This window comes from Rhizobium sp. R339 (assembly GCF_002211395.1).
In the GTDB taxonomy this organism is placed as follows: domain Bacteria; phylum Pseudomonadota; class Alphaproteobacteria; order Rhizobiales; family Rhizobiaceae; genus Rhizobium.
Genome location: NZ_LOKV01000013.1, coordinates 1 through 56781, shown reverse-complemented (window position 1 = coordinate 56781; position 56781 = coordinate 1). Strand labels below are relative to the sequence as shown.

At 61.7% G+C, this 56781-nt stretch carries 53 protein-coding genes and 5 pseudogenes (1 of these 58 only partly in view); 26 read left to right on the top strand and 32 right to left on the bottom strand.

Features of this window, described 5'->3' with window-relative positions; genetic code table 11:
- Positions 1-841, top strand: the 3' portion of a protein-coding gene (locus tag ATY76_RS18190; RefSeq protein WP_088676151.1) for a vWA domain-containing protein. The gene continues 449 nt to the left of window position 1, outside the view; 841 of the gene's 1290 nt are visible here — the last part of the coding sequence; its start codon lies off the left edge, out of view; it ends in the stop codon at positions 839-841.
- Between the two features lie 15 nt (positions 842-856).
- On the opposite strand, the gene gor is transcribed toward ATY76_RS18190, so the two are convergent.
- Positions 857-2242 carry a glutathione-disulfide reductase gene (gor, locus tag ATY76_RS18185; protein ID WP_088676150.1) on the bottom strand — a complete coding sequence of 462 codons (1386 nt, stop codon included), beginning with the start codon at positions 2240-2242 and terminating at the stop codon, positions 857-859.
- Between the two features lie 207 nt (positions 2243-2449).
- Here gor and ATY76_RS18180 point away from each other — a divergent pair, with 207 nt between their 5' ends.
- Positions 2450-2668 (top strand): hypothetical protein, encoded by a 219-nt coding sequence (locus ATY76_RS18180; protein ID WP_088676169.1) that lies wholly within the window; start codon positions 2450-2452, stop codon positions 2666-2668.
- Positions 2669-2688: 20 nt separating this feature from the next.
- Here the strand turns inward: ATY76_RS18180 and ATY76_RS18175 are convergent, their stop codons facing one another.
- The 3 genes from ATY76_RS18175 to rpiA form a co-directional block, all read right to left on the bottom strand.
- Positions 2689-2973, bottom strand: coding sequence for an acylphosphatase (locus ATY76_RS18175; RefSeq protein ID WP_088676149.1), 285 nt, complete (start codon positions 2971-2973; stop codon positions 2689-2691).
- An 84-nt stretch (positions 2974-3057) separates the two neighbouring features.
- The gene (locus ATY76_RS18170) at positions 3058-3615 is read right to left on the bottom strand and encodes a DUF2059 domain-containing protein (protein WP_088676148.1); all 558 of its coding nucleotides are present in this window, start codon (positions 3613-3615) and stop codon (positions 3058-3060) included.
- 15 nt (positions 3616-3630) lie between these two features.
- Positions 3631-4329, bottom strand: coding sequence for a ribose-5-phosphate isomerase RpiA (gene rpiA / locus ATY76_RS18165; protein WP_088676147.1), 699 nt, complete (start codon positions 4327-4329; stop codon positions 3631-3633).
- 228 nt (positions 4330-4557) lie between these two features.
- On the opposite strand from rpiA, the gene ATY76_RS18160 reads away from it, so the two are divergent.
- The gene (locus ATY76_RS18160) at positions 4558-5268 is read left to right on the top strand and encodes an HAD family hydrolase (protein WP_088676146.1); all 711 of its coding nucleotides are present in this window, start codon (positions 4558-4560) and stop codon (positions 5266-5268) included.
- A gap of 295 nt (positions 5269-5563) precedes the next feature.
- Here ATY76_RS18160 and ATY76_RS18155 read toward each other — a convergent pair whose 3' ends face one another.
- Positions 5564-7477, bottom strand: a complete 1914-nt coding sequence (locus ATY76_RS18155) for a murein L,D-transpeptidase (RefSeq protein WP_088676145.1) — start codon at positions 7475-7477, stop codon at positions 5564-5566.
- A gap of 92 nt (positions 7478-7569) precedes the next feature.
- Entirely contained in the window at positions 7570-7899 is a 330-nt protein-coding gene (locus tag ATY76_RS33290) for a hypothetical protein (RefSeq protein WP_141103970.1), read from the bottom strand.
- On the opposite strand from ATY76_RS33290, the gene fumC reads away from it, so the two are divergent.
- Positions 7898-9289, top strand: a complete 1392-nt coding sequence (gene fumC, locus ATY76_RS18150; RefSeq protein ID WP_088676144.1) for a class II fumarate hydratase — start codon at positions 7898-7900, stop codon at positions 9287-9289. The genes ATY76_RS33290 and fumC overlap by 2 nt on opposite strands.
- A gap of 315 nt (positions 9290-9604) precedes the next feature.
- Here the strand turns inward: fumC and ATY76_RS18145 are convergent, their stop codons facing one another.
- A complete protein-coding gene (locus tag ATY76_RS18145; protein WP_088676143.1) occupies positions 9605-10432 on the bottom strand; it encodes a VCBS domain-containing protein in 828 nt (275 codons plus the stop codon).
- 256 nt (positions 10433-10688) lie between these two features.
- Between ATY76_RS18145 and ATY76_RS18140 the strand changes: the two genes are divergently transcribed.
- Positions 10689-12296 carry a fumarate hydratase gene (locus ATY76_RS18140; RefSeq protein WP_088676142.1) on the top strand — a complete coding sequence of 536 codons (1608 nt, stop codon included), beginning with the start codon at positions 10689-10691 and terminating at the stop codon, positions 12294-12296.
- 104 nt (positions 12297-12400) lie between these two features.
- Here the strand turns inward: ATY76_RS18140 and ATY76_RS18135 are convergent, their stop codons facing one another.
- Positions 12401-12691, bottom strand: a complete 291-nt coding sequence (locus ATY76_RS18135; RefSeq protein ID WP_348627523.1) for a hypothetical protein — start codon at positions 12689-12691, stop codon at positions 12401-12403.
- Positions 12692-12885: 194 nt separating this feature from the next.
- Here ATY76_RS18135 and ATY76_RS18130 point away from each other — a divergent pair, with 194 nt between their 5' ends.
- Positions 12886-13953: a GGDEF domain-containing protein gene (locus ATY76_RS18130; RefSeq protein WP_088676141.1), complete on the top strand. Its 1068-nt coding sequence runs from the start codon at positions 12886-12888 to the stop codon at positions 13951-13953.
- Positions 13954-13978: 25 nt separating this feature from the next.
- Here ATY76_RS18130 and ATY76_RS18125 read toward each other — a convergent pair whose 3' ends face one another.
- Both ATY76_RS18125 and ATY76_RS18120 read right to left on the bottom strand, forming a co-directional pair.
- Entirely contained in the window at positions 13979-14590 is a 612-nt protein-coding gene (locus tag ATY76_RS18125) for a pyridoxamine 5'-phosphate oxidase family protein (protein WP_088676140.1), read from the bottom strand.
- Between the two features lie 36 nt (positions 14591-14626).
- The gene (locus ATY76_RS18120; protein ID WP_088676139.1) at positions 14627-15601 is read right to left on the bottom strand and encodes an alpha/beta fold hydrolase; all 975 of its coding nucleotides are present in this window, start codon (positions 15599-15601) and stop codon (positions 14627-14629) included.
- A gap of 46 nt (positions 15602-15647) precedes the next feature.
- Here ATY76_RS18120 and ATY76_RS18115 point away from each other — a divergent pair, with 46 nt between their 5' ends.
- On the top strand, positions 15648-16115 hold the full coding sequence (locus ATY76_RS18115) for a MarR family transcriptional regulator (RefSeq protein ID WP_088676138.1): 468 nt from the start codon (positions 15648-15650) through the stop codon (positions 16113-16115).
- A gap of 3 nt (positions 16116-16118) precedes the next feature.
- Here the strand turns inward: ATY76_RS18115 and ATY76_RS18110 are convergent, their stop codons facing one another.
- Together ATY76_RS18110 and ATY76_RS18105 are read right to left on the bottom strand one after the other, a co-directional pair.
- Positions 16119-17309 (bottom strand): low temperature requirement protein A, encoded by a 1191-nt coding sequence (locus ATY76_RS18110; protein ID WP_088676137.1) that lies wholly within the window; start codon positions 17307-17309, stop codon positions 16119-16121.
- A gap of 28 nt (positions 17310-17337) precedes the next feature.
- On the bottom strand, positions 17338-17712 hold the full coding sequence (locus tag ATY76_RS18105) for a DUF971 domain-containing protein (RefSeq protein WP_020921463.1): 375 nt from the start codon (positions 17710-17712) through the stop codon (positions 17338-17340).
- Between the two features lie 136 nt (positions 17713-17848).
- Here ATY76_RS18105 and moaA point away from each other — a divergent pair, with 136 nt between their 5' ends.
- Positions 17849-18895: a GTP 3',8-cyclase MoaA gene (moaA, locus tag ATY76_RS18100; RefSeq protein ID WP_088676136.1), complete on the top strand. Its 1047-nt coding sequence runs from the start codon at positions 17849-17851 to the stop codon at positions 18893-18895.
- A gap of 202 nt (positions 18896-19097) precedes the next feature.
- Here the strand turns inward: moaA and ATY76_RS34260 are convergent.
- From ATY76_RS34260 to ATY76_RS18070, 6 genes and pseudogenes are all read right to left on the bottom strand, one after another.
- A pseudogene (locus ATY76_RS34260) lies at positions 19098-19354 on the bottom strand (SAM-dependent methyltransferase); the annotation flags it as partial.
- Positions 19355-19427: 73 nt separating this feature from the next.
- A complete protein-coding gene (locus ATY76_RS18090) occupies positions 19428-20750 on the bottom strand; it encodes a J domain-containing protein (protein ID WP_088676135.1) in 1323 nt (440 codons plus the stop codon).
- A 109-nt stretch (positions 20751-20859) separates the two neighbouring features.
- Positions 20860-21810 carry a sugar-binding transcriptional regulator gene (locus ATY76_RS18085; RefSeq protein WP_088676134.1) on the bottom strand — a complete coding sequence of 317 codons (951 nt, stop codon included), beginning with the start codon at positions 21808-21810 and terminating at the stop codon, positions 20860-20862.
- 21 nt (positions 21811-21831) lie between these two features.
- Entirely contained in the window at positions 21832-23298 is a 1467-nt protein-coding gene (locus ATY76_RS18080; protein ID WP_088676133.1) for an FGGY-family carbohydrate kinase, read from the bottom strand.
- Positions 23299-23365: 67 nt separating this feature from the next.
- Positions 23366-24322, bottom strand: coding sequence for a transketolase family protein (locus ATY76_RS18075; RefSeq protein ID WP_088676132.1), 957 nt, complete (start codon positions 24320-24322; stop codon positions 23366-23368).
- Complete coding sequence (locus tag ATY76_RS18070; protein WP_088676131.1) at positions 24322-25131, bottom strand: transketolase; 810 nt, start codon at positions 25129-25131, stop codon at positions 24322-24324. Before ATY76_RS18070 ends, ATY76_RS18075 begins: the two co-directional genes overlap by 1 nt.
- Before the next feature lie 210 nt (positions 25132-25341).
- Here ATY76_RS18070 and ATY76_RS18065 point away from each other — a divergent pair, with 210 nt between their 5' ends.
- From ATY76_RS18065 to ATY76_RS18045, 5 genes are all read left to right on the top strand, one after another.
- Entirely contained in the window at positions 25342-26322 is a 981-nt protein-coding gene (locus tag ATY76_RS18065) for an ABC transporter permease (protein WP_088676130.1), read from the top strand.
- Between the two features lie 116 nt (positions 26323-26438).
- The gene (locus ATY76_RS18060; RefSeq protein WP_088676129.1) at positions 26439-27368 is read left to right on the top strand and encodes a sugar ABC transporter substrate-binding protein; all 930 of its coding nucleotides are present in this window, start codon (positions 26439-26441) and stop codon (positions 27366-27368) included.
- Positions 27369-27434: 66 nt separating this feature from the next.
- Positions 27435-28913 (top strand): sugar ABC transporter ATP-binding protein, encoded by a 1479-nt coding sequence (locus ATY76_RS18055; protein ID WP_088676128.1) that lies wholly within the window; start codon positions 27435-27437, stop codon positions 28911-28913.
- Between the two features lie 22 nt (positions 28914-28935).
- Positions 28936-29724, top strand: coding sequence for an SDR family oxidoreductase (locus ATY76_RS18050; RefSeq protein WP_037139756.1), 789 nt, complete (start codon positions 28936-28938; stop codon positions 29722-29724).
- 225 nt (positions 29725-29949) lie between these two features.
- A complete protein-coding gene (locus tag ATY76_RS18045) occupies positions 29950-30732 on the top strand; it encodes a glucose 1-dehydrogenase (RefSeq protein WP_088676127.1) in 783 nt (260 codons plus the stop codon).
- A 303-nt stretch (positions 30733-31035) separates the two neighbouring features.
- Here the strand turns inward: ATY76_RS18045 and ATY76_RS18040 are convergent, their stop codons facing one another.
- A complete protein-coding gene (locus tag ATY76_RS18040) occupies positions 31036-31800 on the bottom strand; it encodes an SDR family oxidoreductase (protein ID WP_088676126.1) in 765 nt (254 codons plus the stop codon).
- Between the two features lie 317 nt (positions 31801-32117).
- On the opposite strand from ATY76_RS18040, the gene ATY76_RS18035 reads away from it, so the two are divergent.
- The 3 genes from ATY76_RS18035 to mobB are packed head-to-tail and all read left to right on the top strand — an operon-like array spanning position 32118 to position 34192.
- The gene (locus tag ATY76_RS18035) at positions 32118-33026 is read left to right on the top strand and encodes a DMT family transporter (protein ID WP_088676125.1); all 909 of its coding nucleotides are present in this window, start codon (positions 32118-32120) and stop codon (positions 33024-33026) included.
- Between the two features lie 21 nt (positions 33027-33047).
- Entirely contained in the window at positions 33048-33677 is a 630-nt protein-coding gene (gene mobA / locus ATY76_RS18030; protein WP_088676124.1) for a molybdenum cofactor guanylyltransferase MobA, read from the top strand.
- Positions 33674-34192: a molybdopterin-guanine dinucleotide biosynthesis protein B gene (mobB, locus tag ATY76_RS18025; RefSeq protein ID WP_088676123.1), complete on the top strand. Its 519-nt coding sequence runs from the start codon at positions 33674-33676 to the stop codon at positions 34190-34192. The genes mobA and mobB overlap by 4 nt, the downstream gene beginning before the upstream one ends.
- On the opposite strand, the gene ATY76_RS18020 is transcribed toward mobB, so the two are convergent.
- The 3 genes and pseudogenes from ATY76_RS18020 to ATY76_RS33970 form a co-directional block, all read right to left on the bottom strand.
- Complete coding sequence (locus ATY76_RS18020) at positions 34189-36276, bottom strand: PAS domain-containing hybrid sensor histidine kinase/response regulator (RefSeq protein WP_190233684.1); 2088 nt, start codon at positions 36274-36276, stop codon at positions 34189-34191. The genes mobB and ATY76_RS18020 overlap by 4 nt on opposite strands.
- Positions 36251-37762, bottom strand: a complete 1512-nt coding sequence (locus tag ATY76_RS18015) for an ATPase domain-containing protein (RefSeq protein WP_088676122.1) — start codon at positions 37760-37762, stop codon at positions 36251-36253. The genes ATY76_RS18020 and ATY76_RS18015 overlap by 26 nt, the downstream gene beginning before the upstream one ends.
- An 81-nt stretch (positions 37763-37843) precedes the next feature.
- Positions 37844-38039: pseudogene (locus tag ATY76_RS33970) on the bottom strand (LysR family transcriptional regulator); the annotation flags it as partial.
- 123 nt (positions 38040-38162) lie between these two features.
- Between ATY76_RS33970 and ATY76_RS18005 the strand changes: the two are divergent.
- Together ATY76_RS18005 and ATY76_RS18000 are read left to right on the top strand one after the other, a co-directional pair.
- The gene (locus ATY76_RS18005) at positions 38163-38558 is read left to right on the top strand and encodes a cupin domain-containing protein (RefSeq protein WP_088676121.1); all 396 of its coding nucleotides are present in this window, start codon (positions 38163-38165) and stop codon (positions 38556-38558) included.
- Positions 38559-38570: 12 nt separating this feature from the next.
- Entirely contained in the window at positions 38571-39560 is a 990-nt protein-coding gene (locus ATY76_RS18000; protein ID WP_088676120.1) for an aldo/keto reductase, read from the top strand.
- A 45-nt stretch (positions 39561-39605) separates the two neighbouring features.
- On the opposite strand, the gene maiA is transcribed toward ATY76_RS18000, so the two are convergent.
- From maiA to ATY76_RS17975, 5 genes are all read right to left on the bottom strand, one after another.
- Positions 39606-40241 carry a maleylacetoacetate isomerase gene (gene maiA, locus ATY76_RS17995; RefSeq protein WP_088676119.1) on the bottom strand — a complete coding sequence of 212 codons (636 nt, stop codon included), beginning with the start codon at positions 40239-40241 and terminating at the stop codon, positions 39606-39608.
- Between the two features lie 227 nt (positions 40242-40468).
- Positions 40469-40885, bottom strand: a complete 417-nt coding sequence (locus ATY76_RS17990; RefSeq protein ID WP_088676118.1) for an organic hydroperoxide resistance protein — start codon at positions 40883-40885, stop codon at positions 40469-40471.
- 188 nt (positions 40886-41073) lie between these two features.
- Entirely contained in the window at positions 41074-42396 is a 1323-nt protein-coding gene (locus ATY76_RS17985; protein ID WP_088676117.1) for a HAMP domain-containing sensor histidine kinase, read from the bottom strand.
- Positions 42393-43133, bottom strand: a complete 741-nt coding sequence (locus ATY76_RS17980; RefSeq protein ID WP_088676116.1) for a response regulator — start codon at positions 43131-43133, stop codon at positions 42393-42395. The genes ATY76_RS17985 and ATY76_RS17980 overlap by 4 nt, the downstream gene beginning before the upstream one ends.
- Positions 43134-43247: 114 nt before the next feature.
- Positions 43248-44300 carry an alpha/beta hydrolase gene (locus ATY76_RS17975; protein ID WP_088676115.1) on the bottom strand — a complete coding sequence of 351 codons (1053 nt, stop codon included), beginning with the start codon at positions 44298-44300 and terminating at the stop codon, positions 43248-43250.
- A 344-nt stretch (positions 44301-44644) separates the two neighbouring features.
- Here ATY76_RS17975 and ATY76_RS17970 point away from each other — a divergent pair, with 344 nt between their 5' ends.
- Both ATY76_RS17970 and ATY76_RS17965 read left to right on the top strand, forming a co-directional pair.
- Positions 44645-46420 (top strand): cytochrome c biogenesis protein DipZ, encoded by a 1776-nt coding sequence (locus tag ATY76_RS17970; RefSeq protein WP_088676114.1) that lies wholly within the window; start codon positions 44645-44647, stop codon positions 46418-46420.
- 48 nt (positions 46421-46468) lie between these two features.
- A complete protein-coding gene (locus ATY76_RS17965; RefSeq protein ID WP_088676113.1) occupies positions 46469-47227 on the top strand; it encodes an alpha/beta hydrolase in 759 nt (252 codons plus the stop codon).
- A 126-nt stretch (positions 47228-47353) separates the two neighbouring features.
- Here ATY76_RS17965 and ATY76_RS17960 read toward each other — a convergent pair whose 3' ends face one another.
- Positions 47354-49510 carry an OmpA family protein gene (locus ATY76_RS17960; protein WP_088676112.1) on the bottom strand — a complete coding sequence of 719 codons (2157 nt, stop codon included), beginning with the start codon at positions 49508-49510 and terminating at the stop codon, positions 47354-47356.
- Between the two features lie 333 nt (positions 49511-49843).
- On the opposite strand from ATY76_RS17960, the gene ATY76_RS17955 reads away from it, so the two are divergent.
- From ATY76_RS17955 to ATY76_RS17940, 4 genes are all read left to right on the top strand, one after another.
- Entirely contained in the window at positions 49844-50617 is a 774-nt protein-coding gene (locus ATY76_RS17955) for a transporter substrate-binding domain-containing protein (protein WP_088676111.1), read from the top strand.
- A gap of 113 nt (positions 50618-50730) precedes the next feature.
- Positions 50731-51537 carry an ABC transporter permease gene (locus tag ATY76_RS17950; RefSeq protein ID WP_088676110.1) on the top strand — a complete coding sequence of 269 codons (807 nt, stop codon included), beginning with the start codon at positions 50731-50733 and terminating at the stop codon, positions 51535-51537.
- Positions 51534-52364 (top strand): ABC transporter permease, encoded by an 831-nt coding sequence (locus ATY76_RS17945; protein WP_088676109.1) that lies wholly within the window; start codon positions 51534-51536, stop codon positions 52362-52364. Before ATY76_RS17950 ends, ATY76_RS17945 begins: the two co-directional genes overlap by 4 nt.
- Before the next feature lie 159 nt (positions 52365-52523).
- A complete protein-coding gene (locus ATY76_RS17940; RefSeq protein ID WP_088676108.1) occupies positions 52524-52781 on the top strand; it encodes an aspartate-semialdehyde dehydrogenase in 258 nt (85 codons plus the stop codon).
- Here ATY76_RS17940 and ATY76_RS17935 read toward each other — a convergent pair.
- A pseudogene (locus tag ATY76_RS17935) lies at positions 52715-53317 on the bottom strand (LLM class flavin-dependent oxidoreductase); the annotation flags it as partial. The gene ATY76_RS17940 and the pseudogene ATY76_RS17935 overlap by 67 nt on opposite strands.
- A 369-nt stretch (positions 53318-53686) precedes the next feature.
- Positions 53687-54058, bottom strand: coding sequence for a hypothetical protein (locus ATY76_RS17930; protein ID WP_088676107.1), 372 nt, complete (start codon positions 54056-54058; stop codon positions 53687-53689).
- A 163-nt stretch (positions 54059-54221) separates the two neighbouring features.
- Here ATY76_RS17930 and ATY76_RS17925 point away from each other — a divergent pair, with 163 nt between their 5' ends.
- Together ATY76_RS17925 and ATY76_RS17920 are read left to right on the top strand one after the other, a co-directional pair.
- Complete coding sequence (locus ATY76_RS17925) at positions 54222-55091, top strand: NAD(P)-dependent oxidoreductase (protein ID WP_088676106.1); 870 nt, start codon at positions 54222-54224, stop codon at positions 55089-55091.
- Positions 55088-55771: a DNA alkylation repair protein gene (locus tag ATY76_RS17920; RefSeq protein WP_088676105.1), complete on the top strand. Its 684-nt coding sequence runs from the start codon at positions 55088-55090 to the stop codon at positions 55769-55771. The genes ATY76_RS17925 and ATY76_RS17920 overlap by 4 nt, the downstream gene beginning before the upstream one ends.
- Before the next feature lie 95 nt (positions 55772-55866).
- Here ATY76_RS17920 and ATY76_RS17915 read toward each other — a convergent pair.
- Together ATY76_RS17915 and ATY76_RS33285 are read right to left on the bottom strand one after the other, a co-directional pair.
- Positions 55867-56283, bottom strand: a pseudogene (locus ATY76_RS17915) (LysR substrate-binding domain-containing protein); the annotation flags it as partial.
- 375 nt (positions 56284-56658) lie between these two features.
- Positions 56659-56781 (bottom strand): annotated as a pseudogene (locus tag ATY76_RS33285) (porin); the annotation flags it as partial.

Sequence of the window (56781 nt, the reverse complement as noted above, 5' to 3'; positions counted from 1 at the left end):
CGCTTCCTTCATGGATTTCTACATCCTGCTGGACAACACCCCGTCAATGGGCGTCGGCGCCACCGCAAAAGACGTCTCGACGATGGAAAAGAACACCAGCGATAGCTGCGCCTTCGCCTGCCATGAAACGCAAAACAGCAACAACTACTACAATCTCGCCAAGAGGCTCGGCGTCAGCATGCGCATCGACGTCGTGCGCCAGGCGACCAAGGAACTGACGCAGACCGCAAAAGCGACGCGGGTTTCCACCAATCAATTCCAAATGGGCGTCTACACCTTCGGCACCAAGGCCGAAGACGCCAAGCTCACCACCATCTCCGATCCGACCGACAATCTCGATCAGGTACGCACCTATACCGACGCCGTTGATCTGATGACCATTCCGTATCAGGGTTATAACAACGACCAGCAGACAAGCTTCGACAACGCTCTGACGCAGATGAACGACATCATCACCACCCCTGGCGACGGCAGCACTTCCACGACGCGGCAGAAGATCCTGTTCTTCGTTTCGGACGGCGTCGGCGACAGCGAGAAGCCGAAGGGCTGCACCAAGAGACTCACCGGCAAGCGGTGCCAGGAGCCGATCGACACTTCCTTCTGCAAGCCGCTGAAGGACAAGGGCATCAGGATTGCGGTGCTTTACACGACCTACCTGCCTCTGCCGAAAAACAGCTGGTACAATACCTGGATCAGCCCCTTCCAGAGCCAGATCCCGACCAAGATGCAGGAATGCGCCTCGCCGGGCCTCTATTTCGAGGTGACCCCGACCGAAGGTATCGCCGATGCGATGAAGGCACTCTTCCTCAAGGTCATCCGTGCGCCGCGCATTACCAGCTAAGCGCACACGGGAGCCTCAAACGCGCTGCCCGTCGCGGATGCGGTAGGTCGGCGCATACATGGTGACGAGCTCTTCGGCCGCGGTCGGATGCAGCGCCATCGTCCTGTCGAAATCGTCCTTGGTGCAGCCGGCCTTCAGCGTGATGCCGAGCAGCTGCGCCATTTCGCCGGCATCATGGCCAAGAATATGGGCGCCCACCACCTTGCGGCTCGCCGCATCGACGATCAGCTTCATGATCATCCGCTCAGGCCGGCCGGAAAGCGTGGCCTTCAGCGGCCGGAACTGGGCGCGGTACACTTCGAGCTCGCCGTACCGCTTGCCCGCCTCCTCTTCCGACAGGCCGACGGTGCCGATCTCCGGCTGCGAGAAGACGGCGGTCGGGATCAGCTCGTAATCCGGCCGGGTGGGATTGTTCTTGTATTCGGTCTCGATGAAGCACATCGCCTCGTGAATCGCCACCGGCGTCAGTTGTACCCGGTTGGTGACATCGCCGAGCGCATAGATGTTTTCGACGTTGGTGCGGGAATAATCGTCGACGATGATGGCGCCGCGCTCATCGACGGCGACGCCGGCCGCTTCGAGGCCGAGGCCCTCCGTGTTCGGATCACGCCCGAGCGCCAGCATGACGACGTCGGCCCGCAGCGTGCCGCTGTTCAGCGTCTCGAGAACGAGACCGTCCTCGCCCTTCGAAACCTGCTGCAGCGTGTCATGGCAGAGAATGCGGATGCCCTTGGCGACCATCGCCTCATGCAGCCCGCGCCTCAGATCCTCGTCGAAGCGCGAGAGGATCTCGGCGCCGCGGTAGATCAGCGTCGTCTCGACGCCGAGACCGTGGAAGATATTGGCGAATTCGACGGCGATGTAACCGCCGCCGGCGATGACGATCGATTTCGGCAGCTCCTCGAGATGAAAGGCCTCGTTGGAGAAGATGCAAAGCTCGTGGCCGGGGAGCGCGGCATGCGGGTTCGGCCGGCCGCCGGTCGCGATCACGATCGTCTTCGCCGTCACCGTCTGCCCGGTGTTCATCAATCGCACCGTATGGGCATCGACGAGCTCGGCGCGTGTTTCCAGGATTTCGGCATTGGCGCCGGCGAGGCCCTTTTTGTACAGGCCTTCCAGCCGGGCGATCTCGGCATCCTTGGCCGCCACCAGTTTCTTCCAGTCGAAGCTGCTTTCGCCGACCGTCCAGCCGAAGCCCGCTGCATCCTCGAAGTGCTCGTGGAACTGCGACGCATAGACGAAGAGCTTCTTCGGGACGCAGCCGCGGATGACGCAGGTGCCGCCGTAGCGGTACTCCTCGGCGATCGCCACCTTCTTGCCGAGCGAAGCGGCGACACGAGCGCCGCGCACGCCGCCGGAACCGCCACCGATGACGAAGAGGTCGTAATCATAGGAAGACATGAGAAGCTCCGGAAGGAATCGCAGGAAGGACGTCCCTGATATAGGGGCGATCCTCATCAAAACAAAAGCCCCGCTCCTGCATCTTCCCGTTCTCCATCGCCAAATCTTGCTCCGTCAACGTTGACCACTGTCATCGTCAGGGTTGACCAGGCCCGCTGCGGCTGGCAGGGCAATGCAGGGAAACGGAAAAGCATGCCGGAGCAGATTATGGATCAAACTCTCTTCGCCAACCTGTGCAAGGCCGGCAAATTCAAGGAAGCGCTCAACCTCGCCATCCAGGGCCACGAGAACGAGAAATTCACGCCGAGCCGCTTCGCCATGGACAAGAAAACCGGACTGCCGATCTTCTACCGCGGCAATAAGCGCGTGGAGCCGGACGAGACGGGCGTATGGCAATTGGCCAAGAGTTCGAAGGATTGGGGCTGAGCGCCAGGCCGCACCTGCTATCAGCCGGTGATGCGGAAATCCGCCGGCGTCTTCTCGAGGCGGATCGTTTCCGTCTCGACGCCTGAAACCGATGCGCCCGCAGGGCCGCGCTTCAAACGCTCGATCATCGCCGAAATCGCGCCATCCGATCCGGCGATCAGGGCGGCCACCGATCCGTCCGCTTCGTTGCGTACCCAGCCTGTGACCCCGAGCCGCAACGCCTCATCGCGCGTCCACACGCGAAATCCCACGCCTTGGACCTTGCCTGATATCCGCGCTCGTACAGCCTCGTATTGATCGGACATGTTGCCTCGCCGGTCACTGCGGCATCCATCATAACAAAAAAGCCCGGACGATGCCGGGCTTTCGCAAATTCTGACAGGCAGGCCTTACTGCTGGGCGGCCGGTGCCGGGGCAACCGGGCTGTCGGTTGCCGGCGGCGGTGCCTTGATGACCTTGGAAAGTTCGGCGTTGCTCTGCTTTTCCAGATCGCGGGAAATGCCCTGCGCCCAGATGTCGGCGGCCTTCGCGGTTTCGCGCGAAGCGACCGGGCCGTCGCGCAGCAGCTTCTTGCCGACGTCGGAGGTGTAGAAGGCGGCGATCGCCTTCAGCTCGTCGACCGTGAAAGCCTTGGCATAGGTGAGTGCGGCTTCCTTTTCGAGATCGCCGCGGCGCGGCGCCAGCGCCAGCGCCTGCGCATCGACCGTCGAAGAGATGATGTCCTGGTAGTTCGGCGAATCCTGGATGAGGCCGGCCTTCAGACGCTCGGCAAGGCCCGGCAGGATGTTGTCGAACTGGGCCGTGGCGCCGATGGCGTCGATCGCCGCGCGCGCAGCCTTCAGCTGCTCATCGGAGGCTTCCTGCGCCTTGACGGCGGAGCCGAAGGCAAGCCCGGAAAGAACGATGGTCGCAGCGGCGAAACGGCCAAGTCCTGCAATGTTCATCATGAGTGTATGCTCCTGTTATCTGTTCGCCTGCAGCGTGCGCGCACCCGCAGGACCGGCAATGATCGCAAGTGCCGCCATATTGATAAAGAGCCCGTGTTCGACGACGCCGGGTATGGAATTCAGCTCGCTCGAAAGCGCCTCTGCATCAGGAATGCGGCCAAAAGATGCATCGATGATGTGATGGCCGCCATCCGTGGTAAACTCTCCGTCACCCGACTGGCGCAGGCTGAGCTCACCGGAAAGGCCAAGCCGCGCCGCAACCTTTTCGATCGCCATCCGGGTCGAGACGAGGCCGAACGGATTGACCTCGATCGGCAGCGCGTAGGCGCCGAGCGTGTCGACCAGCTTGCTCTCGTCGGCGATGACGATCATCCGCTGCGAAGCGGCGGCAACGATCTTTTCGCGCAGCAGCGCGCCGCCGCCGCCCTTGATGAGTCTCAGCGCTGCGTCGACCTCATCGGCGCCGTCGATCGTCAGATCAAGCGCCGGCAGCTCGTCGAGCGACTTCAGCGGCACGCCCAGTTCGACGCAGAGCCGCGCGGTTCTTTCGGACGTCGGGACACCCTCGACCTTGAAGCCGCCGGCGACCTTCTCCGCCAGCAGCCGGACGAACTCTTCGGCCGTGCTGCCGGTGCCGATCCCAAGGCGCATCCCGCTTTCGACATGGGCAAGTGCGGCCTCGGCGGCCTTGATCTTCATTTCGCGCGCATCCATGCGCCGCCAGCTCCTGATATTGCGTTGGATGTGCTGTTTACACGGCTCGCCAGGCAAACGAAAGTCAAAATCATCACGGAAAATGAAAAGCCGAAACAAATGCCTGCGGCCTCCCTGCTCGTCCCCAGGCCGTTGCTTTCCACCGCGCGATAACATACCTCAGGAGCGACTTGGTCGCTCCCGGAGGCGACCCTCGCCAGACGCCCTATCGCTTAAAGAGGCAAACCCTTGACCCCTGCCCCCGCTCATCAGGCGCTTGTCGTCTTCGATCTCGACGGAACGCTTCTCGATACCCATGTCGATCTCGTCGAAAGCCTGAACCATACGATCGCAGCCCTCGGCCTCGAACCGGTCAGCTATGACGATCTCACCCATCTCGTCGGCCAGGGCGCGCGGGTAATGATCGAACGCGCCTGCCGCCTGCGCGGCCATCCGCTCGCCGCAGACGCCCTGCAGCCGCTGGTCGAGCGCTTCGTCGCCCACTATGCCGGCAACATGCCCGGTCATACCGAGCCCTATCCGGGCCTGGTCGCCGCGATGGAGCGGCTGAAATCCGCCGGCTATAGGCTCGCCGTCTGCACCAACAAAATGGAGAGCCTCGCGCGCGGTCTGCTCGACAAGCTCGATCTCACCCACTATTTCGCCGCCATCACCGGCGGCGACACTTTCGAACACCGCAAACCCGACGCTCGCCATCTGACGGGCACGATCGAGCGCGCCGGCGGCGATCTCTCCCGAACCGTGATGATCGGCGACAGCATCAACGATATCGCCGTAGCGAGAAACGCCGGCGTGCCATCGATCGCCGTGCCCTTCGGCTATTCGGACGTGCCGGCCTCGACGTTGAACCCGGATGTGATCATCACGCATTATGATGAACTGACGGTGGAGCTGGTGGATGGGCTGCTGCGGGAATATGCGGAGAAGGTTGCGGTCTGAGGCGTCCGCTCACCTATCCTCCCTCATTCCTGTGCCTGTCACAGGAATCCAGCCGGCTTGCGTCCGCAAGCCGAATAGACTCTGAGCTGAATATGAGATCGCTCCTGCAATCGCATCATTTATCAACGGAAATTTCCCGCCGCATGGACACGCGGCTGCTCGATTCCTGTGACGAGCACAGGGATGAGGGACGAGTTTGGCGCGCCGGTTTGCCAAACCAACGCTCACCTATTCCTCGCCCTATACAAAACGGGCGGCCCGAAGACCGCCCATTCAATAACCCGACAAACCTGTATCAGATCTGCGCCCCACGCGCCTTCGTCGTCGCGTCGAAAGCTTTGTCGACATAGGCGTCGCGGCCGTAGACGTCGTCGAAATATTCCACCACGCCGTCCTTGTTCGGCCAGGCGGTGAAATAGGAAACGTAAACCGGGATCTTCTGCGGCACTCTCACCGCGTGGTTCTGGCCGGTAGCGATCTGCTTTGCGACCTCCTGGACAGTCGTGCCGAGCACGGCCGCCGCCATGGCGCGCGGATCGGCAAGGCGCACGCAGCCGTGGCTGAGAGCCCGCATGTCCCGTTTGAAGAAGCTCTTCGAAGGCGTGTCATGCATGTAAATCGCATGGCTGTTCGGGAACAGGATCTTCAGTTCGCCGAGCGCATTGTCGCTGCTTGGCGGCTGGCGCACCGAGACGTTCTGTGTCGAGCCGTACCAATCGACGCTGGACGAGGCGACGGCGTGGCCGTTGACTTCGACTTCGTAGCCGAGCTGGTCGAGATAGTTCGGGTCCGAGCGCAGCTTCGGCAGCATCTCATTGATGATGATCGACTGCGGCACGCCCCAGAACGGGTTGAACTCCACCGTCTCGATCTCGTCGTTGAAGAAATAGGTCTGATTGTTCTTGCCGCCGACCACCACGCGCATCGACAGCTGTTCCTTGCCGTCATTGTGGTAGTAGGCCATGTAGGCGGGCTGGTTGATCATGACGTAACGGGAACCGAGGTCCTCCGGCAGCCAGCGCGCCTGCTCCAAGGCAACGACGAGCTTGTCGATCTTCGAGGCGCTGGTGTCGCCGCCGGTCATGGCGCGTACCGTCGCCTGGCCGATGACGCCGTCCGGCTTCAGGCCGCGCTCCTTCTGGAAGTCCTCGACCAGCGAGACGATGTCGGGAGAATAGTCGCTGCTGCCGGTGTAGGCGGCAAGCGTCGCCGCATGATCGGTCTTCAGCGTCTCGGAACCATGCTTCTGCAGCGCCTTGACGATATTGGCGATCTCCGGAGAGCTGTCGCCCGGCCGAAGCAGTCCGCTGAGCGAAATGACGATGTGCTCCTCGCTACCGCCATCAGCGGCCCGCAGCTTCGCAAGCTCGGTCTTCAGCGCCAGGAACTGCGGGCTGTCGGGCGAACGGCTGGCGATGTAAGCGCCGACATCGGGGCTCATGCGGGCAAGTTTCAGCACCGGCGTCAGATTGACGACCTTGCGCTGAAAATCGTGATAGCCGGAAATCTTGTTCGGATCGATGCGGCCGCGCACCGTGTCCTGCACGAAGGCCAGCACCTTGGCCGAAAGATCGAGTTCGAATTGCGTCAACGCCCGGTCGCGTACGGCGGGATCGGGATTTGCCGGATCGATCTCGGGCGCCTGAACGGCATAATCGGCCGCATCGAGCCCGACCGAGGACGCATCGGCAAGCGTCGCCATCGCCGACTTGGCGCGCTCGTTGATCTGGTTGCCGTCGACCCAGACGAGTGGATTGCGGTTGTCGCCATAATAGGCTTCGAGCGCCTTGGCGACGTCGGCATTGGCGCGGACCTTCGCCTGCGCCAGGAAGCGGCGCTGCACCACGGGTTCGGCAGTGGAATCGCCGCCCGGCGAAACTTCGGCAACCGCACCGGTGACGATCGGATCGGCGAACTTGCTGGTATCGACGAATTGCAGCATTTCGGTCTTGTAGGTGTAGTAGCGCGGACCGCTCACCTTTGGCAGCGGCGCTTCCGGATCGAGCCCGCCCAGCGATCCGCCGGTCGCGCCGCGCGGCGCCACCCGGCCGGGCGGCATCTGGTCCATGAAGATGGTGCTCTGGGTCCGCTGCCTGTCGCCGCGCAGCATATCCATCAGCGTATAGGCATGCGCGGGAGCGGCACTCATTACCGCCAGCCCGCAGGAAATTGCCAATGCGGATACCGCGCCTTTCAAAACGAACGTCATATATCTTCCAGTCCCGGTGTCATGCTGTTCTTGTCACGAGCGCAAAGCTCAAGCTCAAATCCCGCGAAACTCACGCAGCGTCGGTTCCTTCATCAGAAATTCGCCTCCGCCGCCAGCGCCGGCGGACTCAATTTCATGTGAGAGGAATCCTGCGCGTCGCCGCGCAACAGTTCACACAAAATTATGAAATTATTAGTTAATTTTTTACCGAATTTTCGCCGCCGGACCAGTGCGACAAAAACGTGCCGACGCATAAAATTTCCAAAGTGGCCGAAAAAGCACGCCGTCCGGCCAAACCAAACATGAGTGCAATATTCAATATTTCGTGCGGTATCCGGTTTTCTTGTCACGGTTTCCAACCTATAAGACCACATCTTTGGAATATGCCAGAAAACAGCATGTAAAGGGAAGGCAAGGCCCATGACCGCAACCCGCACGGAAACCGATACTTTTGGCCCCATCGACGTCGCCGCCGACCGATATTGGGGCGCCCAGGCGGAGCGCTCGCTCGGCAATTTCAAGATCGGCTGGGAAAAGCAGCCGCTGTCGATCGTGCGCGCACTCGGCATCGTCAAGCAGGCGGCCGCCCGCGCCAACATGTCGCTCGGCCAGCTCGATCCGGCCCTCGGCAAAGCCATCGTCGACGCCGCCCAGGAAGTGATCGACGGCAAGCTCGACGACCATTTTCCGCTGGTCGTCTGGCAGACCGGATCCGGCACGCAGTCCAACATGAATGCCAACGAAGTGATCTCCAATCGTGCCATAGAAATGCTGGGTGGCGTCATGGGTTCCAAGAAGCCCGTGCACCCCAACGATCACGTTAACATGAGCCAGTCGTCGAACGATACCTATCCGACGGCCATGCACATCGCCTGCGCCGAACGGATCGCCCATCACCTGCTGCCGGCCCTGAAGCACCTGCATGCCGCCCTCGACATGAAGGTCACGGAGTTCAGCCACATCATCAAGATCGGCCGCACCCACACCCAGGACGCAACGCCGCTGACCCTCGGCCAGGAATTCTCCGGTTATGCCGCCCAGGTCGGCTCCGCCATCAAGCGCATCGAGATGACCCTGCCCGGCCTTTGCGAGCTCGCCCAGGGCGGCACTGCCGTCGGCACCGGCCTCAATGCGCCGGTGGGCTTTGCCGAGAAGGTGGCCGAAGAGATCGCCGCCATCACGGACATGCCTTTCGTCACCGCGCCGAACAAGTTCGAGGCGCTCGCTTCGCATGACAGCATGGTTTTCAGCCACGGCGCCATCAACGCGGCCGCTGCCGCCCTCTTCAAGATCGCCAACGACATTCGCCTGCTCGGCTCCGGCCCCCGCGCCGGCCTCGGCGAACTGGCGCTGCCGGAAAACGAGCCCGGCTCGTCGATCATGCCCGGCAAGGTAAATCCGACGCAATGCGAGGCGCTGACGCAAGTCTGCGTTCACATCTTCGGCAATCACGCGGCGCTGACCTTTGCCGACAGCCAGGGCCATTTCGAGCTCAACGTCTACAATCCGATGATGGCCTATAATTTCCTGCAGTCGGTACAGCTGCTCGCCGACGCCGCCGTCTCCTTCACCGACAATTGCGTTGTCGGCATCGAAGCGCGCGAAGACAACATCAAGGCCGGCCTGGAACGCTCGCTGATGCTGGTCACCGCGCTCGCGCCGAAGATCGGCTACGACGCCGCCGCCAAGATCGCCAAGACCGCGCACAAGAACGGCACGACGCTGAAGGAAGAGGCACTCGCCAGCGGCCTCGTCTCCGCGGAGGATTACGACGCGATCGTGCGTCCGGAAACGATGATCGGCCCGAGATAGGACGGTTGATGCCGGCTACACGCACGCCGTCCATTGTTGCTCTTCGCTTGCGCTCAGCCTCTTCTCCCGCTGGGGAGAAGAGGTCCGTGGTGACGCCGCATTCCTCTCTCTCGTCCGCCAGGAGCGAGAGGAAGAGGACAGGCCAGCCACTTGCTCCCTCATTCCTGTGCCTGTCACAGGAATCCAGCCACGGCGCGTGCGCGCCGTGAATGAATCAACACTTCAAGGGAAAGAGTCTTTCGCGCCCAACGACTTGGGCGCACTGGATTCCTGTGACGAGCACAGGAATGAGGGAGAGTTTGTTGGCGCCAAACATCACACCAACAGCGAGAAATTGTCCATCACGACCGCATTACCCATGAAGTCGAAGCGGATTTCGTCGATGTCTTCGATGCTGACCTCGAAATTGGGACCGGTAACCTCGAGCTCTTGCTGATAGACGATCTGCCCGTCGTTCAAGGCGGTGAGCGTCAGCAGAAACGGTGATGCCGACAATTCGGCGATCGAGACGCCCTGAAAGGTGAACTCCCCGCCATCGACCATTGTCAACGTCACGGGCGCCGAACCCGGCGATAGCACGGTATCGCTGAAGCCGTCCTCGGTGATGGCGTCGACGCCCGGGATGGTATCGTAGACGATACCGTTCAGAAGCGTCAGTTCCTGACTGCCGTTCACGGAGAGCGCAAAACCACGATAGTTGGGAAGGAAGAAATTATCCGCCCTCGACGTGACGCCCATGTCGTCGAAATCCAGGATCTCGTGGTATTTTTCGCCTTCATTGACGCCGTCGATCGCGAGCGTCAGCACGCCGAGGTCCGTGCCCCCTGAGCCATCGGACATTTTGTAGCTTAGCGTCTCGATGAGCTGATCGGATTTCCCCAAATTTTTCACCACGTCGAGCGTATAGTCCAGTTCGTACGTGAAGTGACCGTCAGGTTTCACCTTGAAGGTTCCGTACTTGCCCTCAATGATCGTTTCGTGGTCAGGCCCATGTTTGGCGTCGATACGCACACCATTGACGAAGCGGGCATACATCTGCGCTCCCTCGGGATCGCTGGCGAGGCGCAGCAGATCTCCGCGGATCAAATCATTTTCGAAAAATACGAGAAGGTCGTCGACAGCAGTTGGCTTTGCATTTGTCATTGGAAGCCCCGGCAGGTTAACGCTGGCGGGAATATGAACCGGCCCTGAACCGAAGGCAACCTGAAGTCGTCGTCTTGGCGACAAATGTCGATTTCGTTTTCTTTCACTCGCCTGCCGCGTGTGGCGTGCCGACCGTAGAACACGGCACGACATGGTTCCACCGCAGAGTCCGTCCGCATCCTGATTGCTTTTACCCGGCGGCGGATTTAGACCGGTTCCAATCTAGCGACGCACGCCCACCAGAAAGGTCACTTCGATGGCTGACGATCTCTTCCCCCTCGGCAAGGATGCCACCCTCTATCGCAAGATCAGCAGCGACTACGTCTCTGTCGACACTTTCAAGGGCCAGGAGATCCTGAGCGTCGAGCCGGAAGGCATGCGCCTGCTTGCCGAAACCGCCTTTGCCGACATCAACCACCTGCTGCGCCCCGGCCACCTGAAGCAGCTCGCTTCGATTCTCGACGATCCTGAAGCCACCGACAACGACCGCTTCGTCGCCTACGATCTCCTGAAGAACGCCAATATCGCCGCCGGCGGCGTGCTGCCCATGTGCCAGGACACCGGCACGGCGATCATCATGGGCAAGAAGGGCCGCAGGGTCTGGACCGAGGGCGGGGATACGGCAGCGCTTTCCCGAGGCGTCCTCGACGCCTATGAGAAGAAGAATCTGCGCTATTCGCAGCTCGCGCCGGTAAAAATGTTCGAGGAGAAGAACACCAAGAACAACCTGCCGGCGCAGATCGATATCTATGAGGAAGGCACTGACTCTTACGATTTCCTCTTCGTCGCCAAGGGCGGCGGCTCGGCCAACAAAACTTTTCTTTATCAGGGCACGCCCTCGCTTTTGACCCATGACCGGATGATCGACTTCCTTAGGGAGAAGATCCTCACGCTAGGGACGGCTGCCTGTCCCCCCTACCATCTGGCGATCGTCATCGGCGGCACCTCGGCCGAGATGAACCTGAAGACGGTCAAGCTCGCCTCGACCCGCTATCTCGACGAATTGCCGACCGAAGGTTCCGAGAGCGGCCACGCCTTCCGCGACATCGAGATGGAAAAGGAAATCCACAAGCTGACGCAGCAGATGGGCGTCGGCGCCCAGTTCGGCGGCAAATATTTCTGTCATGACGTGCGTGTCATCCGCCTGCCCCGCCACGGCGCCTCGCTGCCGATCGGCCTCGGCGTCTCCTGTTCCGCCGACCGCCAGGCCAAGGGCAAGATCACCCGCGACGGCATCTTCGTCGAGCAGCTCGAAACCGATCCGTCGAAATATATGCCCGAGATCGACGAGGCGAAGCTTTCCGAATCCGTCGTGCGCATCGACCTCAACCAGCCAATGGCCGCGATCCTCGCCGAACTGTCGAAGCATCCCGTCAAGACGCGCCTGTCGCTGACCGGCACCATCATCGTCGCGCGCGATCTCGCCCATGCCAAGATCCGCGAACGGCTGGAAAAGGGCGAAGGCATGCCCGATTACCTGAAAAACCATCCGGTCTATTACGCCGGCCCCGCCAAGACGCCGGCCGGCTATGCCTCCGGCTCCTTCGGCCCGACGACGGCCGGCCGCATGGACAGCTACGTCGATCAGTTCCAGTCCTTCGGCGGCTCGATGGTGATGCTCGCCAAGGGCAACCGCTCGCGCGCCGTGCGCGAAGCCTGCAAGAAGCACGGCGGCTTCTACCTGGGTTCGATCGGCGGCCCCGCAGCCCGCCTCGCCCAGGACTGCATCCGCAAGGTCGAGGTCTTCGAATATCCCGAACTCGGCATGGAAGCCGTGTGGAAGATCGAAGTCGAAAACTTCCCCGCCTTCATCGTCATCGACGACAAGGGCAATGATTTCTTCCAGGAACTGAATTTGGGTTGATTGCGGCGCCAGTTGACGAGCGGCAGAGCCAGAAATGCATTGAACGTAAGCGAGGGGCGGAAGCAACCGGAGCCATTTGCGGTTATCAGCCTCTCACACCGCGTCTACTGCGTCGACGCCTCGTCCGCTGTATCGATATCCTGTGCCATCACGGCTGTAGGACGAGGTCGCGCTACATCTGCGTCATCCACCCTGGCCAGTATCTCAGTACGGAATACTCCGGCGAAAATACCGGTATGCTCCAGCAGCAAGGCACTGGCGGTGATGACAGTTAAGCCGAGAATGGTAACAGCAATGGGACGAGACCTTTTCATGATCTCATCTTTGGGTCTGCAGGTGTCGACAAGATGAATACGATCCGCGAGCCAGAGAATAACTGTAAGTTTTTTAAACACCCTACCCGCCAAGCGGGTATGCATTGCTCCGCCGAAGATACGTTTTTCGATGCAAAATCATAGGCCTGCTTGAGATATCGCCTCACTTCGAAGTTCTCATATGTAATCTTTGGTATATGTCGCTTTAATCTTTTCCCAAGAAATTTAAGCTACGAAATAAAATATTGCCTTCGAATACATGAGGAGTTCGCCGGATGAACACGGCTGTCGCGCCCAAGGTGCAGGTCCCCGACGTAGCGGGTCAGATCACCTATGCCATGCGCTCGATGGGCGTCGCGCCGATACCCCGCAATTACGAACTCTTCTATGAGGCCTATATCGGCTCCAATCCGGCACTCACCCGAGAGCTCGCAGCTCTCGGCAGCCAGGCGACCCAGGCCGAACTCGATGCGCTCGGCGCGCAATATTTCACCAACAGCCCTGCCCGCGTCTATGATGACGCCCATACGCGCATCTCGGGCGAACTTGACGGCCTGCTGCGGATCCTGAGGCAGGAGCAAAGCTCGCTCGAAAGCTATACGAGGCTGCTCGGCGAAACCCATAAGCGCATCACCTCCAAGAGCAATGCCAGCGTCGAACTGATCGAAAGCGCCATCGAACTCCTGAGCCAGGCGACCGGCGACACGATGGCGCATGGCGAACGCACCGTCGAGGATGTCGTCCAGCGTTCGCAGGAAATGGATCAGGTCCGCAAGGAACTCGACGAATATAAGCGCATCGCCAATACCGACTCGCTGACGCGCCTTTCCAATCGCCGCGCTTTCGACGATCGCCTCGCCGCCGTCTTCAACAATCCCGGCATGCGGCCGGTTACTGCCCTGTTGCTGGCCGACATCGATAATTTCAAGAAGATCAACGACACCTACGGCCATCCGGTCGGCGACAAGATCCTGGCCACCGTCGCATCCGTCATCCGCAGCAATGTCCGGCGCGATGTTTTCGTCGCCCGCGCCGGCGGCGAGGAATTCGCGCTGATCATCGAGGGCAATACGACTGAGGAAGTAATCGCGATTGCCGAGCGCATCCGCCGCACGCTTGAAACGACCCCCTTCAAGAATTCCCGAACGCGGGTAAATTACGGGCCGGTCACCGTCTCGATCGGCGTCTGCATGGCCTCCAATGCCGAGGATGCCGGCGAACTCTACAGCAAGACCGACATCGCTCTCTACGGCGCCAAGAATGCCGGCCGCAACTGCACCATCCTTTATGAGGATGGCATGCAGAAGGATTTCACCAAAAGCTGGCTGATTTATAAGGCCTGACGCCCATCACTGCTTGGTGACTGTTTCACCACATCGTCTTCGCAGCGCGGCCGGGCCATTCCCGGTCGTAGGTTTCCTGATCGAAATCGCTGACCGCGGCCTTCAGCATCTGCCCCGGCGTCGGCAGGCCTGCCGGATCGGCGAAATGCGCGGCATTCCAGAGTTCCGCCCGCATCACGGCGCGGGCGCACTGGAAATAGACCTCGTCGATCGCAATGACGATGACGGTGCGCGGATGTTTGCCGTCCATCTCGAAACTCGAAAGCAGCGCCTCGTCATTGGAGACGACGCCGCGGCCGTTGATGCGCATCGTCGTGTTCGAGCCGGGAATCAGGAACATCAGCGCAAGCCGGGGGTCGCGCACGATGTTGGAGAGCGAATCGACGCGGTTGTTGCCGCGCCAGTCCGGCAGATGAAGCGTCCCGTCGTCGATGACGCGCACCACGCCGCCGAGATCGCCGCGCGGTGAACAATCGAGCCCTTCCGGCCCGACGGTCGCAAGCGCGGCGAAGGGCGAGATCTCGATCATCTCGCGATAGTGCGGCGTCAGCCGCTTGGTCACCTTGTCGACCGAGGCCTGCGATAGGCCTGCGCCGTAGATCGTATTGAGCTCTTCGATGCTGCTGATGACTTTCATGAGGCGTCCCGCCGCGGCTTGATATCCGCGCGGACGCTACAATGCCGCGCGCCTGACCGGAAGCTCAAAAAACGGAATGATCTCCGCATCTTTTTTGATGGTTTCGCTGGTCTCCTCTTGCGGGCTACCGTCCAGGAAAGCCGCAACCGCGCCGAGGACGGGGGCCGCGCCGACGATGCGCCGATGTCCGAAGCCGTTCGCCCAGAACAGCCGCACGTTCTTGGCGGCTGCGCCATAACGCCTGGCATGGGCCGCCGACACTTCCTTGTCGTCCTCTGCGTGAATGACGAGCACAGGCTGCGTGATCGCGCCCGCCGTATTGCTAGCGTCGAATTCCTCGAGTCGCCGTCCGGTGACACGGTGAACCTCGTTTTCGAGCGCCGCCTGCGCTGAAGGACGAAGCTCGATCATCCGGCCGAAATCGGTGAAGAGCCAAGCCATCTCGCTCGGCGCGCCGATCAGCACCAGTCGCTCGCCGTTGATAGGCGCGACATCGGAAAGCAGGCCGGCTGCCGAGACCATCAGTGCTGCCCCGCCAAAGGAATGGCCGATCGCCGCGTCGAAGGCGCCGAACCGCTCCTCTGCCGCCGCGATCGCTTGGACCGCAAGCCCCATATGCAGAAAACGCCCGCCCGCGCGCCCGTGACCGGGAAAATCGAGCGCCACGACCTCGGCTCCCGTTGCCGCCAGCATGGAAACGAGATCGGCCATGTAGACGGCGCTGGAGCCCCAGCCATGCGTGACGAGATAGCGCCTGCGCTTGCCGAGCGCCCCGCCGTTCAGCCGGTAGGCATGTGCCTTGGCGCCGCCGGAAAGCTTCAGCACAAAGCGCTCCGCGCCTTGAAGCCGCGCCGCCCCCGCGGCATGCGCCGCCTTCGCCTTGCCACCCTTCGGCCGCGGCGATGGCGTGCGGCAGAACAGCTGGAACGCCGCCCTGCCCGCCAGCCTGGGAGAAACCGCCTGCAGGCCCCAAAATCCCAGGCGGATGACCTTGAGCGCGAAATTTGCCATAGTGGGAATCCAAAACATGTTCAACACTGAACAATAAAGTACAACGATGAACAAAAATCAATCCCTTCCCTGGGATCATCCGCGTTTTCGCAGCTGGATCGCGGTGGCTCGCGCCTGTCAGCTCATGCAGCAGTCCCTGGCGCGCTCGCTTGCCGATCTCGATATCAAGCCGCCGCATCTCGATATTCTGGTCAATCTCTATCGCTTCGAAGGCATCTCCCAGCAGGAGCTGGCGCGCAAGCTGCTGGTCGGCCGCTCCAATATGAGCATGCTCCTGCCGCAGATGGAAAAACGCGGGCTGATCGAACGGCGCGGCGACGCGCGCGACAAGCGTGTGCTCCGCCTCCATCTCACCGGAGAAGGCCGCAGGCTGACCGAGGCGGCCATGGCGATCCAGACCGACCTCATCGAACGCACGCTTTCCGACGAGCCGATCGAGCAATGCATGGCGACCGCCACGTCCATGGAGCGCATCATCACCGTGCTGCTCAAGGACCTCAGCGACGAAGATTGACGGTCAATGCAGCGTCGGCGTGGGCGATGTGCCGCTCAGCGAGCGATATTCCCAGGCGGCGACGGCGATCAACACCAGCGTCGCCAGAATGCCCAGCAAATAGAGCTCGATGAAGGGCGCCACGAAGGCAAGCAGGATGACGGCCACCAGACCACCGAGATGCGACAGCGGCATCCGCCCGCTGGTCGCACCCTTGAACCAGAGATTGCCGATCAGGAACAGGCCGGAGCCGCCGAGCACCGCCGCGGCGACGCCGACATCGCCGGTCTCGTGCGGGTGTGAGAACATGAACTCCACCGCCACCGCATGCACGATGATACCGGCCAGAATCGGAATATGGCCATAGGTAAAGGCGAGCCGCGCCAGCCTCCCAGGCGTTTCCTCGTGCTCGATGCGATGGGCGGCGCGCTCATGGCCGAAGCGGAAATAGAGCCACCACATGGCGACCGTACCGATGAAGGCGGTCACAAAGATAAGACTCGTCAGACCTGAGATCGGCAGCTCGGCAAAGGTGCGGCCGGAAACGAGGATCGCTTCGCCGAGGCAGATGATGACGAAGAGCGCGCAGCGCTCGGCCATATGCGCCCCGGAAACGTCCCAATCGCTCGGCATCGAGCGGCCGAGCCCCGGCACCGCAAAGCCCGCGGCCGGCCCGGCATATTCGATCGCCAGCGCGATCATCCAGGCGATCAGCCGGGCTTCGTGCTCCAGCAATCCGCCGGCAATCCAGAAGATCGCGGCCACAGAGAGCCAGCTTGTGATGCGGGCAAAATTCAGCGTGTTGGCGCGGTCGACACGCGTCATCGCATAGGTCGCAAACAGCGAGCGTCCGACCTGCATCGCCACATAGGCCCCGGCAAAGAGCAGCCCCTTGTCGCCGAAGGCCTCGGGGATGGAGGCGGAAAGCACCAGCCCCAGCATCATCAGCACGACCAGCATGCCGCGCACCGGCATCTTGTCGGGATCGAGCCAGTTCGTCACCCAGGTGGTGAAGATCCACACCCACCAGACGGCAAACGTCATCAGCGCCGCTTCGGCCGCGCCGAGTGGCGTGTAGTGGGCGGCAAGCGCGTGCGAAAGCTGCGAGATCGAAAAGACGAAGACAAGATCGAAGAACAGTTCGAGGAAGGTCACCTTGCTGCCGGCCGCGCTGCCCTTGGCGCGCAGCCAGTTCTTTCTAGTCGCTTTCGCCATGTGTCCCCCGATGGCCGGTTATGTGAATTCAGCGCGGCTTTTCCGCCGTGTCGCGGTTCATGCCCTTTTCCCTGAGCTCGTCCTCATAGGCTGAAAACAGCTCCGCTCCCCGCTCGCCGAGTTCGCGCAGATAGGTCCAGGTGTAGATGCCGGTATCATGCATGTCGTCGAAGCCGATTCTGACGGCGTAATTGCCGGTCGGCGTCATAGAAACGATCGCGACATTGCGCTTGCCTGGCACCGTCACCTTCTGCCCCGGCCCATGGCCCTGCACCTCCGCCGAGGGCGACAGCACGCGCAGAAGCTCGGCCGACAGATCGAAGCTCTGGCCGTCGTTGAAGGTCACCACCAGCCGCTGCCGGTCTTTCGAAACGCGAAGTTCGCTCGGCCAGATATCGCTCATCATTTCGTCCTCTTCTCATGCGAGGAGTAGGCGTTGATCTTTTTCAGCGCAAGCTGAAATTGGTCTCTTCGCATCGGCTGTTTCCCTTGACGCGACAATAGCATATGCCCACATTGGGAAGAGTACGGAGATACAGGTGAACACCAGAGTCGAAACCATAGGCAATGCATCGCCGCTCACGGCGGATGCCCACCCGATGATCGACCCTTTCGGCCGGGCAGTCACCTATCTCCGCGTCTCCGTCACCGACCGCTGCGATTTCCGCTGCACCTATTGCATGGCGGAGAATATGACCTTCCTGCCGAAGAAGGATCTGCTGACGCTGGAAGAGCTCGACCGTCTCTGTTCCGCCTTCATCGCCAAGGGCGTGAAGAAGATCAGGCTGACCGGCGGCGAGCCGCTGGTGCGCAAGAACATCATGTATCTGGTGCGCCAACTCGGCCAGCGGATCGGCTCCGGCCTCGACGAGCTGACACTGACGACCAACGGCTCGCAGCTCGCCCGCCATGCCGAGGAGCTTTTTGAGTGCGGCGTGCGCCGCATCAACGTCTCGCTCGATACGCTCGATCCCCACAAGTTCCGCAAGGTCACCCGCTGGGGCGATTTTGCCAAGGTCATGGAAGGCATCGACGCCGCCCAGAAGGCCGGCATCAGGATCAAGCTTAATGCCGTGGCGCTCAAAGGCTTCAACGACGTGGAAATGCCGGAGATGGTCCGCTTCGCCCACGGCCGCGGCATGGACCTGACCGTCATCGAAACCATGCCGATGGGCGAGATCGAAGAGGACCGCACCGACCAATACCTGCCGCTCTCGCAGCTGCGCGCCGATTTCGAACGTCAGTTCACGCTAACCGAGATCGATTACCAGACCGGCGGCCCGGCGCGGTATGTCAGGGTCCAAGAGACCGGCGGCCGCCTCGGCTTCATCACGCCGCTGACCCATAATTTCTGCGAAAGCTGCAACCGCGTCCGCCTCACCTGCACCGGCACCCTCTATATGTGCCTCGGCCAGAACGACGCCGCCGATCTCAGAGCCGCACTGCGCGCTAGCGAAGACGACGCCCTCCTCCACGCCGCCATCGACGAAGCCATCACCCGCAAGCCGAAAGGCCACGACTTCATCATCGACCGCACGCATAATCGCCCGGCGGTGGCCCGGCACATGAGTGTCACTGGTGGGTGATGTTTGCGGTAGATTTCTGCCTTAGAGAGCGAATGCCGGCGTCAAGTTGAGGAGAACGCCTACTACCCACCCTCGTTCCTGTGCTCGTCGCAGAAATCAGGGAGAGTGGGTAATGCCCGGTGCTGATTATTCCGCGTACAGCTTATGGAACGCCACCACAGGACCGGTCGTCGCCTCCGTGACATCCATAGAATGCGTCACATCACCCAGGCTTATGCGCACAAATCGCAAACCACTCCTTCACCATCCGCTCCAGCCCTCTCAGAACCGGCATTTTGCGCGCCCGCCGCCCATTGAATATCGCCGAGCTTGTGGTCGACCACGATGTCCACAAAGCCCGCCTTGCTGAGGAGATTGACGACCGCTTCCGCTAGCATTTCCTTGCCGAAATGCGCGCGAGAGCGGCATGCTCTGATGCCGCATCATCATTTCTGGCGACATGTAGTTCGCCGGCGGCTTGCGACGGCTGAACTGGGTTTCAATGGAGACTTAGAGCCGCATTTTCCTGGACACAATAAGGCAAAATTCCCCTTCAAGGGCGACTAAATTCTTCAGGAGATATGGTGAGCGGGCTAATCACTCTGTCCCCTGTGGCAGGGGTCTTCGCAATCCGATAGACGAGCTTGGTGGTGGCCGGCTGTGTTCCGCTGATGTCGGTAACCAAAAATTTCGCTGAAGGCATTTCGCCGGCGCCGATAGTGTCAGCGAAGCCTTGGCAACCAAGGGCGAGTTGGGTACCGAAAGCATACTGCACTTTGTATTGGCCATCCGGAATACCGCTCAATTGCGCCGTCTGGCCGCGGGCGACGAAGAAGGCACTCACCAAGACACCCGAAACTGCGTCTCTCAGCTTGATAATCGCATCCACTTTGCTCCCATTGTATATCTCCAACTCGTGACCAACCTCGGATGTCCAGAGACGTCCTCCCAAAATCTTCCCATTCTGCACTGGGATGGTACAGTTCGGCACATATGGAGTTACCACTGAGGGGGCACGTTCTAGCAACGCGGTTTGAGGCAAAGAATATGATTCAAACGAAGCGCGCCGGCTCATTGAATCCGCCACGAAAAATGCCACGATAATCCCGGGCACTGAAAAAGCCATGAATAGATGCGTCGAAACCGTGCCGACGGACAGGCGCCAAGGGTCTTTCAGGTGTGGCCGATAACGACCGATGCCCTTCTCCTCCAACCGCTCAATTAATATTGCCGCGCATTCGACTATGCCTTTATCGCGCGCCCTCTTTGAAGGAACCGCGAGAGCATAGGACAATAGGAAATTTCCGCGCGTCAGGAATGCCACGGCGTTGTGCCAAAGCATTTCCTCATCCAATTTCCGATCTCGTTTACCACCAAACCCATTCCGCACGATCGAAACAACAGAATATGGGATACCCCATGGAGCAGCCCACCACCCAGCAAGCATCGTTATGAATGAGGACTTCAATCCTTCCCTGCGCGCACAGCTCGCGCAGAATATCCCTTCCGAAGGAGAGCAGGTTGTCCAAAAAAGGAAACTGTAGACCCGAGAGAAGGCGACATAACGCGGCTGAGGAGTGACCGATCCGCAGCGCGAACACGATATCGGATTGATCACTTCATACTGAGGCAGAGGCAGAAGCTCCGGTACAGTCTTTTGATGTTGCAAGCCGTCGTATTCAGCGCGTCGAACGGGATCGTTTAAAACGTCGTACGCCTTGGAAACCTCGTGGAATTTTGAGGCCGATTTTGCGCCAGACATATCTTGATGCGTTTGCTGGGCAAGTCGCCAGAAAGCGCTTTTAATTTCCTTAGCCGTTGCCGACGGCTGCACACCCAAAGCCTCGTACAAGCCTTGAGGATCCATGTCCTTCATATCATCCTCTTGAGTGGCTTCCCGACCGGTGCCTAACCCACCGAGAACATACGGCTGGGATATTTTCAAGAGGGATCACACAGAGAAGATTGGTCTTGCGCCCGTATCGTCAGTCGATCAATCGCTGCGCGGTAAATTTGTCCGTAACCAGCATGTCGATCACCCCGACGCGCAGCGCCCCTGCAATAGCGTCGGTCTTCTTGGCTCCGCCGGCAAGGGCAATGACCCGGTCGACCCGCTCGAGATCCTCAAGCGGCAGCCCAATGACCCGGTCGTCCAGGGGCGTCTTGACCGGCTTGCCGGTTTTATCGAAGAAACGCAGCGAGATGTCGCCGACGGCGCCCGCTTCCGCGAGGTCGGAGAGTTCGCGAGACGAAAAGATGTTGCCGGAGCGGGCGAGAAGTTCGGAGGGTTCGACGGCTCCGATTCCGACGATCGCCAGCGTGATGCTGCCGAACAGGTCCATCGTCTCGCGGACGAAGGGGTCGGCCTGCATCAGAAGCTTTGCCTCTCTCGATGTCGTCACGCCCTGCACGGGGAGCAGTTTCGGCTCGGCGCCGGTCAGCCGCGCAAGCCGCGTGGTCAGCTGCGTCGCATGCGTCTGCACGGAAGGATCGCCCATGCCTCCGAGGGTCTGGACGACGTATTTCGCCTGAGCGCTCTTCTGAGGATGAATGTTCTCGACCATCTTGAAAATGGTCTGGCTCCAGCTCGAAACGCCGATGATCTCCCCTGGCGCAAGCGTCACCTCCAGGAGATGCGCCGCCGCTTCGCCGATACGGGCCATGATGGCGCCGTCCCGATCTTCGGTGCACTCCACGACGATCGCCTCCGGCAGATCGTATTTCTCGCGAAGCGCGCCCTCGAGCTCGCTATAGGTGCCGACGGGAGGGATCACGCTGGTTCGCACGATATCTTCCGCCTCGGCGCGCTTGAGCATGCGCGATACCGTCGCCTGCGACAGGCGAAGGTGTTGTGCGATCTCCGCCTGCCGCCGCCCCTCGATGTGGTACATCTGGGCGACCCTTGAAATGAGGCGGAGTTCGTTGAGGCGAGTCATCGCTGATCCCGGAGTGAATTTTTATTCACCTTTAGCCTGTGTTTCGCGGGACGTCGAGCGGGCAAGCGCATCATTCCAGGTCGCCAGAAGGGCCGCTCGATCCACGGCTTGCGGCTCAATGGTTCGGGTGGTTCGCGGCAGCTCCGAGACGACATGGAGATCACTCCACAAGCCGAGAGAGAGCCCCGCCAGATAAGCAGCGCCCAGAGCCGACGCCTCGGGTGCTTCGCATTGGATTACGGGATGTTCGATGAGGTTCGAGACACACTGCATCAGGAAGCGGTTCTGGCTCGGCCCCCCATCGACATAGAGCGCCCCGAGTTCGCCGCCGCTCTGTGCCCGCATGGCCGCGATCACGTCATGCACCTGGAAGGCGATGGAATCGGTTACCGACCGTGCCATCTGCGCGCGTGTCGTATTGAAGTTGATCTGGGAGAACAGAGCACGGGCGTCGGAATTCCAGTAAGGCGCACCGAGCCCCACGAACGCCGGCACGAAGCCAGGCGCGCCCGGCCCGGCGCTCGCCGCAAGTTCCACAAGCGCGGCGACGTCAGCCAGGCCGAGAATGTCAGCCATCCAGGGAAGGCTGGCGGCGCAAACGAGGATATTGCCCTCGAAAGCGAAGGTCGGCTTTCCCCCGATGCGCCATGCGACGGTGGTTGTGATGCCGTTGCGCGGCGCAATGAATTGCGGCAGCGTCGTCATGACCGAAGAGCCGGTGCCAAAGGTCACCTTGCCGTCGCCCGGCTTGAATGCGCCATGGCCGAACAAGGCTGCGTGGCTGTCTCCGATCGCGGCCATGATTGGAGTGCCATCCGGCACCCCTGGCAATCCTTGCGTTCTGCCGAAATCGGCAGAGCTGTCGAGCACCTCCGGCAGGAGCGCGATATCGACGCCGAAGATCTCGCCAAGTTCCTCGCTCCATCTCTGTTCCCTGAGATCGAACAACTGGCTCCTGGCGGCGTTCGAAGCGTCGCAGACATGCCGGCGCCCGCCCGTCAGGCAGTGAATGAGCCAACTGTCGACCGTTCCCAGCCGCACCGATCGCCCGGCCGGGATCCGGTCGAGCAGCCATCGGAATTTCGAACCCGGGAACATCGGATCCAATGGCAGGCCGGTCAGCGCCTGCACACGGTCGAGGCGGCCTTCGGCAATGAGACGTTCGCAATCCCGTGCCGTTCGGCGGCACTGCCAGCTGACCACCGGTCCAAGCGCGTCTCCTGTTTCGGCGTCCCAGGCGGTGACGGACTCGCGCTGGTTGGAAATAGCGACCGCCTCGATAGTCATGTCGGGGCTAGCCTTCAGGCAGGCATCGATCGCTTCGCAGACCGATGCGTAAAGCCGGCGCGGATCTTGCTCGACCCAGCCTTCCCTCGGATAGGAGATGCCGACAGGAGATGAACCTCTGCCGATAATTTCTCCCGTCTCGGAAACGAGAACGGCCTTTGAATTGGTCGTGCCCTGGTCGATTGCCAGAATTGCCCGCATTCTATCCTCCCCGGATCAGGCGGCGGCTACGGCAAAATGAGCCCCGGCCGCTTCACGCGATCCCCAGTTACTTGCGCTTGATCAGCGCCTGTGCGGCGTCGGCGATTGCGGATGGCGACATCCCGTATTCGTCGAGCAGGAACTCTGCCGAACCGGTCGGGGCGTAGACGCCGGGAACGCCGAGACGTTTCATCGGCACTGGAGCATGGTCGACCACCACTTCGGCGACCGCGGAGCCGAGCCCGCCGAAGATCGAATGCTCTTCGGCCGTAACGATCGCTCCGGTCTCCTTCGCCGCGGCGATGATGGCCTCCTCGTCGATCGGGCGAACCGTTGCGAGATTGAGCACCCTGGCATCGATGCCGCGTTCGGCGAGAATCTCGGCAGCCTTCACAATGCGATGGGTCAAGGTGCCGTTGGCGATCAGGGTGACGTCGGAACCCTGGCGCAGGAGATTCGCCTTGCCGAGTTCGAACCTATGCCCCTCCGGAAGAAGGTCGGGCACTCCGACCCGTGACAGACGCAGGAAACACGGCCCGCTGTAAGTCGCCGCCCAGGCAACGGCAGCAGCGGTTTCGATCCGGTCGCAGGGCGCGATGACCGGAAGATTGGGCAATACGCGCGTCCAGGCGAAGTCTTCGATCGAGTGATGCGTCGGACCGAGTTCGCCATATGCCATGCCGGACGAGATCCCCACCAGCTTGACGTTGGCGTTCGAGTAGGAAATGTCGGCCTTGATCTGCTCCAGCGACCGTCCCGTGAGAAACGGCGCGGCGCCGCACACGAAGGGCAGCCGCCCGCCATTGGCGAGGCCTGCTCCGACGCCGACCATGTTCTGCTCCGCGATGCCGACATTGACGAGGCGTTCCGGAAATCTCGACTTGAAGCCGCCGAGCTTGGAGGAACCGACCGAGTCGTTGCAGACCGCGACGATCGTTTCGTTTTCGGCTGCCAGCCGCTCGAGCGTGGAGGCGAATGCGTCGCGGCAATCGTGGAGCTTGGGTGGGTTTACTGGCGCGTTCATTACAGTGCCTCCGACAATTCTGCCAATGCGATTTCGTATTGTTCCCTGCTCGGCACCTTATGGTGCCATTCGACCCGGTCCTGCATGAAGGAGATTCCGTGGCCCTTGTTGGTATGGGCGACGATGCAGTGCGGTCCTGCCCCCCGGTGTTCGAGAGCCGGAACGATCTCGCGCATATTGTTGCCGTCGATCTCGGTGACTTCCCAGCCGAAGGCTTCGAGCTTCGGACGAAGCGGAGCGAGATCGTTGGTTTCGGCAAGTGCTGCGCCCTGCTGGAACCTGTTGTGATCGATGACCAGCGTCAAGTTATCGAGCTTGAACTGAGCTGCCGCCATGATCGCCTCCCAGTTGGACCCTTCCTGCATCTCGCCGTCGCCGGTGACGACATAGGTGCGATATCCAGCACCCGAGAGCTTGGCGGCTTTCGCCATTCCCACCGCGACCGGAAGGCCGTGGCCGAGCGGACCGGTATTGGTTTCGACGCCAGGAACCTTGTTGCAGTTCGGATGCCCGTTCAGCCTCGAATGCGGCTGCAGGAAGGTGGAAATCTCCTCCTCCGGGATGAAGCCGCGCTTTGCGAGCGTCACGTAGAGAGCACAAGCCGTATGTCCCTTTGAAAGAACGAACCTGTCGCGGTCGGGATGCTTCGGCTGGTCCGGCCAGACATTCAGCACACGAAAATAGAGCGCGGTCAAAACGTCGATGACCGACATCTCCCCGCCAATATGGCCGGCGCCCGCTTCAAAGACCGCCTGGAGATCGCGCAATCGGATCTGGCGGGCGATGCGCTCAAGTTCTGTCGTATCCATGGGTTCCTCTTATGCATAAATATTCAGTCTTCAATATTTTTGCACAACACGCCGATTAGTCAAGCCTCTAAACGGGAAGCCGGCAGTGCCATGCTGGAACAAATCCTGTTGACAGGCGAAAAGCAAGTTGTTAATGAATTTTCCAGCAACGGTGAATAATTATTCTAGCTTGCACAAATATCGGATACAAGCCTAGGCATGGGAGGAGCAATGGTGGCGCTCGATATCAATGAACACAGGCTTTCGTCCGGCGCTTGGCTCGGTAAGCTCAAGGGAGCTACCGGTCCGCTCGTGGGATTGCTCGCGCTGTGCATCTTTCTGAGCTTCAGCACAGACACGTTTCTTTCGGTTCGAAACGGCCTCAATATCCTCGACCAGATCACGGTCCTCGGCATCATGGCGGTCGGAATGACGTTCGTCATCCTGATCGGCGGCATCGATCTCTCCGTCGGCTCGGCCCTCGCCCTGGCGATGATGGTCATGGGCTGGACCGCCAACGTCGCCGGCCTGCCGCTGCCCGTCGGCATCGCCTTCGCGCTGATCGCATCGGCGGTATCAGGCCTCATCGTCGGACTTCTGGTGACGCAGTTCCGGGTTCCAGCCTTTATCGCCACGCTTGCGATGATGTCGGCGGCGCGCGGCGTTGCAAACATGATCACGGACGGTCAGCAGATCGTCGGCTTCCCCGACTGGTTCATGATGCTGGCGATCGATCGCCATTTCGGCGTCATGACGGCCACGGTCTTCCTCATGCTCGCGGTCGTTCTTGCGGCGTGGCTCTTCCTGCACTTCCGGTCCGAAGGCCGCATGCTCTACGCGGTGGGCGGCAATCCCGAAGTCGCGCGCCTGGCCGGCATCAACGTTCCGCTGGTGACCATTGCAGTCTATGTCGTGAGCGCCGTCCTTGCGGGGCTCGCAGGCATCGTGCTCGCCGCCCGCCTGGATTCTGTCCAGCCGTCCAGCGGCCTGGGCTATGAGTTGGACACCATCGCCGCGGTCGTCATCGGCGGCACATCGCTTTCCGGCGGCGCGGGCGGCATCGGGGGAACGCTGATCGGCGTCCTGATCATCGGTGTGCTCCGCAACGGTCTCAACCTTCTCAACGTCTCGCCCTTCCTGCAGCAGGTGATCATCGGGATCGTCATCGTGCTCGCGGTCGGCGCAGAGACCATTCGTCGGCGTCGCGCCTGACGCGCATGCTCCGCCGCGTTGGCGGACACGGAATTCCGTCCCGGAAATTCGGGGCGGATCAATAACCCCAGGGGGAGGACATACCCTAGGGTCCATCAAAAAACGGAGGAACTACAATGAAAATTGCGCGCACCATGCTCGCGTCCGCTGCACTGCTCGGTCTCATGCTCGGTCCCGTACACGCGGCGGAACTGAAGAAGCTTGGCCTTGCTGTTGCCAACCTTCAGGCAAACTTCTTCAACCAGATCAAGCAATCGGTCGAGGCCGAAGCCAAGAAGCGTGGCATCGAAGTCATCACGGTCGACGCGAAGGGCGACGGGCCGACGCAGGTCAATCAGATCCAGGATCTTCTGACCCAGAAAATTGACGCGCTGATCTACATTCCGGCAGGTGCGGCAGCGGCGACCGTTCCGGTCAAGCTCGCGAAGAACGCCGGCATTCCGGTCGTCAACGTCGACCGCAACGCCGAAGGCGCGCCCGGCGATACTTTCCTCGCGACCGATTCCGTCGCCTCTGCCAAGGCGGTGTGCGACTACATCCTGAAGGAAGCCGGCGGCAAGGGGAAGATGGTCATCATCCACGGCCAGAAGGGCACGACGCCGGAAGTCGATCGCTCGAAGGGATGCGGTGAATCGCTCAAGGCCTATCCGGATGTCAAGGTCGTCGCCGAACAATATTCGAACATCTGGAGCCAGGACGAGGGCTTTCAGATCATGCAGAATATGCTGCAGGCAAACCCCGACATCTCGATCGTCTTCGCACAGGCCGATGGTCTCGCGCTTGGCGCCGCCCAGGCGATCAAGGTCGCAAATCCCTCGCAGAAGATCGTGGTCGGCGGCTTCGACGGCGATACCGCGGCTCTCGAAGCCCTCAGCAAGGGCGTCTTCAATGTGACGGCCACGCAGCAGACCCAGAAAATGGGCCGCGATGCAGTCGAAAACGCCGCCAAGCTTGTCGCCGGTGAAAAAGTGCCGCCGGTACAGCTCTTGGATGCCACGCTGACAACCAAGGAAAACGTCGCAGGCTTCATCGCCAACCATCCCTAGCGTCCTTTGTGCGTCCGAAAGGACGCACGGCGCTCTAATGAAGCCGAGGTCTTGAGGAGGTGTGCCGTGACTGATCCCGTTCTTTCCCTGAGGGGCATATCCAAGTGGTATGGGCCGCTCCAGGTGCTGAAGAATGTCAGCCTGGACGTCTATCCCGGTGAGGTGGTCGCACTTCTCGGTGAAAACGGCGCGGGCAAATCGACGCTGTCGGGCATCATTGCCGGCTCACGCACACCCTCCGAGGGATCGATGACATGGCTGGGGCAGCCCTATGCCCCGGCCACCCCACGCGAAGCGATCGACAAGGGCGTCGTCCTGATCCATCAGGAACTGCAGCTTCTGCCGCAGCTGTCGATTGCGGAAAACGTCTTCATCGGACGCTGGCCGATGAAGAACGGCGTCGTCGACCGGGCTCAGATGGTTCGCCGGGCCCAGGACCAGCTCGCGCGTTTGAACCTTCATATACCGGCAACACGGATGGTCGCCGGCCTTTCCACCGCAAATCAACAGCTCATCGAGATCGCCAAGGCGCTGGCTCTCAACGCCAAGCTGCTGATTCTCGATGAACCGACAGCCGCCCTCGGCGGCGCGGAGACGGAAGCCCTGTTCGAACAGGTTCGCAAGCTTCGCTCGGAAGGTGTGGGCATCGTCTACATTTCCCACCGCATGGAAGAGATCAAGCAGATCACCGACCGGATCGTCGTTCTTCGCGATGGGGAGCGGGTGCAGGAATTCTCAGACAGCGCCACCCCGGTGCGAACGATCGTTGAGAGCATGGTCGGACGCCCGCTTGATCGCCTGTTCCCTACCCTGCCGGTTCCGACGGACCGCCCGGTCCTGGAGGTATCAGGGCTGAGCTCGCTTGATGACTCTTTCCGTGACGTTACCTTCGAGGTGCGGGCTGGAGAAATTCTCGGCATCGCCGGACTGGTCGGCGCCGGCCGCACCGAACTGGTGCGTGCGATTTCGGGAGCGGATCCGATCAGCGCGGGTTCGATCAAGCTGGAAGGCGAGGAACTCAGGCTGCGCGACCCGGCCGACGCGATCGCCAAGGGCATCGTGATGGTTCCGGAAGACCGCAAGGAGCAGGGCCTGATCGTCGGCCACCGGATCAGCGAAAACATTATCTACGCCAATTTGGATAAACTTGGCGGTGGCTGGATAACGCCGCGCCTCAAGCGCTCCTTCGCGGAAAAGGCCGTTGCCAAGTTCGGCGTGAAGGGCCGCGCCGAGCAATACGCCTCCGATCTTTCCGGCGGCAACCAGCAGAAGGTCGTGATCGCCAAGTGGCTCTTGCGCGATCCCAAGGTCGTCGTCCTCGACGAACCGACGCGCGGCATCGACGTCGGCGCCCGCGCGGGCATCTACGACATCATCGTCGACCTTGCCAAACAGGGTGTGGCGGTCATTGTCGTAAGCTCCGACCTCGAGGAAGTTCTCGGCATTTCCAATCGCATTCTCGTGCTTGCCCAGGGCAAGCAGGCAGGCATCCTCGATCGTGACCAGGCAAATGACGTCTCGGTCATGGAACTAGCGACCATCTAAACAGACAGAGAAAGGAAGAGCGGTGTCTGACATCACTCTGAACGCCCCGAAGCTTTTCGACCTCAGCGGCCAGGTTGCCATCGTCACCGGTGCCGGCAGCGGCATCGGGCAGCGCATTGCCATCGGCCTTGCGCAATGCGGCGCTGATGTGGCGCTGCTCGACCGTCGAACCGACGACGGACTGGCCAAGACGGCCGAACATATCCGCGCCGCCGGCCGCCGCTCGATCGAGATCGCTGCCGATGTGACGAGCAAATCCTCGCTTGCCGATGCCGTCGCACGAACCGAAGCGGATCTTGGCGCCTTGACGCTGGCTGTCAACGCTGCGGGCATCGCCAACGCGAACCCGGCGGAAGATATGGAAGAGGACCAATACCAGACGTTGATGGACATCAACCTGAAGGGCATATTCCTTTCCTGCCAGGCCGAGGCCCGCGCCATGCTGAAGAATGGACGCGGCTCTATCGTCAACATCGCCTCCATGTCGGGCGTGATCGTCAACCGGGGCCTCAGCCAAGCGCATTACAACGCCTCCAAGGCGGGCGTGATCCATATGTCGAAATCGATGGCGATGGAATGGGTCGGCCGCGGCATTCGCGTCAACACCATCTCCCCCGGCTATACGGCAACGCCGATGAACACCCGTCCGGAGATGGTTCATCAGACCAAGCTTTTCGAAGAGCAGACACCGATGCAGCGCATGGCTGATGTCGACGAAATGGTCGGTCCGGCGGTCTTCCTGCTTTCGAACGCAGCAAGTTTCGTGACCGGTGTCGATCTTCTCGTAGACGGCGGCTTCTGCTGCTGGTGATGCGATCGGAACGCTGATTTTAGGACCTGAACCGATCTCGCTTCCTCCCTGGCTGAGATCGAGGCGCTGAAGGGACCAACGGGCAAGACGGCGCGATATCGTCGTCCGCCCGCCCTTCCCGCCGATGGAACACGCTGAGGCCACGGCGCCGTCATTGGCGCTCGAGACTGCGCGAACTCGTTCACCGGATTTGCCGTCTCCCTAGGATGTCTGAAAGGAAAGAGGATGAAACGCTTCGAAAACAAGACTGTCGTCATCACCGGGGCCAGCCGCGGCATCGGCGCCGCCATCGCCAGGCGCTTCGCGCGCGAGGGCGCCAATCTCGTCGTCTCGGCCAATGAGGATCTGGTCCACGGCGTTGCCGAAGCGATCCGGGCCGAAGGCGGCAAGGCGATCTCCTTCATCGGCGATGTCACCGACAAGTCGAGCGTCAAGGCGCTCTACGATGCCGCCGAGGGTGAGTTCGGCGCGGTCGATGTCTCGATCCAGAATGCCGGCGTCATCACCATCGCCCGCATCGAGGACATGACCGAAAACGAGTGGGACAAGGTCATGGCCGTCAATACCAAGGGCGTCTTCCTCTGCGCCCAGGAGGCCATTGCAAGAATGCGCAAGCACAAGCGCGGCGGCCGCATCATCAACACCGCTTCCGGCCAGGCCCGCGACGGCTTCATCTACACCCCGCACTATGCCGCCTCCAAAATGGGAGTCGTCGGCATCACCCAGAGCCTCGCCAAGGAAGTCGCGATCGAAAACATCACCGTCAACGCCTTCTGCCCCGGCATCATCGAGACGGATATGTGGGCCTATAACGACCAGGCCTGGGGCAAACTGCTTGGCAATTACGCCCCCGGCGAACTGATGAAGGAATGGGTCGAAGGCATCCCGATGAAGCGCGCCGGCTCCGGCGAGGACGTCGCCGGCCTGGTCACCTTCCTCGCCAGCGACGACGCCGCCTACATCACCGGCCAGACGATCAATGTCGATGGCGGGTTGATTATGTCGTAAGCGCGGCAAGCAGCGCCACTGAAACTGTATAAAACGCTGCCTTGCCTTCGCTCGCGCTCAGAGCATTCGCGGCTTCGCCGCTCACCCCCTCATCTGCCTGCCGGCATCTTCTCCCCGCCGGGGAGAAGCGGAATCGCAGCCGCCGCTCGCTTCCCTTTATGCTTTGGCTTGGGGCGACGCGGTGCGTCTTGCTCCCTCTTCGCCCCAGCGGGGAGAAGATGCCCGTCAGGGCAGATGAGGGGGGTGAGGAGCACTAGCGACGAACGCCTTGAGCGGTAAGCGAAAGGCAACCGACGCCCCCACCTACGTCCTATTGATCGAAACCCCGCCATCCGCCAGCATCGCCGTACCCGTCACGAAACTCGACAGGTCGGACGCAAGGAAGAGCGCCGCATTGGCGATCTCCTCCGGCTGCGCCATGCGTTTCAGCGCATGCAGCCCCTCCACGAAGGCGAGCACTTCCGCGGTCGCATCAGGCGCATTGGTGATGCTGGCCGGCGTGTCGGTGCCGCCGGGCAGAAGAGCGTTGACGCGGATCTTGCGTGATGCGAGTTCGGCGGCAAGCACCTGCACGAGACCGATCAGACCGGCCTTGCTCGCCGCATAGGCGCCCATGCCGGGCATGCCGGCGGTGTAGCCGACGAAGGTGGAGGTGAAGATCAGCGATCCGCCCTCGCCCATCGCCGCCGACTGATGTTTGGCGCCGAGGAAGCCGGCGGTCAGATTGGTCTCGATCGTCTCGCGCCAGCCCTCCAGCGACAGCCCGGAGACCGGCCCCATCTCGCCAATGCTGCCGGCATTGTTGAAGGCAATATCGAGCCTGCCGAGGCGCGAGAGAGCCGCGTCGACGAGCCTCGCCTGCAGCGCCTCGTCCCTGACATCGCCCGCAACGGCGACGGCCTTTCCACCCTCCGCCTCGATTTCCGCGACGACGGCGTCGAGCGCGCCCTGTCGCCTTCCGTTGATCACCAGCTTCGCGCCTTCCCGCGCGAAGACCTTCGCCGCTGCCCGGCCAATGCCGGAGCTTGCGCCGGTGACGATTGCAATCTTGTCCTTCAGAAGTGTCATGTCCGTTTCTCCTCAGTGATTGAGGCATCCCAAATCTCAGACATCAGGCGGCGCAGCCACCCGTTTCCCGCGCGCGGAAGCAAAAGCCGTCGATGGCAGATCGCCTTGGTCAGCGTTCGCTTTCGCAGCCTATTGAGCTGCAAGCGGAGATTAGCGAGCTAAAACGGTCATTTGCAGAGGCTTTCACAGACGCACATGCCGTTACGTCAGCCCCTTGTGCGCTGCATCATCGATTTATCCCGGGTGTGACATTCATCCGATTCCCTTCATGTATCTTCCCGACTAAGAAGGGATGCACAGGTAAAGGGAATCTCTTCATGCCGCGGTCACGCAATACTGAGGGCGCCATCTATATGAGCATGGCGATGGCCGGCTTTTCCTCCAGCGACGCACTCTCGAAATCGGTGATCGCCTATATGAATGCCGGCGAGATCATGTTCCTGCGCGGCCTGTTCACCAGCGTGCTGGTCTTTCTGATCGCCTGGAAAATGGGCGCGCTGCGCTCCTGGCGTGTCGTGCTGAAGCCGTTGATCATTCTCCGCATCGTCTGCGAGATACTTTCCGCGGTCACCTATATCACCGCGCTCGGCATGATGCCGATCGCCAATGCCTCGGCGATCTTGCAGTCGCTGCCGCTGGTCGTCACCTTCGGCGCCGCGCTGTTCTTCCGCGAGCCGGTTGGCTGGCGGCGCTGGTCGGCGATCCTCGTCGGCCTCGTCGGCGTGATGATCATCATCCGCCCCGGCCCCGAAGGCTTCACCGCCGCCGCCCTTCTCTGCGTCGGCGCGGTGCTGACGACAGCCGGCCGCGATCTCGCCACCCGCTCGATCGATCCGGAAATACCCTCGCTGATGATCACCGTGATCACCGCCTCCTCCGCCGCCTTCTTCGGCGCGCTTCTGATCCCCGTGCTCGGCGGCTGGCAGCCGGTCAGCGCCTCCTCGCTCGGCCACCTCCTTCTCGCCTCGGTGCTGGTGCTCGTCGGCTATCAGTCGGTCATCCTCGCCATGCGCACCGGCGAAATCTCCTTCGTCGCGCCCTTCCGCTATACGAGCCTGATCTTTTCCTCGCTGCTCGGCTTTGTCTTTTTCGCGGAAGTGCCGGACCACTGGACGCTGATAGGCGCTGCAATCGTCATCGCTTCCGGCCTCTATACGTTCTATCGTGAGGCCGAGCGTCACGTTTCACCCATCGCGCAGGAATCCGAACCGCGCGTGCCGGTGTGACGCAGGATTGCGAGGCAGATAGTGGCTGAATTCTCGTTGGACAAATCCGAGATAGCAGGCGTGGTGCTCGCCGGCGGCCGCTCGCAGCGCATGGGCCGCGACAAGGCCGGCGTAATGCTCGGGACCGAGACCCTGCTTCGCCATGTGCTGGCCCGCCTGTCGCCGCAGGTCTCGTCGATCGCCGTCAATGCCGATGCCGCCGCCGAAGACGTGCCTGTCGTTCCCGACCATATTGCCGGCAAGGCCGGGCCGATGGCCGGCATCCATGCGGCCATGGTTCATGCCGCCGGCATCCCCTCGGTCACACATGTCGTCACCGTCTCTGTGGATTGCCCGTTCTTCCCGGCCGATCTCGTCACCCGGCTGACGGCAGCAGTCGATCATCCGTCGCAGATCGCGATCGCCGCCTCCGAAGGCCGCAGCCATCCGGTCTTCGGTCTCTGGCCGGTGACATTGGCGGCCGATCTCAAAGCCTGGATCGCCGCTGACGAAAAGCGCCGCGTGCGCGACTTCCTGTTGCGGCATGACGTTACGGAAGTAGCCTTTCCGCTGCATCCGACCCGCGCCAGCCTGCTCGACCCATTCTTCAACATCAACACGCCCGACGACCTCGCCGAGGCGGAACGCTGGCTGGAGGCTCTTCGCACATGACGGCACCAAAAGTCTTCGGCATCGCCGGCTGGAAGAACTCTGGCAAGACAGGGCTTGCCGTGCGTTTGGTGACCGAGTTCACCCGCCGCGGCTATAAGATCTCGACGATCAAGCATGCCCATCATGACTTCGACATCGACAAGGTCGGCGCCGACAGCTACCGCCACCGCCAGGCTGGCGCCCACGAGGTCACCATCGTCTCCGGCACTCGCTATGCCATCATGCATGAGCTGCGTGGCGCTCCAGAACCAGAGTTCAAGGAGATCCTTGCCCGGCTTGCCCCTTGCGATCTCGTCTTGATCGAGGGCTATAAACGCGAGCCGATCCCGAAGATCGAGGCTCGCCGCCTTGAAGCCGCAAATCGCACGCCGCTCGCGCCCGACGATCCGCATATCGCAGCCATCGCCGCCGATCACCCCGTCGCGGACACGGCCCTGCCCGTTTTCGATCTCGACGACACCGCCGCCATCGCCGATTTCATCGCCGAGATTGTCGGCCTTGAGGCTCGACCCTAACTCGCCGATTTGAGAGGCAGGTCCGTTTCGCTTGCCATCGCCTTGTGAATTTCCCTTGCAAGCTGGGCCTGGTTGTACGGCTTTCCCAGTCTTGGAAGATCGACCTCTGCGCCGGCAGGAAGATCGGCATAACCCGTTGCCAGTACGATCGGCAGCGCCGGTCGAATGGTCCGCACCGCCTGGGCAAGCTGGGCGCCGGTCATTCCGGGCATCGAATAATCGGTAATCATCACGTCGAAATGCCCGCCGTTTCTGATCAGTTCCAGCGCTTGCGAGCCGGAATTTGCTTCGACGACATCATGGCCGAGATCTTCGAGCATCTCGACCGAACTCATGGCGATCAAGGTATCATCGTCGACGAGCAGGATCTTCAGCTTTGATGCTGTTTGCGCGAGGGGCAGATCGGTTTCCGCCGGCTGTTCAGGGCACTGTTCGGTCGCGGGTAGCCATAACTCGGCGGTGGTTCCCACACCAAGCGTGCTCGTCAGGCGCAGCGCGCCGTTAAGCTGAACCGCAAGGCCGTGGATCATCGATAGCCCAAGGCCCGTACCCTTTCCGAGCTCCTTGGTCGAGAAGAAGGGATCGACGGCCTTCTTCAGCGTCTCTGCGTCCATCCCGCTGCCATTGTCGGTGACGCCGAGGACGAGGTAAGTCCCCTCGTTGAGATCGCCGCCGTCACCCACGATCCTCTCTTCGCGCAGCGAAATGCGCAGAGCTCCTCCATCCGGCATCGCATCGCGCGCGTTGACGGCAAGGTTGAGCAGCGCCAGTTCGACCTGATTGGCATCGACCAGTGCCGGCCGCAGCGCCGGCGAAAGCTGTGTATCTATGCTGACCGACGATCCGACCGAACGGCGCAACAGATCGTTCATGCCCGATACCAGCTCGGCCAGATCGACCGGCTTCACCTGCAGATCCTGCCGTCTGGCGAAAGCCAACAGACGCTGCGTCAGGGCCGCGCCGCGGCGCGCGCCCTGAAGGGCGCCCTCGATCAGGCGCGACGCTTTCCGGTCTCCCGCGACATGCTTGCCAAGCAATTCGAGATTGCCGAGAACGACCATCAGCAGATTGTTGAAATCATGCGCGACGCCGCCGGTCAGCTGGCCGATGGCTTCCATTTTCTGCGAATGGCGAAGCTGCTCCTCCGCCTTTTCTCGTTGAGCCACCTCCTCGAGCAAGCTCTGATGGGCGGCATGAACCTCGCCGGTCCTTTCCCTCACCCGCTCTTCGAGGCTCTCATTCAGCCGTCTGAGGTTCTCCTCGGTAATCTTGCGCGCCGTGGCATCGGAGGAAACGCCGACGAGCTTCTTCGCCGAGCCATATCCGTCGACATAGAGCTGCGCATGCACCGCCGCCCAATGCAGCGATCCATCCGGCCAGATCGTCCTGTGTTCGACGGAATAGTCGCGTCCTGTCTCGATCGTCCGGTCCAGACTTGACTGCACGAGACCGCGGTCGTCCGGATAGATGCTCTTTACCAAATCCTCATAGGTAAAATCCTCGTCCGGCCCTCGCCCAAAGATCGCCTTGCAGGTGTCGGACGCCGACAACCTCATCGAAAACAATTCGAGTTCCCATGCACCGAGGCGGCCGGCAGCAAGCGCGGTCTGCAGCCGCCGTTCTCCCTCGCCGAGAGCCCCCAGATGGGCGCGCGCCTGATATTGTCGCAGCCGTCCCCTTAACGCGGTCCTGGCGATGCTGATGAAGGACGTCGCGTGAAAAGGTCTTTCCAGGAAGGTAACGTTGGCGAGAACCTCGGAAAGCCTGGCAGCGGCCGGATTTCGCTCTGGTCCGCCGCCCCGCGTGGTGAGCACGATGAACGGCAGATCCGACCAGCTCGGCTGCGCCGAGATCCAGGCTGCGACCGGCTTCAGATCGCTTGAACGGACGGCCTCCTCCGTCAGGACACCGAACGCGACGTCCTCATCGAGCAGTGCCGCAAACATCGGAAGGTCGGGAGCAGTAACTGCCGTCACGCCGGCTTCGTTGGCGAGGGATACCGCCACCAGAGCATCGCGGCCTGTGGGTGTGTAGATCAGCGCCTTTGGTTTGCCGGAATTAGGAATTGCCGCTATCCCCGCCATCGCGCGACATAAGGGACGTCGTATCTGAAACAAACTCCGGAACGCCGCGCAGCACTCCCTGGAACCCGACAAGCGGCCCTCCGAATGTCAGGCCCGCCGCGCCGATGCGATACTCTCTTATTGTATCCTCGTGAAATCCGGTCCTCTTCTTGATCACCGAAACGGCGCGGCGCACTCTTCCCGCCGCTTCGAAATAACGCAGCAGAATGACGGTATCGGCGAGATAGGTGACGTCGACCGGCGCCTTCATGTCACCGACCAGACCGTGCTGGGCCACGGTCAGGAAGGTGTTCGCACCTTGTCTGTTCAAATATTGCAGCAGCTCATGCATATGGAGGATCAACGAATTCTCGTCGGGCATCGAAGCCTGATATCCATTGATGCTGTCGATGATGACGGTCTTGGCGCCGGATCTGTCCACGCAGTCTCGCACGCGATGCGCAAATTCCCCGGGTGACAACTCGGCGGCATCCACTTGCTCGATATGAACGAGACCAGAGTCTCTCATCGCCTCCAGATCGATTCCAAGCGCATTGAGCCGCCCGAAAAGCAGCCCAATCTCTTCATCGAAAATGAAGGCCGCCGCCTTCTCTCCGCGCGCGATCGCTGCCGCCAGGAATTGAAACGAAAAAGTGCTCTTGCCAGTGCCGGCGGGCCCGAGGATGAGCGTACTGGAGCCCCTCTCCAGCCCGCCGCCCAACAGGAGGTCCAGTTCCGCAATATCGCTCGAAACATCGTCGCGGGCGTAACTCGTCCTGTGCTCGGAGGCAACGAGGCGCGGGAATACGACGACGCCGCCGGTCTGGATCGTGAAATCGTGATAACCGCCACGGAAGGCCTGCCCGCGATATTTTATGACCCTCAAACGTCGCCGTTCGGAGCCGTAGCCGGGCGCCAGTTCCTCGAGATGGATGACACCGTGCACGACGCTGTGCACCGTCTTGTCGAGCACGTCGGAGGTCAGGTCGTCGAGCAGAAGCACTGTCGCCCCCTGCCGGGCGAAGTAATGTTTGAGCGCAAGGATCTGCCGGCGGTAGCGCAGCGAACTTTGGGCCAGCAGCCTGATTTCCGACAGGCTGTCGAGAACCACGCGGCTTGGCTTCACCCGTTCGAACGCGGCGAAGATCTCCTTGGTGGTCTCTCCAAGCTCGAGGTCCGAGGAATAAAGCAGGCTCTGCTGCTGATCGGAGTCCAGCAGGCTTTCCGGAGGCACGACTTCGAAGACCTCGATATTGCCGTCGATGATCATGCCGTGCGAGGCCGCTCCGGCCCGCAATTCGCTCTCGGTTTCCGAGAGCGTAATGTAGAGCCCGCGCTCGCCAAGCCGCGCGCCTTCGATCAGAAACTGCAGTGCAATGGTGGTCTTGCCAGCTCCAGGGTTTCCCTCCAGGAGAAACACGTGGCCCGCGGAAAGGCCTCCTGCCAGGATTGTGTCCAAACCGGACACGCCGGTCCGAGCTTTCGTAGCAGGCAGAGCAGTATTCATCCATTGGTTCCTTCGTTTTTAACCTTGATTTAGTGGCGAAGGATCGAATGTCAAATAACCCAAACAGTATGATTTCGCACTGCGTTCCCAGGCTTCCGTCGACGAAACGCTGCGGGTCGTCCACGTCAGCAGTCGAAGTCCGAGCCACTCTTCCAGCCCTCGGCTGGTGTGGCTGAGCGCCGATTGCGGCACGCCGAGCCTTCCCGGCGGTTCGTAAAGCTTTGTGCGCGCGCAACGGCGAGGAAGGCGATCAAGTCATCATGGCAGGACGCGGAATTCATGAAATTTTCTCATAAGTCCTTGCCACATACACCATCTAATCGAACTACAGCGACGCACTAACTATCCTGAACCAAGGCGCACGATGTCGTCGGCAACCTTAGACACAGGAAGCATGATCATGGAAATCAAACGAAACGGCTCGCAGCCCTCGGCCAAAGGGCCGGCGGATTGGTTCACCGGCACGGTGCGCATCGATCCACTGTTTTCCGTCACCGATCCGGCTCGCGCCGCCGGCGCCAGCGTCACCTTCGAGCCCGCAGCCCGCACCGCCTGGCACACCCATCCGCTCGGCCAGACGCTGATCGTCATCTCGGGCTGCGGCCGCGTCCAGCGCGAAGGCGGCCCCGTCGAGGAAATTCGCCCGGGAGACGTCGTCTCGTTCGCGCCTGGCGAGCGGCATTGGCACGGTGCAGCGCCGACGACAGCAATGACCCACATCGCCATCCAGGAACAACTCGACGGCAAGGTCGTCGACTGGATGGAGCATGTCACCGACCCGGAATATCAAGGCTGAAAGGAAACGGCGATGCAGAAGCGTCAACTCGGAAAGAGCGGACTTCAGGTCTCGGCCATCGGTCTCGGCTGCATGGGGCTGAGCTACGGTTACGGCCCGGCGACCGAACAGCGGGAAGCGATTGCGCTGATCCGCCAGGCTTTTGAACGCGGCGTCACCTTCTTCGACACCGCCGAGGCCTACGGACCCTATAAGAACGAAGAGCTTCTGGGAGAGGCCCTGGCGCCCTTCCGCAGCGACGTGGTGATCGCCACAAAATTCGGCTTCAACTTCGATGCCAATGGCGGCCAGAGCGGTATGAACAGCCGGCCGGAACAGATCCGCGTGGTTGCCGATCAGGCGCTGAAGCGGCTGAAAACCGACGTCATCGACCTGTTCTACCAGCACCGTGTCGACCCTGACGTTCCGGTCGAGGATGTCGCCGGCACCGTCAAGGCGCTAATATCAGAAGGCAAGGTCCGGCATTTCGGCCTCTCCGAAGCAGGCGCCCAGACCATCCGCCGTGCGCATGCGGTCCAGCCGGTCGCCGCACTGCAAAGCGAATATTCGCTCTGGTGGCGCGAGCCCGAGCAGGAGATCCTGCCGGTGCTCGAAGAACTCGGCATCGGCTTCGTCCCGTTCAGCCCGCTCGGCAAGGGCTTCCTCACCGGCGCGATCAGCGACACGACCACCTTCGACAGCAAGGACTTCCGCAACATCGTGCCGCGGTTTTCCCAGGAAGCACGAAAAGCCAACCAGGCGCTCGTCGATCTTCTGGCGCAGATCGCCGCACGCAAGAAAGCCACCTCCGCCCAGGTCGCGCTCGCGTGGCTGCTGGCGCAAAAGCCTTGGATCGTGTCAATCCCCGGCACCACCAAGCTGCATCGCCTAGAGGAAAATATCGCAGCCGCCGAAGTCGAACTGACCGCCGATGACCTTGCCAGCATCGAAAGCGCGCTGGCCACCATCAAGGTCGAAGGCGATCGTTACCCTCCGCATCTGCAGGCAAGGGTCAATCGGTGACAGGAAAGCGGCCGCACATTTGCGGCCGCTTTCTCATCAAGAACATCATTTCCTCGGCGCCGGCGCATTCTCCTGAAAAGCCGGTATAGCCTCCAGCCTACCGACAATCTCCGCAATATCAGGCCATCGGTCGAGATCGAAGCCCATGCGCCTTGCGCTGATCGCCTGCGGAAAGAGGAAGATATCGGCAATGCCAGGCCAGTCGCCGACGGCGAAGGCGCCTTGCCTGCGGCCGGCAATCATCGTCTCGACCGCGGCCATTCCCTCGCCGACCCAATGGCGGCTCCAGGCGGCAACGGCGTCGGCATCGGCTTGGAAGGCAGCCTTCAGATGCAGGCCGATCCGCGGTGGCAGCAGCGCGTGGATCTCGGCTGCGATCGCCAGCGCGATCGAACGGGCCTGCGCCCTGCCTTCAGCCGTATCGGGCAGCAGCGGCGGCTCCGGCTGCAGCTCGTCGAGATATTCGACGATCGCCAGCGACTGGGTGATGAGCTGGCCGCTGTCCGTCAGCAAGGCCGGCACCAGCCCCTGCGGGTTGACGCTGCGATAACCGGACTGCCGGCTCTCGGCTTCTTCACCGAGGATGCTGATCGGCAGCGCTTCCGCCGTCAGCCCCTTGAGCGCCAGCGCGATCCGGACCCTTGAGGTCGCAGAGGAAATTTCGTTCTGGTAGAGTTTCACTGTCATTCTCCCGGCTGAATTCAGAAAAGCGGTTGCTCATGCGAAGTAACCGCGGAAGCTGCCGTTACAAGTCCCGCAAGCGGCGATGGTTCGTGCGAGCTGATGTCGTAAATACAGGGGGCGGCGAAGACCGCAGCTGCCAGAACAGATATAATCAGCAATCTCATTGAGGCCTCCATCGGCGAAGCCCGACCGGGCCTCGCCCTGTTTCCTTTTCGCCGCCGCGGTCAAGCAATGCTCAGCTCGACATGGATATTTCCGCGCGTTGCCTTCGAATAGGGGCAGGTCCGGTGCGCCTCGTCGACAAGCGCCTTGGCGACATCCGGCTCGATGCCGGGCAGGCTGACCTTGAGACGGGCCTGCAGAAAATAATCGCCGTCCGTCGTTCCGAGATCGACTTCGGCATTCACCGCGGCCTCCGTCGGAAGCCTGATCTTCAGCTTGCCGGCGGCAATACCCATCGCGCCGATGAAGCAGGCGGACCAGCCGGCGGCGAAAAGCTGCTCGGGATTGGTGCCGGGCCGCGCGCTGCCGGGAGGCGAGAGCTTGATGTCGAGCTGGCCGTCGTCGCTTTGCGAAGAGCCGTCGCGCCCGCCGGTGGTGCGGGTCTTGCCGGTATAGAGAACCTTTTCGATCTTGGTCATGGAACACTCCGTATTTGGGCCGCTGAGGCGAGGAGAGCGCTGCTGCGGCCGGGTTGACGAAGTGAGTTTTGACCGGCCGATATATCCTGCATGTTTCCGAAATCGGCGGAAATGTCACAAAACGTAGCATCCCGCATCCGGGACATATTTGCGTAAAAACCGCCGGAAAATCTCCGGCGGCCCCGAGATCACCGAAGAGTGACTTCCGCCGCCAGCCCGCCGCCGGGCCGATTATAGAGCCTGAGCGAACCGCCGAGCTTCGCCGTCAACTGCTGGGCGATCGCAAGGCCAAGGCCCGTGCCGCCGGTCTCGCGGTTGCGGGATTGCTCCAGCCGGAAGAACGGCTGCATGGCGGCTTCCAGCATGTCATCGGGAATTCCCGGCCCGCGATCCATGACCGATATGACGACCGCCTTTTCCGCGTTGTGCTCGACGCTGACCTCGGCCGAGCCTGCAAACTTCAGGGCATTGTCGATGAAGTTCGACAGGATGCGGCGCAGGGCATGCGGCCTGGTGAAGGCGGCGCCCTCAACCAGCCCAACGACCGTGACGGATTTCCCGGTGTCCTGATAGTCGTAGGCTATGCTGTCGATGAACGAGGAGAGATCGATCCGGGCGTTCTTTTCTCCGCTGCCGTGGGCGCTGCGCGCATAGGCAATACCGTCCTGCACGAGGCGCTGGATCTCAGCGAGATCACTCACCAGCTTGTCCTTCTCGGGCGAATCCTCCGCCATGTCGGCGCGCAGCCGCATGCGGGTGATCGGCGTCTGCAGGTCGTGCGAGATTGCCGCCAGTATCTGGACGCGCTCTTCGAGATAATGGGCGATCCTCTCCCGCATCGCATTGAACGCCCTCGCCGCATACGCGACTTCGCTCGGTCCCGTCTCACTCAAACCAGGACCGTTCCTATCGGGATCGAGCGCGTCCGCGGCGGCCGCAAGCTCCCCGAGCGGCCGGATCGCCAGACGCACAGCAAACCAGGCGCAGAGGATGAGCAGCGCCATCTGGACGGCGAAGACATAGGGTAGCCATTCCGCGATCGGCATGATGCCTCTCGGCGTCACATCGATGGTGAGCGGGCTGCCGTCGCTCAGCGTCATATGCGCTTGCAGCCGGCTCACCTCGCCCGGAATCCGTTCGATGCGGATCGGGAAGCGGTGCCTGACGGCCGCCTCTATCTTTCCCGCGATCTCCCTGCCCTTGCTGGAGGTGTCCGGCACGCCGGCGAGGCCGGGCCCAAGCTCGAAACGGTAGTTGCCGCGGCTCAGCCAATCCACGAGGTCGCCGCGCTCTTCCGGCGGCAGCCGGTCGAGAACGGCAACCGACGTTGCGACGTCGTTCTCCAGTGTGCCGAGCATCACCGCCTTGGCCGACATGTAGCGCTCCATGTAGAGAACGCTGAAGGAGAGCCCATAAGCCAGCGCCAGGCCGATCAGCAGGATGAGAAAGATCCTCGATCGCAGTGTTCTCGGCCACACCAGGCCCGGAAGCTTGGCGATCGCCGCCTTCATTGGCGCGGCTCCGAAATTTCGACGGGAACCGAGAAGACATAACCTTCGCTGCGCACCGTCTTGATGTAAGTCGGCTCGCGCGCATCGTCTCCCAGGCGCTGCCGCAGACGGCTGACCAATAGATCGATCGACCGATCGAAGAGCTCGGCGTCGCGCCCCTGCGTCAGGCTCAGAAGCTGGTCGCGGTTGAGCACCCGCTGCGGATGGTCGATGAAGACGCGCAGCAGGCGGTATTCGGCGCCGCTCAGCGCAATCGCCGTCCCTTCCTTGTCGAGAAGGTGGCGAGCGACCGTATCGAGCCGCCAGTCACCGAAGGTCAGCAATTGTCCCGCCTCGCTGATCTGCAGGTTGGGCGGCAGCATGCGCGTGCGCCGCAGCACCGCCTTGATGCGGGCAAGCAGTTCGCGCGCGGCGAAGGGCTTGGCAAGATAGTCGTCGGCGCCCATCTCCAGCCCGAGGATCCTGTCCATTTCGTCGGTGCGGGCCGTCAGCATCAGGATCGGGATCGCCTTGTGCCGGCCGGCGCGCAGTTCGCGGCACAGCACCAGCCCGTCGTCGCCGGGCATCATCACGTCGAGCACGATCAGGTCGACGGCATTGGCGTCCAGAAAACTGCGCATCTGGCGCCCGTCCGCCGCAACGCTGGTCCTCAGGCCATTCTTCTGCAGGTAGCCCGACACCAGCTCGCGGATTTCACGATCGTCGTCGACGATCAGGATGTGATCGACATGATCCATATTTGCTTATCCCTCAACGCTATGGCCGCGCCCACCGCCTCGTTCACGATACCGAAGCGCCAGACGCGACCTACGCATATTCCATTGGTCCGGGCAACGAGGCTTTGCCATCGATCAGAAGCGATCGACGTCGATGACCGCCTGGGCGAAGGCCTGCGGCGCCTCCTGCGGCAGGTTGTGGCCGATGCCGCCGCCGATCGTGCGATGCTCGTATCTGCCGGAGAACTTTCCGGCATAGGCGGAGGGCTCCGGATGCGGCGCGCCGTTGGCATCGCCCTCCATGGTGATCGTCGGCACCGAAATCATCGGCAAGGCGGCAAGCTTCTTCTCATAGGCGTCGTACTTGGCTTCGCCTTCGGCCAGCCCCAGGCGCCAGCGATAATTGTGAATGACGATGTCGACATGATCGGGATTATCGAAGGCGGCGGCGGATCTGTCGAAGGTCGCATCGTCGAAATTCCACTTCGGCGAAGCCGTCTGCCAGATAAGCTTTGCGAAATCATGGGTGTTGCTCGCATAGCCCAGTCGGCCGCGCTCGGTGGCGAAGTAGAACTGGTACCACCAGGCAAGTTCGGCCTTCGGCGGAAGAGGCTTCTCGTTGGCCGCTTGGCTGCCGATCAGGTAGCCGCTGACCGATACCATGGCCTTGCAGCGCTCCGGCCAGAGTGCAGCCATGATGTTGGCGGTGCGCCCGCCCCAGTCGTAGCCGGCGATCACCGCCTTCTCGATCTTTAGCGCATCGAGCAGGGCGATCATATCGGCGGCAAGCGCCGAGGGCTGGCCGTTGCGCGCGGTCTTGTCATGCAGGAAGCGTGTCGTGCCGTAGCCGCGCAGATAAGGGATGATCACCCGGTAGCCGGCCGAGGCAAGCAGCGGGGCGACATCGACGAAACTATAGATGTCATAGGGCCAGCCGTGCAGCAGCAGCACCACGGGACCGTCCGCCTTTCCCGCCTCGGCATAGCCGATATCGAGTACATCGGTCTTGATCTGCTTCAGCGCTTCGAAGGACGTATGGGTTCCCCTCTTTACATCAGGCAAGGCCGCGGGCGAAGCCGGCGCGGTCTGGGCAGCGGCCGCGCCGGCCACGCCGAATTCGACCGCCGCAAGGGCGATGGCTGTCATGCCGAAAAAGCGGCGGCGTTCATGGTTGATTTGCTCTGACATCGGTCTCTCCTGTCGAATGGATCACGGCGCTCAGAAGACGTTCGGCTTGTATCGCCCGTATGTCATAAGCCGCGGTTTTTGAATGTAAATGTAAGCTCAGCCCACCGAGATACATTCTGATACAAATGCACTCCCTCAGGTCGAGCATTGCTGTGCGCCGCCGCCAGAGCGGACAAGCCCATTTGTATTCTTTTGTATCGCAGGCGCTCCGGCGCAGTAGTTCGGTACATTTTCCCGCCAAACCAGACACATCGGAGATACCTCCGCCCGGCTACATCGCGCCGTTGCTGGTTCAGGCCCATCGCCGTCCAGAGCCCGATCAATCGGTTTCAAAGGAAACGATGATGACACTTCTGATCATTGCCTATCTCGGAGGCGTGCTGACCATCCTCAGCCCCTGCATCCTCCCCATCCTCCCCTTCGTCTTCGCCCGCGCCGGCCAGCCCTTCGTCAAAAGCACGCTGCCGATGCTGGCAGGCATGGCCGCCACTTTCGCGCTCGTTGCCACCCTTGCCGCGGTCGGCGGCAGCTGGGCCATCCGCGCCAATGAATATGGCCGTCTTGCCGCGATTGTTCTGCTCGCCCTCTTCGGCGTGAGCCTGCTTTCGCCGCGCTTTGCCAGCACTCTCGCCCGTCCGATCGTCGATTTGGGAAACAACCTCGTAAACGCCAGCGGCGGCGGACGCACGGCGCCGACGGTCCGGAGCGCCCTTATTCTTGGCGTCGCCACCGGCTTGCTCTGGGCGCCTTGCGCCGGCCCGATCCTCGGCCTCGTGCTGACGGGCGCTGCCTTGCAGGGCGCCAACCTCGAGACCAGCTTCCTGCTTGCTGCCTACGCAGCCGGTGCGGCGACCTCCCTTGCCGTCGCCTTGTCGGTCGGCGGAAAGATATTTGCCGCCATGAAGCGCTCGCTCGGTCTCGGTGATCGCATTCGCCAGGTGCTCGGCGCTGCCGTGCTCGCAGGTGTCGCCATCATCGCACTCGGCCTCGACACCAGCCTGCTGTCCCGCCTCTCCTACGCCAGCACAGCGTCTCTGGAACAGGCAGTGCTCGACCGGCTGCATGCAAAGGAGCTCGCCGCTGCACCCTCCGAGGTCGCGAGCAACGACGCGACGATCGTAGCGGCCGACGCGAAGAAGCCTTTCCGCAGCGATCTCCCCGTCGAGGGTTCTGCGCCTTCGCTCGACGGCGCGGTCGAATGGCTGAACTCCAAGCCGCTGACCACTGAAGAGCTGCGCGGCAAGGTCGTCCTCGTCGACTTCTGGACCTATTCCTGCATCAACTGCATTCGCACGATCCCCTACACCAAGGCCTGGGCGGAAAAATATGCCGATCAAGGTCTCGTGGTGATCGGCGTCCACGCTCCGGAATTCGCCTTCGAAAAGAAGATCGACAACGTCAAAAGCGCGATCAGCGACTTCAAGATCGGCTATCCTGTTGCGGTCGACAATGACTACAAGATCTGGCGCGCCTTCGAGAACAGCTACTGGCCTGCCGCCTACCTGATCGATGCCAAGGGCCAGATCCGCTACCACCACTTCGGCGAAGGCAATTACGGCACGACCGAGAAGGCCATTCAGGACCTGCTCCGCGAAGCGGGCAGCGAAATGAAGGCAAGCGCGCCCGTCACGCCTGATGCCAAGGGCGCGGAAGCCGGGCCCGATCTCGGCAACATCCGCTCCGGCGAGACCTATCTCGGCTATGAGCAGGCGACGAACTTCAGCTCACCCGAGAGGCTGCAGGCGAATGCTCCGCAGACCTACTCAATCAGCAAGCCGGGCCTCAATGGCTGGGGCCTGTCGGGAACCTGGACCGTTGGCAAGGATCAGGCAACGCTCGATCAGGCGGGCGGCGGCATCACTTATCGCTTCAGCGCGCGTGACCTGCATCTCGTTCTCGGGCCCGGCGATGAAGCTAAACCGGTCCGCTTCCAGGTAAAGATCGACGGCAAGGCTCCGGGTGCAGACCACGGCTCCGACATCGATGCCGATGGCAACGGCACGGTCACGGCGACGCGCCTTTACCAGCTCGTGCGCCAGTCCGGCACCGTCACTGCCCGCAACTTCGAGATCCGCTTCCTCGATCCCGGCGTCCAGGCCTACGCCTTCACCTTCGGCTGAGCCCGTTCTCCATCCAGACCTTCAACATCGACCATAAGAAGTGACCCCATGAACAAGCATCTGACTTTCATCGCAGCTCTCGCCTTTGCCACCGCCGGAATCGCGTTCGCAGCCGAGGCTGCCGCGGTCAAGAACATCGTGATCGTCCACGGCGCACTGGCAGATGGCTCGGGCTGGCGCAAGGCAACCGAGATCCTCGAAAAGCGCGGCTTCAACGTCACCATCGTCCAGGAACCCCTCACCTCGCTCGAAGACGACGTGGCGGCGACGAAACGGGTTCTGGACCTCCAGGAAGGACCGACGCTGCTCGTCGGCCACAGCTATGGCGGCATGGTGATCACTCAGGCCGGCAACGATCCCCATGTCGCGGGCCTCGTCTATGTCGCCGCCTTTCAGCCCGATAAGGGCGAAAGCCTGCTGAGCCTCGCCAGCTCGAAGCCGGCCAGCGGCATGGACATCAAGGAAACCAAGGACGGCAAATATCTCTATCTCGACCCCGCCGCCTTCGCGGCGGCTTTCGCCGCCGACCTCCCCAAAGCCGAGACCGACTTCCTGGCAAAATCGCAGGTCTTCGCCTCGAAACAGGCATTCGCGGACAAGATCGCGGAGCCGGCATGGCGCACGAAACCAAGCTGGTCGATCGTCGCCACCGAGGATCGCTCCATCAACCCCGAGCTCGAACGCGACATGGCGAAACGCGCCGGCAGCGAAGTGACCGAGATCAAGTCCAGCCACGCCGTCTTCGCATCCCAACCGGAAAAAGTCGCCGACGTCATCGAAAAGGCGGCCAGAAAAGCCGGTGAGTAGAACCGGCAGGATGGGGCGGCAGATCTCGAAGCCCGCATGCCGTCCCCATCCAAGCTTCGTCCGCATGGAGGGCGAGACAACCAGTCCAATCACCCCTCTCCACGAATGGAGAGGGGCAACCTCATTTTACTGCTTCGCCGCGACCGGGCGGACCAGCGGCGTGACGCGGCGGATGGTGACGCGGCGGTTTTCCTGTTCCGGGCCTGAAGTAGTGACCTTCAGGTAGCGCTCGCCATAACCCTGCGTCGCCAGGTTTTCCGGCGCGATGCCGTAGACGTCGGAGAGTACGTTGGCGACCGATTCCGCCCGCTGGTCGGAGAGGATCAGGTTGCTCTGGTCGGAGCCGACCGCATCCGTATGGCCTTCGATCAGGAAGGTCTCGCTCGGATCCTTCTCCAGCACCTGGTTGATCGCGTCGGCTACCTTGCGCAGCGTGCGCGCCTGGGTCATCGGGATGTCGGCGCTGCCGGTGGCGAAGGTGATCGTATCGAGATCGATGCGGCGCACCTTGTCGCGAATACGAGCGGAATACTTCACCTCGTCAAGCGAATAGACACGCTCCACCTGCTCGACGGGCGGCTCGCTCAGGAACTCGTAATAATCCCTGTCCGGCTCGCTGCTTGTGTCGATGATATAGTCGTTGAGCGGCACGCGAAGCCGCATCGGCGGCAGATCGGCGCCCGGATCCTCGAAGTAGTCGCGATCCGGATCCTCGTAGAGATCGGGCGAGTAGTAGAGCACATATTCACGCCCGCGGGCATCGACGCGAGACCGCTGGATGATGTCGCCATAGCGGTTGCGGATCGTGACGATGCGATAGCCCTCCGGCCGCGTGATGGTCTCGCGGTAGCGATCGCGGGACAGCTCCTCGTAGATCGGCCGCTCGCCGTCGCGCAGGAACCGTCTGTCGTCGTCGCTGCGCACGATCACCTGATTGTTGTACTGGATGATCACGCGGTTGTCGTCGGTGCGGTCGTCGATCCGTGCACCTTCGGGACGGGCAAATTGCGGCCGCGTATCGAGCCTCGTGCCCCTCTCGCTGGTTACAGCCTCGAGCTTGACGGTCGGCGCTGCAGCAGCGGCAGCGGCCTGCGCATCGGCATCCGAGGTCGGCAGCTTCACCTCCTGGCTTTCGGCGCGCAGCTTGTCGCGGTCGCGGCGGCCCTCCCGCCCCTTGCTGCGGTCGGCATCCTTGTCGCTGTCGAGCACGGCCGCACCGTTCTCGACCGGCAGCACGACGGTTTCGCTGCTCTTGGCCGGATCTTCGGCGATCTTCTTGCGGCGTTCGAGTTCCTCGGGAGAAACTTTTTCCGGTGCCGGAATCGCCTGCTCCACCTGCTGTCCGCCGCTGGCATCCGGTGCCGGCTGGGCGGTGTCGGTGGCGGGTGCAGCCGGCTTTTCGCCAACAGGCTGCTCGGCACTAGGCTGCTCAGCGGCAGGCTTTGCAGCCGTGCCGTCGGCGGGCTTTTCGGCCGGCGCAGCTTCAGGGGCCGCCGCCTTGTCTTCGGTTGCCTTCTCCGCGGGTGCGGCAGCCTCGCCCTTCTTAGGCTTCTTCGCGGCAGGTGCTTCCGCCGTGGGTTTTACCTCCGGCTTGGCTTCCGGCTTGGTTTCAGGCGTAGCCTGTTGCTCGGCCGGCGTTACCGCCTCGGGAGCGGCAGTTTCGGTCTTCGCCTTGGCCTTATCTCGGCCCTTCTTGCCGCCTTCGGGTTTCGCCTCGGGCTGCGCCTGTTCCGTCTCCGGCTGGGCTTCCTTGGCGGCGGGCTGCTGCTCGGGCTCCGGCTGGGCCTCCGGCTCGGCCTGTTTCTTCGGCTTCCTCGGTTTTTCCTGCGTTACCGGCTGCTGCTCCTGCTGGGGCTCGGCTTCCGGCTTCGCCTCCGGCTGGGCTTCCTTCTTGGCTTTACGCTCGGGCTTGCTTTCGGCCTGCGGTGCCGGCTCTTCCTTCGGCGCGGCTTCGGCCTTCGGCGGCTCCGGCTCTGCCTTGGGTTCCGGCGCTTCCTTGCGCTCGGCCTTGGGCTTCTCGGCGGGCGCCTCCTTCGGCTGTTCCGCGGCCGGCGCCTGTTCAGCCGGAGCTTCCTCCTTCTGCTTGCGCTTCTTCTTCAAGAGTTCTTCCTCGGAAGGCGCATCCTGCGCCACTTCGAAGCTGCCCTGTTCGATCTGCCGCACCGCCGCGGGCTCAGTCGCGACGCTGCGCGCGGCAGCCATGGCGGTGGCCGGCTGGAAGGCCAGCGTGAGGGAAAGCAGCGGGAAAGCTGCGCTCGCGAATAGATTTGATTTCTTGCCCATCGGGTTTCCTCGATCCTGTTTGAGCTTCCTGAAGGCCGACAGGCCCTGGTTCCGCCCCTAGCGTCGCATTGAGGCGAAACGGCGAAATGGCTAAGCGCCAATCCGCCGATTTGTTCCGGTTCTAGGAAGCCGGGGATTAACCTCACGTGAATGTTGCGGTCTGCCGCCGTTCATCTCGCGCGCTGTCCGCATCGAAAATTGCCGGGGAATTTCTGTTGCATTTCCATGAAAAAAAGTCTGATTATCGCCGGCAAGGCGGTGCCCCGGCACCGTTGAACAGCAGCCGTCAGCCACGAGAAAAAAGCGCGACGGCTACCAACAGAGAGGATCCTCATGCAAATCTCCACTCGTATCATCGCGGCAGCATCGATCGCGGCGATGTCCCTCTTTGCCGGCTCGGCCATGGCCGACGGCGAGAAATATGTGATCGGCACCGATTCGACCTACCCGCCCTTCGAATTCGTTGATGCCAGCGGCACCATTCAGGGCTTCGACATCGATATCACCAAGGCGCTCTGCGCCGAGATGAAGGCCGAATGCAGCTTCGTCAGCACCGATTGGGACGGCATCATTCCGGCTCTCAACGCCAAGAAGTTCGACATGATCGTCTCGTCCATGTCGATCACCCCGGAGCGCCTCAAGCTCGTCGACTTCTCCAACAAGTACTACAACACCCCGCCGGCGATCGCCGTGCCGAAGGATTCGACGATCACGGATGTCGCCGGCCTCAAGGGCAAGGTGATCGGCGCGCAGACCTCCACGACGCATGCCAACTACGCCGAGAAGCACCTCGCCGACACCGAACTGAAGCTCTATCCGACGGCTGACGAATATAAGCTCGACGTTTCCAGCGGCCGTGTCGACGCCGTCATCGACGACGTCGTCGTGCTCTCCGAATGGGTCAAGTCCGACGCCGGTTCCTGCTGCAAGATCCTGTCGACCCTGCCGGTCGACAAGGAAATCAACGGCGAAGGCGCCGGCATCGCCATCCGCAAGGGCGATCCGCTGAAGGAAAAGCTCAACACGGCGATCGCTGCGATCCGCGCCAGCGGCGAGTACAAGAAGATCCAGGACAAGTACTTCGATTTCGACGTTTACGGCGACTGAGAAATTCGGTATCTGGCCGATCAAGCGAATGGCGGAAGGCTTGCTCTTCCGCCATTTTTGTTTGACAAAGGTGGCAAGATCAAAACGGCAAAAGCCGTGAGGGGAATTCCGGCATGGGCGGATTGTTTTCCGCGCTTGGCTCCTTCTGGAGCGCACTTGTGCACATTTTCGATCCGCTATGCGGACCCGTCGGCATCTTCACCTGGTTGGGTCAATCGACGGTCCTTGCCTGTGGCGACACCGGCTGGGGCGACGAGATCGCGCTTGGTCTCCAGGTCACCGTATCGGTGGCGATCGTCACCCTGCCGATCGGTCTCGTCATCGGCTTCCTCGTGGCGCTCGGCCAGCAGTCCGAAGAAAAGTCGCTGCGGCTGGCCACCGGCATCTACACGACGATCTTCCGCGGCCTGCCCGAGCTTCTGACGCTCTTCATCATCTATTACGGCATGCAGATGCTCATCCAGTCTCTTCTGGAGCTGGCCGGCTATGACGGGCCGCCGATCGAGATCAATGCATTCCTTGCCGGCGTGATCGCGCTGTCGGTCGTCTTTTCCGCCTATTGCTCGGAAGTGCTGCTGTCGGCCTTCCGCGCCATTCCCAAGGGCCAATATGAGGCCGGAGACGCCCTCGGCCTGCATCGCGGCCGCACGCTGCGGCTCGTCGTTCTCCCGCAGCTCATCCGCATTGCGCTTCCCGGCCTGACGAATCTCTGGATGGTGCTTTTAAAGGACACATCCTACGTCTCGATCATCAGCTTGGCGGATATCCTGCGCCAGACGAATGTCGCCGTGCGCGTGACCAAGGAACCCTTCTTCTTCTATGGCATCGCCTGCTGTCTCTATCTGGTGCTTGCCATCCTCTCCTCCTTCCTGCTCGCCTATGTAGACCGCTGGGCCAAGCGTTCGGAGGTCCGCCGATGAGTTACGCCGAAACATTGATCCCGCCCCAGCCCGCGCCCCGCCAAGCGGCAAAACCGATGACGGCGACGCGCTTCGCCGGCTACATCCTCGTTGCGATCTGGGCATTATTTGCAGCGCTGCTGATCTTCACCGTCATCAATGGCTGGGATCTGGAGAAGTTCACCCGCTACGGGCCGCGTTATCTGCACGGCCTCTGGGTGACGCTGAGCCTCGTTGGCATTTCGGTCGTCTGCGGCGCCGTGCTGTCGCTGCCGCTTGCCATGGCGCGCCTGTCGAAGAACAAGGCGCTGAACTGGCTCTCCTACGGCTATATTTATTTCTTCCGCGGCACGCCGCTGCTTGCCCAGCTCTTCCTGGTCTATTACGGCCTTGGCGTGTTCCGGCCGCAGTTGGAAGCCGTCGGCCTCTGGTGGTTCTTCCGCGACGCCTGGTATTGCGGCCTCCTCGCCATGACGATCAACACCGCGGCCTATCAGGCGGAGATCCTGCGCGGCGCGATCGAAAGCGTACCGCACGGCCAGCGCGAGGCAGCCGCAGCCCTCGGCATCCATAAGGCTATCGCCTTTCGCAAGATCATCCTGCCGCAGGCGTTCATCGTCGCACTGCGCCCCTACGGCAACGAGATCATCCTGCTGATCAAGGGCTCGGCGGTCGTCGCCATCATCACCGTGCTCGATTTGATGGGCGAGACCCGCTACGCCTTCTCCCGCACTTTCGACTACCAGACCTACCTCTGGGCGGCGATCTTCTACCTCACCATCGTCGAAGCGCTGCGCCATCTATGGGCGTGGATCGAGCGCCGGCTGACGCGGCATCTAAAACGCTGAAAGGGCTGGCAGCACTCAGCCAGCGATGCTGCTAAGCTACTGAAACTAAAAAAGAATATCTCCATCAGATCGTATCTGTTAAGCTTGCGTTAACTATTCGCATGTTTCCATTTCACGTAGCGCTAATAAAGCGCAAGTGGGAACGAGAAGCTGAATACGATGCACAAGGACATGGAAAAGCAACTGCAGGGCTATGGTCTGACGACCGCCCAGATCCTCTACCACCTGCCGGACCACCCGGCGATTCTGCAGACCTACGTCTGGCAGGATTACGACCTCGCCCCCGATTTTCCCGAGATGCGCGGCTTCCTGAAGTTCTGGCAGGAAAAGCTCGATGGGCCGCTTCATTCGGTCAGGTACTTGTCGACCCGGCCAACCGAGAAATCGATGCCGGCATCCGACGAGCCGCCGAAATAGAGCGGCGGGCGCGGGTTCTGCACCGAGGGAAAGCCGAGGCGCGCATTGGTCGCCTTGATATATTTGCCGTCGAAGCTCGCCGTTCCCTTGTCCAGCAGTTCCTCGAACACCGTGAAGAATTCCTCGGCATGGGCATAACGCTCGTCATGTTCGAGATGAATGCCGTCGCCGGCAAGCTCGGCCGGGCTGCCGCCGACGACGATGTTGAGCAGCAGGCGGCCGTTGGAAATGCGGTCGAGCGTCGTAGCCAGGCGTGCGTAATAGGCGGGCGATGCGGTGCCCGGACGGATCGCCACCAGGAACTGCAGCTTTTCGGTCTTGGCGGCAAGGGCGGCGGCCGTCACGAAGGATTCCTCGCACGCAACCCCGGTCGGCAGCAGCACGCCGGAATAGCCGAGCCGGTCGACGGCCTGGGCGATCTGGGTGAGATAGCCGATCTCGGGCGCCCGGTTGAGTTCCGAGGAGCCGAGATAAGTGCCGTCACCCGATGTCGGGATGAACCAGAGGAAATTGATGGGATCGGTGGTGGCGGTCATGGAAAACGTCCTTTGCTGCGAAGTTCGAAGATCAGCGCGCGCGATGAGCCGGCTCTCGGCGAGAGAAATGCGGCAGGAGATGCGCGCACACCGCCGCCGCGGTTGCGGCGTGGAGCATGTCGGATCCCTGTCTGCGCGTGAGCATCTAAAAATGTCCTGTCGGTCGATGGCGGCGGCGAGGCTCGTTTAGAGTCTGCCTCCAATCGCCGAAATACTGACATAGACTACAGATTATATCGATAATATCAATTTGCCATTCTTGTGCGCTTCGCGGAATAATTTTCCGCGTTTTATCTCATGAGGGACCTCCCCATCCCTGCCGGCTCAATTTTCCTTGGACTCACCACCACGGCACTCTCGACGCGCCTGCTACGGCTCCCGGCGCTCGGCCGCCAACTGCTGGCGAATGAAGTCGGGACCGCCCGCGAGCCGTTTCGCCAGCAGGCTCGCCGGATCGACCATGCGCCAATAGGGCGTCACCGTCGAAGCCGGTTCGCCCTTCTCCAGAGCGCTGAAGGAGAACTCCGCGATCGCCCGCAAATGCCGCTGCACCGTCACCGGGCAACAGGCGTCCGCTCCATATTTGGCCGCCAGTCGACGGCGGACAAGACTGGCTTCGGTAAAGACACCTTCGGGTGCTGATCGGATCTGCTCTGCGACCATCTGCTCGGATGGAATGAGCATCGATTGCATTCCGCTGCGGCCTTTGCGCCGCGGCTTGATCGTCGGAATTTCGCTCATGTCACCCTCGGGACCAACCATGCTCTCGACCCATCTAGGGCTCGGTCGAATACTGACCAGCCTCACACGCATCAATCGGAAGGAAGTCCGTGCTCCCTCCTTTTCTGCTTCCGCCGTTTCGGTTAATCCTCAGGTCCTCACACTCTGGATAAGGATAGGACATATGGCAAAAGTCGCGTTCATCGGTCTCGGCGTCATGGGCTTCCCCATGGCGGGGCATCTGAAGACGAAGGGCGGCCACGATGTCACCGTCTATAACCGCACGCCCGAGAAAGCCGCCGCCTGGGCCGAAAAATTCTCCGGCAAATCGGCCCCCACCCCGGCCGAGGCCGCCGCCGGCGCCGATTTCGTCTTCGTCTGCGTCGGCAACGACGACGATCTCCGCTCGGTGACATCGGGCGAAAATGGCGCCCTGCACGGCATGAAGCCCGGTTCGGTGCTGATCGACAACACCACCGCCAGCGCCGAGGTCGCCCGCGAACTTTACGCCGCCGCCAAGGAAAAAGGCGTCGATTTCATTGACGCTCCGGTTTCCGGCGGCCAGGCCGGCGCCGAAAACGGCGTCTTGACCGTCATGTGCGGCGGCGACGAAGCCGTCTTCGAACGCGCCCGGCCGGTGATCGACGCCTATGCCCGCATGGTCGGCCTCATGGGTCCGGCCGGTTCAGGCCAGCTGACCAAGATGGTCAACCAGATCTGCATCGCCGGCCTCGTCCAGGGACTTTCCGAAGCGCTGCATTTCGGCAAGCGCGCCGGCCTCGATATCGAAAAGGTCGTCGAGGTGATCTCCAAGGGCGCGGCCGGCTCCTGGCAGATGGAAAACCGCCACAAGACCATGAATGCGGGCAAATATGATTTCGGCTTCGCAGTCGACTGGATGCGCAAGGATCTAGGCATCGTGCTGACCGAGGCTCGCAGCAACGGCGCCAAGCTGCCGGTCACCGCCCTCGTCGACCAGTTCTACGGCGATGTTCAGGCGATGGGCGGCAGTCGCTGGGACACGTCTTCGCTGCTTGCCCGTCTGGAAAAATGATCGGCCCCTCCTCCAGCGCAGCCGAATTGATCGCGCATCTCGAAACGCTGCGCTCGGAGGAGAATGTCGCCGCCATGGCGCGCTTCGGTATCGTGACCGACCGCGCCCTCGGCATTTCCAATCCCGATCTTCGGGCCGTCGCCAGGCAGGCAAAGAAGGATCACCTCAGGGCGATGGAGCTCTGGCGCAGCGACATTCGCGAAGCCCGCCTGCTCGCTCTCTACACCGCCGAGCCGAAGCGGCTGACGAAGGACGAAGCCCGAAAGTGGGCCGATGATTTCAATTCCTGGGAGATCGTCGATTGCGCCGCCGATCTCTTCATCGAGGCCCGGCTGGACGAGCTCATCTGGCTATTCGCCGCCGACGAGCGCCAATTCGTGCGCCGCACCGCCTTCGCGATGATCGCCGGCGCCGCCGTCCACCGGAAGAAGGAGCCCGATGCGGCCATCCTCGGCTTTAAGCCGCTGATCGAGGCACATTCCGACGACGCCCGCAACTTCGTGCGCAAGGCCGTCAACTGGGCGTTGCGGAGCATCGGCAAGCGCAATCTCGCCTGCCACGCGCCGGCACTGGCGCTCGCAAAGGTTCTGGCGGAAAGCCCCGATAAAACCGCCCGCTGGATCGGCCAGGATGCCGTCAGGGAACTCGGCGGCGAAAAGCTGCTGGCGCGGTTGAGATAAAGCAAGTCACGCAAAAAGCACGGGGAGTGTATCCGAGAGATCGTGACGTGCTTGAGGGTGAACGCCGGCCAATACTGAGGCCCTCCACCTCTTCTTCAATGAGGCCTGGATTTTTCCACGAGGAAATCGATCAGCACACGCACGGCCGGCGGCATGCCCTTGGCCGTGGTGAAAACGATGTAGAACTCGCTCTCCTCCGACTGCCACTCGGGCAGCACCCGCACCAGCTTGCCGGCCTGAAGGTCGTTCTCGCAGGCGCTTTCGAGCAGAAGCCCGAATCCGAGGCCGGCGCGGGCCGCGTCGAGGATGGCGGTCATGCTGCGGCAGGTGAGTCGCGGCTGATGCCGAATCACCTGTTTGGCGCCATTCGGGCCAATCAGTTCCCAGGTATGGAACGACACCCATGACGTCATCGCCAGCGTCGGCAGATCGGCGAGCTCTTCCACGTCAGTTATGCCGCCGACGCGCTCGATCAGCGAGGGACTTGCGACGAGGATGCGCCGCGCCTTATCCCCGGGAAAGCTGTGATCACATTGTCGGCGTTGATTTTTATTGATTTTTTTGGCGATCTGTTGCGGCAAGGCCAACCGACAGCGATTGGCACGCAGCTTGGCAGCCTCGTTCGGCATCGTGATCTATCGCTTCGAAATTAAAAAGAGGCAGGTCTTGAGGGCAGGCGTTGTGCCGACGTGCGATACGCCACATGCCGGTTCGGCTCATCCGCAAAGGCTCTGTTGAAGCATGTTTTGAAGACTGTAGAACAAAGACGCTACAAGGACGGTCCGGCAGGGAAGACCGGACCCGCCCCCGTAGCTGATCGGAGGTCACTCGCATCAGAAACTGATTTGAAATGCTCCCGGCGAGAACCGGGAGCATCAGTAGGCAGATTAGAACGAACGCTGCAGGCGGAAGTAGCCCGAGGTGGAGTCGTCGCCATCATCCGGATCGAGGTACTGAACCGAAGCCTTGGCGTAGAAGTTGTCGACGATCTGATAGTCAACCGTCAGACC

Coding starts and splice junctions, on each gene's coding strand:
- ATY76_RS18105 (WP_020921463.1), bottom strand. CDS start 17,712: ATGAGCGATATCTGGCCGAGCGAACTTCGCGTTTCGAAAGACCGGCAG.
- ATY76_RS18080 (WP_088676133.1), bottom strand. CDS start 23,298: ATGCGGGCAATTCTGGCAATCGACCAGGGCACGACCAATTCAAAGGCC.
- ATY76_RS17940 (WP_088676108.1), top strand. CDS start 52,524: ATGCACAAGGACATGGAAAAGCAACTGCAGGGCTATGGTCTGACGACC.
- ATY76_RS17945 (WP_088676109.1), top strand. CDS start 51,534: ATGAGTTACGCCGAAACATTGATCCCGCCCCAGCCCGCGCCCCGCCAA.
- ATY76_RS18060 (WP_088676129.1), top strand. CDS start 26,439: ATGAAAATTGCGCGCACCATGCTCGCGTCCGCTGCACTGCTCGGTCTC.
- ATY76_RS18130 (WP_088676141.1), top strand. CDS start 12,886: ATGAACACGGCTGTCGCGCCCAAGGTGCAGGTCCCCGACGTAGCGGGT.
- ATY76_RS17950 (WP_088676110.1), top strand. CDS start 50,731: ATGGGCGGATTGTTTTCCGCGCTTGGCTCCTTCTGGAGCGCACTTGTG.
- ATY76_RS18085 (WP_088676134.1), bottom strand. CDS start 21,810: ATGACTCGCCTCAACGAACTCCGCCTCATTTCAAGGGTCGCCCAGATG.
- fumC (WP_088676144.1), top strand. CDS start 7,898: ATGACCGCAACCCGCACGGAAACCGATACTTTTGGCCCCATCGACGTC.
- ATY76_RS18070 (WP_088676131.1), bottom strand. CDS start 25,131: ATGGATACGACAGAACTTGAGCGCATCGCCCGCCAGATCCGATTGCGC.
- ATY76_RS18040 (WP_088676126.1), bottom strand. CDS start 31,800: ATGACACTTCTGAAGGACAAGATTGCAATCGTCACCGGCGCAAGCTCC.
- ATY76_RS18000 (WP_088676120.1), top strand. CDS start 38,571: ATGCAGAAGCGTCAACTCGGAAAGAGCGGACTTCAGGTCTCGGCCATC.
- ATY76_RS18020 (WP_190233684.1), bottom strand. CDS start 36,276: ATGGCGGGGATAGCGGCAATTCCTAATTCCGGCAAACCAAAGGCGCTG.
- ATY76_RS18125 (WP_088676140.1), bottom strand. CDS start 14,590: ATGAAAGTCATCAGCAGCATCGAAGAGCTCAATACGATCTACGGCGCA.
- ATY76_RS18115 (WP_088676138.1), top strand. CDS start 15,648: ATGAACAAAAATCAATCCCTTCCCTGGGATCATCCGCGTTTTCGCAGC.
- ATY76_RS18065 (WP_088676130.1), top strand. CDS start 25,342: ATGGTGGCGCTCGATATCAATGAACACAGGCTTTCGTCCGGCGCTTGG.
- ATY76_RS17965 (WP_088676113.1), top strand. CDS start 46,469: ATGAACAAGCATCTGACTTTCATCGCAGCTCTCGCCTTTGCCACCGCC.
- ATY76_RS18035 (WP_088676125.1), top strand. CDS start 32,118: ATGCCGCGGTCACGCAATACTGAGGGCGCCATCTATATGAGCATGGCG.
- mobB (WP_088676123.1), top strand. CDS start 33,674: ATGACGGCACCAAAAGTCTTCGGCATCGCCGGCTGGAAGAACTCTGGC.
- ATY76_RS18175 (WP_088676149.1), bottom strand. CDS start 2,973: ATGTCCGATCAATACGAGGCTGTACGAGCGCGGATATCAGGCAAGGTC.
- ATY76_RS17990 (WP_088676118.1), bottom strand. CDS start 40,885: ATGACCAAGATCGAAAAGGTTCTCTATACCGGCAAGACCCGCACCACC.
- ATY76_RS18170 (WP_088676148.1), bottom strand. CDS start 3,615: ATGATGAACATTGCAGGACTTGGCCGTTTCGCCGCTGCGACCATCGTT.
- ATY76_RS18090 (WP_088676135.1), bottom strand. CDS start 20,750: ATGAAGGACATGGATCCTCAAGGCTTGTACGAGGCTTTGGGTGTGCAG.
- ATY76_RS18110 (WP_088676137.1), bottom strand. CDS start 17,309: ATGGCGAAAGCGACTAGAAAGAACTGGCTGCGCGCCAAGGGCAGCGCG.
- ATY76_RS18140 (WP_088676142.1), top strand. CDS start 10,689: ATGGCTGACGATCTCTTCCCCCTCGGCAAGGATGCCACCCTCTATCGC.
- gor (WP_088676150.1), bottom strand. CDS start 2,242: ATGTCTTCCTATGATTACGACCTCTTCGTCATCGGTGGCGGTTCCGGC.
- ATY76_RS17920 (WP_088676105.1), top strand. CDS start 55,088: ATGATCGGCCCCTCCTCCAGCGCAGCCGAATTGATCGCGCATCTCGAA.
- ATY76_RS18155 (WP_088676145.1), bottom strand. CDS start 7,477: ATGACGTTCGTTTTGAAAGGCGCGGTATCCGCATTGGCAATTTCCTGC.
- ATY76_RS17925 (WP_088676106.1), top strand. CDS start 54,222: ATGGCAAAAGTCGCGTTCATCGGTCTCGGCGTCATGGGCTTCCCCATG.
- ATY76_RS18180 (WP_088676169.1), top strand. CDS start 2,450: ATGGATCAAACTCTCTTCGCCAACCTGTGCAAGGCCGGCAAATTCAAG.
- ATY76_RS17975 (WP_088676115.1), bottom strand. CDS start 44,300: ATGTCAGAGCAAATCAACCATGAACGCCGCCGCTTTTTCGGCATGACA.
- ATY76_RS17970 (WP_088676114.1), top strand. CDS start 44,645: ATGACACTTCTGATCATTGCCTATCTCGGAGGCGTGCTGACCATCCTC.
- ATY76_RS17980 (WP_088676116.1), bottom strand. CDS start 43,133: ATGGATCATGTCGATCACATCCTGATCGTCGACGACGATCGTGAAATC.
- ATY76_RS18045 (WP_088676127.1), top strand. CDS start 29,950: ATGAAACGCTTCGAAAACAAGACTGTCGTCATCACCGGGGCCAGCCGC.
- ATY76_RS33290 (WP_141103970.1), bottom strand. CDS start 7,899: ATGGGCCTTGCCTTCCCTTTACATGCTGTTTTCTGGCATATTCCAAAG.
- ATY76_RS17960 (WP_088676112.1), bottom strand. CDS start 49,510: ATGGGCAAGAAATCAAATCTATTCGCGAGCGCAGCTTTCCCGCTGCTT.
- ATY76_RS17955 (WP_088676111.1), top strand. CDS start 49,844: ATGCAAATCTCCACTCGTATCATCGCGGCAGCATCGATCGCGGCGATG.
- rpiA (WP_088676147.1), bottom strand. CDS start 4,329: ATGGATGCGCGCGAAATGAAGATCAAGGCCGCCGAGGCCGCACTTGCC.
- ATY76_RS18145 (WP_088676143.1), bottom strand. CDS start 10,432: ATGACAAATGCAAAGCCAACTGCTGTCGACGACCTTCTCGTATTTTTC.
- ATY76_RS17930 (WP_088676107.1), bottom strand. CDS start 54,058: ATGAGCGAAATTCCGACGATCAAGCCGCGGCGCAAAGGCCGCAGCGGA.
- ATY76_RS18120 (WP_088676139.1), bottom strand. CDS start 15,601: ATGGCAAATTTCGCGCTCAAGGTCATCCGCCTGGGATTTTGGGGCCTG.
- ATY76_RS18005 (WP_088676121.1), top strand. CDS start 38,163: ATGGAAATCAAACGAAACGGCTCGCAGCCCTCGGCCAAAGGGCCGGCG.
- ATY76_RS18015 (WP_088676122.1), bottom strand. CDS start 37,762: ATGAATACTGCTCTGCCTGCTACGAAAGCTCGGACCGGCGTGTCCGGT.
- ATY76_RS18075 (WP_088676132.1), bottom strand. CDS start 24,322: ATGAACGCGCCAGTAAACCCACCCAAGCTCCACGATTGCCGCGACGCA.
- ATY76_RS17985 (WP_088676117.1), bottom strand. CDS start 42,396: ATGAAGGCGGCGATCGCCAAGCTTCCGGGCCTGGTGTGGCCGAGAACA.